We start from the raw sequence: 54,935 nt of genomic DNA, 5'->3' as shown, positions 1-54,935 counted from the left end.
GCCGGTGCGCAGCAGCGCGGTCCGGTCTTCGGCGGTGGACGGGCCGTGGATCCGGTACTGGACGATCGCCTCGTCCTGGGTGGCGGTGGACGGGGTGGGCGGCGGGGCTGCCGTGGCACTCATGCCGTAGGCGGGTGCGCCGAGCGCGAGCGCCAGCAGGGCCGCCGTGACGGCGGCCCTCCGGCGGGTGTGGAGCCGCATGCGTTCTCCTGGGTCGGGAGTGTGGGGGTAGCCGTGCGGACGCGCACAGCGTGCTCTCGTGGCATGTACTGGTCAAGAGCCCGCTGGCTGCGCCGACCCGAACCGGCCACCCCCACACGTACCGCCTACGGGAGCCCGTGGACCTTCGGACCCACCGCGTTGGACCAAGCGCTACCCGCCTTGGCGTCCCAGTTGGTCGACCAGGTCATCGCCCCGCGCAGACCCGGGTAGGTCTTCGACGGCTTGAAGGATCCGCAGTTCGTCCCCCGGGCCAGGCAGTCCAGGGCGTTGTTCACGACCGTCGGCGAGACGTAGCCGCTGCCCGCGCCGCTCGGCGAGGCCGGGACCCCGATGCCCACCTGGGACGGGTCGAGGCCGCCCTCCAGCTGGATGCAGGCCAGGGCGGTCAGGAAGTCGACGGAGCCCTGGGAGTAGACCTTGCCGTCGCAGCCGTTCATCGAGCCGCTGTTGTAGTACTGCATGTTGACGACGGTGAGGATGTCCTTCACGTTGAGCGCCGTCTTGAAGTAGCCGCCCTGCGTGGACTGCATGTCGATCGTCTGCGGCGCCATGGTCAGGACCATCGAGGGGCCGGCCTTCGCCGACAGGGCGCGCAGCGCCTGTGTCATGTACGTCGGGTTGAGGCCGTTCTCCAGGTCGATGTCGATGCCGTTGAAGCCGTACTCCTGCATCAGCGCCCAGGCCGAGTTGGCCAGGTTGTTCGCCGAGGTGGAGTCGTTGACCGTGATCGTGCCCTTCTCGCCGCCGATGGAGAGGACGACCGACTTGCCGGCCGCCTTCTTCGCGGCGACGTCCGCCTTGAACTGGGCGACGGTGTAGCCGTTCAGGCCCGCCGAGTCGAGGTTGAAGGTGATGGCGCCGGGCGTGGTCGTGGCGTCGGCGAAGGAGACGGCGATGATGTCGTACTGGTCGGAGACGTCGGAGACCTTCTGGACGGTCGCGCCGTTGTTGAAGTTCTGCCAGTAGCCGGTCAGCGCGTGCTTGGGGACCGACGGGTTCGGGCCGGGGCCGGGGCCGCCGCCCGTCGTCGTCCCCGTCACGGCCGCGGACCTCGGGCCCTCGCCGGCCGCGTTGTACGCGCTGACCTGGAAGGAGTACGAGGTCGAGGCGGCGAGCCCGGTGATCTGGGCGGAGGCGTCCGTCACCGTCCTGACGCGCACCCCGTCCTGGTAGACGTGGTAGCCGGCGGCGCCGCTGACCGCGTTCCACGAAAGGGTGAGCGCGCTCGCGCTCTGGCCGGAAACGGCGGTCCCCGCGGGGGCGCCCGGGATGCCCGGACCGGGGTCGGTGCCGCCGCCCCCGTCGGGGCCGAACACGCTGAACTCGTCGATCACGTAGGGGCTCTGGCCGTACCAGCCGTGCGTGTAGACGGTGACCTGGGTGGTGTTCGGACCGGTGGAGAAGGTCGTGGAGAGCTTCTGCCAGCCCGAACCCGAGCCGGGGGTCCAGGTGGAGACGTCCTGCGTACCGGTGCCGGTCGCGCCGAGGTAGACGTAACCGCCCTGGACCTGGGTGCTCAGCGTGTACGTCGAATTCGGCTTGACCGTGACGGTCTGGCTGCACCGGGCGTTGTCCTGGCCCGCCGGAGCGGCGCGCAGCGCGCCGGACCCGGCGTAGACCGGGGAGGAGACGGAGGCGCCGGTGCCGCCGGAACAGGACCAGTTGGCCAGGCCGGACTCGAAGCCGCCGTTGCGCGCGACGTTGACGTCGGCGGCCTGGGCGGTGCCGGAGGCGAGGGCCGTCAGGCCGCCCGCGGCGAGGGTGGCCGCGCCCAGCAGGGCGAGGGAGCGTATGCGGTTCACGTGGGCTCCGTGGGGGGAGGAAGGGGTAAGCGGAATGAGGGGGAGTGGGGGGTCCCGTCAACCATGTGCTGGCGCAGCCAAGTTGGTCCAGACCAATCCCCGTGTCAAGGGTCTTTGCAATGTGGCTTGAAATGGACGGGCCTCGAATCCCGGTTGTCCGGGTTTCCCGCCACCTGTGACATGTGCTTCCGGCACGGGAATCCGCAAGGCCCTGCCCCACCAGGGAGGTCGCGGATATGGTGCTGGGGCAAGGGGGAAGGCGCGTCGGGAGTTTGCGGTCGCGCAGTACGTGCGCGTACGTGACGGCCGCGGGAACGTGCGCGGCGTACCGGGTGAACGGGGGGATTCGCGTGCCGACCGCCATCGCTGTCACCAGCGCCGATCTGGTGCTGCCGGCCCCCGACCGGCACACCCCGGGCGCCGCCGTACTGCGCCCGCCCGGCGAGGCGGACCTGGAGGGCGCGCTCGCCGAGACCTCCGCCCTGCTCGACCGGCACGGCCACCTCGTGGTCGTCGTACCGAGCTGGCTGCCGGCGGCCACCTCGCGCCGCCTGCACACCGTACGGGCCATCCTGGAGACCGACCGGATCGCGCTCCTCGACATCGACCTCCCGCCGCTGGGCACCGCCGTGCTGGTCCGTCAGCTCCGCCAGCTCAGCGTCTGCGACTTCAGCCCCGGGGTCATCGCCTCGGCCGCCCGGCTGCTCTCCCACTACATCTACGCGGGCGCCCTGCTCGGCACGGTCGCGAAGCTCGACCGGGTCCCCGTCGGCCTCAAGGCGCACGCCAGGTCCTGGTCGCCGAGCGCCCAGTTCGCCGTACTGGCCCACCCGTCCGCGCACCTCGCGAAACTCGGGTCGTCGGGAGCGGCCGGCGCCCACGGCGGCGTACTGCCGCCCGGACCCGGCTTCGCCACCCACCTCACCTTCGCCCGCGGACAGCTGTCCTCCGACTGGGTCACCGCCGAACTCGCCCCGGCCTGGCAGGTGCAGGGCGTCATGGAGAACCCCCTGCCGGACGACTCGCCCCTCTGGTGGGCGACCCAGAAGCTCGTCGAGTTCGCCGCGGCCATCCCCGACCCCGCCGTGCTCTACCAGCTGGTCTCCTCCGTACGCCGCGAGGAGTGCCGCTGGTGCGGGTTCGAACTCATCGGAGACCGCTGCGGATTCTGCTCCGCCCCCCTGGCCGCCCCGCCGCCCGAGGCGGCCGCCCGTTCCAGATCCAGCTCCTGACCGGCCCGAACGAACGAAGAACGGCGAGGTAGTACGGCTCATGAACTCACGCCAGCGCCGCGGCGTCATCCTGCTCCTGCTGTCGGTCCTGTGCGCCCTGGCGGCGTTCGGCGGGGTCCTCGTGGTCATCGGCGACGTCAATTCGAAGGTCGGGGCCGAGGTCGTCGCCTACCGGGTCAAGGGAGACATCGCCCCCTACAGCGCCCTCGGCGCGGGCCAGTTCGAAGAGGTCACGGTCCCCCAACGCTGGCTGTCCGACACCGCCGTCACCGACCTCGGCACCCTCAAGGACAAGATCGCGCTCACCACCCTGAAGAAGGGCTCGCTGCTCCAGACGGACATGTTCGTCGACAAGCCGCAGCTCCAGGCCGGCGAGCAGGAGATCGCCATCATGATCGACGCGGCGACGGGCGTGGCCGGCAAGATCACCTCCGGTGCCAAGGTCAACATCATCGCCACCTTCAAGGGCGCCAAGGACACCGACCCGTCCCGGTCGGTCATCATCGTCGCCAACGCCCGCGTCCTCGGCGTCGGCAAACTCACCGCCCTGGAGAAGAACAGCGACCGCAACGGCCCCGCCGAAGCCGTCCCGATCACCTTCGCCCTGAACACCAAGGACACCCAGCGCGTCGCGTACGCCGAATCCTTCGCGGAGCACGTACGCCTGGCCCTGGTCGCCCCCGGCACCGACTCGGCGCCCAGCCCGAGCGACCGCACGTACACCCTCGACGGGGACAAGTGAGGCGCGGATGACCACCCGGATCCTGCCCGCCGCCGGTGACGCGGACGCCGCCCGCGCCATCGTGGCCCTGCTCAGCCAGCTCCCGGACGCCGAGCCGGCCCCTCCCGTCCCCGACTCCACCTCCCTCCTCGACACCCTCGGCCGGATGGCCGCCGAGTCCGTCGACGAACTCCCCGAGGTCGTCCTCGTCCACGAGCGGATCGGCCCCGCCCCGGCCCTGGAACTCGTCCGCGAGGTCGCCCTGCGCTTCCCGGCCGTCGGCGTGGTCCTGCTCTCCTCCGACGCCGGCCCCGGCCTGTTCTCCGCCGCCATGGACTCCGGCGCGCGGGGCCTCGTCGGCCTGCCCCTCGGCTACGAGGAACTCGCCGCCCGCGTCCAGGCCGCCGCCCAGTGGTCCGTCGGAGTACGACGCCACCTCGGGCGGGGCGCCGACGCCCCCACCGGCCCCGGCGGCCGGCTCGTCACCGTCACCGGCGCCAAGGGCGGCGTCGGCACCACCTTCACCGCCGTCCAGTTCGCCCTCGCCGCGGCCGCCTCCGGGCGCCGCACCGCCCTCGTGGACCTCGACCTCCAGGCCGGGGACGTGGGCTCGTACCTCGACGTCCAGTTCCGGCGCTCCATCGCCGACCTCGCCGGGATCCAGGACATCTCCCCGCGCGTCCTCCAGGACGCCGTCTACGACGACCGCACCGGCCTGGCCCTGCTGCTGGCCCCGGCCGAGGGCGAACGCGGCGAGGAGGTCGACGACCGGGCCGCCCGGCACGTCATCGGCGCCCTGCGCGCCCGCTACGAACTCGTCGTCGTCGACTGCGGGACCCAGGTGACCGGCGCGAACGCCACCGCCGTGGAGATGGCCGACGTGGCGGTGCTCGTCGCCACCCCGGACGTCGTCTCCGTACGCGCGGCCAAGCGGATGGTCCGCCTGTGGGAACGGCTCCAGGTGCGCAAGGCCGAGGACACCACCGTGGTCGTCAACCGCTGGAGCAAGCACACCGAGATCCAGCCCGCCCTGATAGAGAAGATCACCAAGACCCGCGTCGCCCGCACCCCCGTCCCGGCCGCCTTCAAGGAACTCCAGGGCGTCGTGGACGCCGGCCGCGTCCAGGACCTCGACAACCGCTCCACCGTCAAACAGGCCCTGTGGACCCTGGCGGGCGAACTGGGCCTCCTCGCCGTCCCCGACGACCCCAAGGCCGCCCCGGGCAGCGCCCTCGCCGTCCGCGCCCCCGGCCCCGTGGCCCGGCTCCGCCGCGGCCGGGAGGGCTGACCCGATGGCCGCCCCGCGGTCCGCGCGCACCGGCTCCGACCGGGGTCAGGTCGCCGTCGAGTTCGTCGGCATGGTCCCGCTGATCCTGCTGCTCGTCGCGGCGGTGTGGGAGTGCGTACTGATCGGCTACGCCTTCTCCCTGGTCGGCAACGCGGCCGACGAGGCGGCGCGGGCGGGGGCGGTGCGCGACGACCAGGCCTGCGTGGCGGCGGCGGGGGAGCACATCGGGGGCGCCTGGGACATGGAAGTGGAATGCGGACCACCGTCCAGCGGCGTCTACAAGGCGACCGTGACGGTCCAGATCCCCGTCCTGTTCCCCGGCCTCAACTTCGGCTCCCTGGACGGCACGGCCGGTGCGGCCATGGAGAGGGAGGAGTGACGTCATGAGACGGCGCATCCGCTCGGACCGGGGCCAAGTGGCCCTGGAGTACATCGGCTTCGTACCGATCCTGCTGTTCGTCGCGCTGTGCGGGATCCAGCTGGGCTGGATCGCCTACGTCCACGAACAGGCGGACAGTGCCGCCCGCACCGCGGCCCGGGTGGAGGCCCGCAAGGGCTCAGGCGGGGCCGCGGCGGGCCGGGCCGCCGTACGGGGCGGTCTGACTGCCGACGTCACCGTCAGCAAGGACGCCGACGCCGTCACCGCGAATGTTTCCATCCGGATCAACTCGATCATCCCGGGACTGAACCCCGACCCGGCCAGGGCAACCGCCGTGATGCCCAACGACGACCCGAACCCGAACGGAGCCCGCCCATGAGCCTGCGTTCCCGGGTCAGCACCCCCGACGACCGCCACAGCCCCCGCGAGGACGGCCGCCTGGTCTCCGCGTACCGCGCCAAGCTCCTCGAAGAGATCGACCTCGCCGAGATGTCCGCGCTCGCGCCCGCCGAGCGCCGCGCGCGCCTGGAACGCGTACTCGGGCACATCATCAGCCGCGAGGGCCCGGTCCTGTCCACCGCCGAGCGCGCCCAGCTGATCCGCCGGGTCGTCGACGAAGCCCTCGGCCTCGGCGTGCTCGAACCCCTCCTCGAAGACGCCTCCATCTCCGAGATCATGGTCAACGGACCCGACCAGATCTTCGTCGAGCGGTCCGGCCGCGTCGAGCAGCTCCCCCTGCGCTTCGCCTCGCACGAGCAGCTGATGCAGACCATCGAGCGGATCGTGTCCACCGTGAACCGCCGCGTGGACGAGGCCAACCCGATGGTCGACGCCCGCCTCCCCAGCGGCGAGCGCGTCAACGTCATCATCCCGCCGCTCTCCCTGACCGGCGCCACCCTCACCATCCGCCGCTTCCCGCGCGCCTTCACCCTCCACGAGATGATCGCCCTCGGCTCCCTCGACGAGCAGATGCTCCTGCTGCTGTCCGGGCTGGTCCAGGCGAAGATGAACGTGATCGTCTCCGGAGCCACCGGCACCGGCAAGACCACCCTCCTCAACGCCCTCTCCGGACTCATCCCGGAGGGCGAGCGCGTCATCACCATCGAGGACTCCGCAGAGCTCCAGCTCCAGCAGGCGCACGTCATCCGCCTCGAATCCCGGCCGCCGAACGTCGAGGGCAAGGGCCAGATCACCATCCGAGACCTCGTGCGCAACTCCCTGCGCATGCGTCCCGACCGCATCATCGTCGGCGAGGTCCGCGGCGGCGAGACCCTCGACATGCTCCAGGCGATGTCCACCGGCCACGACGGCTCCCTCGCGACCGTCCACGCCAACAGCTCCCAGGACGCCCTGATGCGCCTCCAGACCCTCGCCTCCATGTCGGAGGTCGAGATCCCCTTCGAAGCCCTCCAGGACCAGATCAACAGCGCCGTCAACGTCATCGTCCAGCTGACCCGCTTCGGCGACGGCTCGCGCCGCATCACGGAGATCTCCATCCTCGACTCCCACGGCCGGGAGCCCTTCCGCATCACCACCGTCTGCCGCTACGTCGCCCAGCCCATGGGCGCCGACGGGCGCGTCCACGGCCACTTCACGTACCACCCGCTGCCGCGCCGGATCGCGGAGCGCCTCTACATGAACAGCCAGCCGATTCCCCAGGCCTTCGGGGTCGCCCTGTCGGACGAGCGGTACGACCCGCTCGACCCGCTCACCTCTCGGACCGTCCTGTGAACCATCTCGTCCTCCTCACCCTCGGCGCCACCCTCCTGGCCGGCCTCTTCGTGTCCCTCGGCGTACACGCCTACGCCGCCGGACAGGCCCAGCGCGCCGCCCTCATCGAACGCCTGTCGGCGAGCGGCGCCCCCGAGCCGGCCGGCCGCCGGCGCCGCTTCCGTGGCGTGGACCGCCGCCTGCGCGGGACCCGGCTGGGCCGGGGCATCGAACTGAAGCTGGCCACCACCGGCCTCGATCTCACCCCGGGCGAGTTCTTCGTCTACATGCTCATGGCGATCGCCGGCGTCTGGCTGGTCTCCGCCTCCCTGCTGGCCCCCTTCTTCGGCCCCGTCGCCGGCCTCATCGGCATCTGGGCCGCCAACGCCTTCCTCAACTGGCAGCGCGCCCGCCGCACCGAACGCTTCATCAACCAGCTCCCCGAACTCGCCCGCATCCTGGCCAACGCCACCCAGGCCGGCCTGGCCCTGCGCACGGCCATCGGCATCGCCGCCGAGGAACTGGAGGCCCCGGCCGGCGAGGAACTCTCCCGCGTCGCCGACCGCCTCGCCGTCGGACACTCCATCGAGGAGGCCCTCGGCGAGATCGTGGACCGGCTGCCCTCCCGCGAACTCGTCGTCCTGGTCTCCACCCTCGTCCTGTCCGCCCGGGCCGGCGGCGCGATCGTGGGAAGCCTGCGGAACCTGACCGTGACCCTGGAACAGCGCAAGGAGACCCGCAGGGAGATCCGTACCCAGCTCTCCCAGGTCACCGTCACCGCCTACCTCGTCCCCGCCATCGGGCTCGGCTCGCTGCTCCTGGTGAACGCGATGATGCCCGGAGCCCTGGACCGCATGACGGGAGCACTCGTCGGACAGGTGGCGGTGCTGGTCTCCCTCGGCCTCTTCGCCCTCGGCTTCGTCCTCATCCGCCGCCTCTCGAAGATCGACGTGTGAGGGGGACGACCACATGACCGCCCTGCTGCCCCTGGCCCTCGCCCTGGCCCTCGGCCTCTCCGTCTTCGGGATCCTCCACGGCATCCGGCTCTACCGCGCCGACGTCAAACTCCCCACCGACCTCGCCCTGGCCCTGGAGGTCGGCGCCACCCGTACGACGGCCGTCGGCTCGCTCGTCGACCGCCTCGGCATCCGCTGGGTACCGCTCGTGCTGCGCCTGATGGGCCCCAAGCAGGTGGCCCGCAAACGACGCCAGATCGACATGGCCGGCAACCCGTCCGGCCTGACCATCGACCGCTACGCCGCCCGCCGCGCGGTGTACGGGTTCCTCGGGGGCCTCGGCGCCGTCGCCATGCTGATGAACGGGCAGCTGGTGCCCGCCCTCCTGATGGTCGCCTTCGGACTGTTCTGGATCGAGGCGGGCCTGTGGTCCGCGATCCGCGTCCGCCGCGACAACATCGAGCGGACCCTGCCCGACTTCCTCGACGTGCTCGCCGTCGTCGTCAGCGCCGGACTCGGCTTCCGGCAGGCCCTGGAACGCGTGGCGCACAAGTACGAGGGCCCCTGGGCCGACGAAGTGCGCATCACCCTCCAGCAGATGGACATGGGCGTCAGCCGCCGCCAGGCCTTCGACGAACTGCGCCGGCGCAACGACTCCGAACAGGTCGCCCAGTTCGTCACCGCCCTCCAGCAGGGCGAGGAACTCGGCTCCCCCATCGTCGAGACCCTCATCGCCATCGCCGAGGACATGCGCCGCACGGACGCCCAGAACGCCCGCAGGCGCGCCGCCCGGGCCGTCCCCAAAGCCACCTTCGCCGTCACCATGTTCATGCTGCCCGGCACGCTGATCCTGCTCGTCTGCGGCTTCGTCTACGGCGCGAACGTCGACTTCGGCGCCCTCCTCGGAGGCGGGTGAGCCATGACCACGCTGGGCTTCGAAGCGTTCGCCGCACGGGACCCCCGGACGGCGGAACCCTCCCTGCGCCTGCGCTCCAACGCCCTCCAGTCGCTGTGCCGGCAGGTCTTCGCGTTCCGTCTGGTGATGATCGGCCTCGGCGCCCCGCTGGCCCTGGCCAACACCGCGCCGGGCGGACCCACGTACCTCGTCGGCGCGGCCGTCCTGCTCACCTTCATGCTCTCGTACGTCCTCTTCCGCGACTGGGAGCGCTTCGGGCCGCTGCTGCTGCGCCACCGCTGGCTCCTCGCCCCCGACACCGCCCTCGGCCTCCTGCTGCTGATCACCGCCACCGCCGCCTCCCCCCTCGGCTTCGCCTGCCTGTGCACCCCCCTCCTCGCCGGGCTGGTCCACGGCTGGCGCGGCTCCGCCCTGTACGCGGCCGCCCAGGCGATCGCCGTCGCGGCCGTCGGCGGCGGCTTCGTCCTGACCCTGCTCTGCCTCCTCGCCGGAGCCGCCGGAGCCTCCCTGCAAGACCTCCTCCTGCGCTTCGGCCGCGCCGGGCAGGACCTGACCGAGACCCGGGCCCGCCTCGCCGTCGCCGAAGCCGTCCGCGCCGAACGGGAACGCCTCGCCCGCGACATGCACGACTCCGTCTCGAAGACCCTGCACGGCCTGGCCCTGGCCGCCGACGCCCTCTCCCGCATGTCCGACCCCGCCGCGATCCGCGGCCAGGCCGAGCTGGTGGCCGCGGCCGCCCGGCGGGCCTCCGGCGAGTCCCGGGACCTGCTGACCGACCTGCGGCGCGACCTCCTCGCCCCCGGCGTCTGCCTGCTGGGCGGACTGCGCGAGCTGGTGGCCGCCACCCCCGGCGCCGGACTCCGGGCGGCCGCTGCGCTCCCCGTCCTCCCCTCGGCGGTGGCGCGCCAGCTGCTGGCCGTGGCCTCGGAAGCCGTCGAGAACGCCCGCCGCCACGCCGGCGCCGCCCGCATCGTCGTGGCCGTCGCGGCCGACGGGACCCACCTGACGCTCGACGTCGAGGACGACGGCCCCGGCCTGCCGCCCGGGCTCTGCGTCGCCGCCCTTCCCCGGACGGGCCACTTCGGCCTCCTCGGCATGACGGAACGCGCCGCCGCCGTCGGCGCCCGCCTCGACCTCGGCCCGCGCACCGGCGGCCCCGGCACGCGCGTCCGCCTCACCCTGCCCCTGTGCGCCCTGACCCCCGAGGGGAGCGCGAGCCCGTGACCCCGATCCACGTCCTGATCGCCGACGACAACCCCGTCGTCCGGGCCGGCCTGAGCACCCTGCTGGCCACGACGGAGGACCTCCGCGTCGTCGCCGAGGCCCGCGACGGCCACGAAGCCCTCCACCTCACCCGGCGCCACGCCCCCGACGTGATCCTGCTGGACGTCCGCATGCCGGGCGTGGACGGCATCTCGGCACTCCCGCACCTGGTCCGGCTGGCCCCGGTCCTGATGCTCACGTACAGCAGGGAGTCGGAGATCGTCCGCGAAGCGCTGCTGCTGGGTGCGGGGGGCTACCTCGTCCACGGCGAGTTCACCGCCGACGACCTGCTCCGCGCCGTCCGCGACGTCCGCGAAGGCCGCCCCCACTTCACCCCGTCGTCGGCGACCGCCCTCCTCACGGAACTCCGCGCCTCTTCGCAACAGCAACGAACTATGGCACCCTCGACGGAGCGGATGCCCAACTCCGAAGGATTCGGGCTGAGTTCGCGGGAGGTGGAGATCATGGACCTGATCGCGTCCGGCATGAACAACCAGCAGATCGCCGGCGCCTGCTTCATCAGCGAGAAGACGGTCAAGAACCACATCAACCGCATCTTCGCGAAGCTCCACAGCACCTCCCGCAGCGAAGCCATAGCCCGCTGGCTGGGAACCGCCCGTCCAGGGATGGCCGGTCATGGCTAGACGGAGTGCGCAATGGGTCCGTATTTGGGCCCCGGGACCCTTGGTGACGACCCGTAACCCGGCGTACCGTCCGCAAATCAACAGCGGCACCGGCCCGGGAGGGAACCCCCATGTCACACAATTCGCTGCTGAAGGCGTCCGTCGAGGCGAAGATCCGCCTGAACGACTGGACGGACACGGCGGTAGCCCGCATCCGCAAGCGCTACTCGCAAACGGACCGAGGCCAAACCGCGTTCGAATACCTGGGCATCATCCTGGTCGTGGTCGTGATCGTTGGGGCGATCGTGGGTTCTGGCATCGGCACCGAGATCACGACCCGGATCAAGGAGGCGGTGAAGAACATCAAAGCCGGGTAGTGATGGAGCGTAGGAGGCGCGAGGCTGACCGGGGCCAGGCCTTTCCCATCTATGTCGTGATAGTGGCGGGGCTCCTCTTCGCCGCGTTCGCGCTCTTCGTCGTAGGGCAGGCCTCGGTCACTCGAAGCGACGCCCAAGGTGCTGCTGATGCAGCTGCGTTGGCGGCGGCCCGTGATGCTCGCGATCACTTGACCCCTGGGCTGGTCCTCGCAGATCTGCAACCCAGGGAATGGTCGGCAGTTCTCGATGGCAAGCATTTCTTTGCGGGGGGCGCTTGTGCGGAGGCCACGGAGTTCGCGGCCAGGAACGGCGCCGTGGCCAAGTGTGTCCCCTCTGTCCTGAGCTTCCAGGTCACGGTCGAGACCGATCGCACGGTGGGGGATTCGGTGATTCCGGAGACTGGCGGCATGCGTGGGACGGCTGATGCAACCGCAGTGATCGAAGCGCGATGCCACCTGGGGCAAGCACCACCCGCGACTGAGGCCCCCTCTCCCACGGCCGGACCCTCATCGCCGTCACCGGGCCAGCCTTCAGCCACACCGGGTCCCCCCGAAAGGCCGGCTCTCATCAAGATTGAGTGCAAGGGGGGGAAGGAGTTGACCTTCGACCCTTCGAAGCCGGATCCGTGGCGCACATTGGCGAGGAACCTCTTCGACGTGCGTCTGACTGACTGACAGTGAAAAAAAATCGACAAGGAAGCGGCGTAGATGAGCATTCGGCAAACGGGGAAGGTCCGCGGGGGAGCGGCCGTCGTGGTTGTGGCGGCCCTGGCCATCACGTTGGTCGGGTGCGGCGGTGGTGAGGACAACGGGAAGTCGCAGGAATCGCCGAAGGCTTCGACACCTCAAACCAAGGGATCGGAGCAGGCTCCAGGACCGAGTGCGGGGAAGAGTGCCCAGCCGCTGGAAGAGCTGGCCATTGTGACCGGGGCGAGCGGCATGACGCTGGTGATCAATTCGATGCAGCGTGACCCTGGTGGCTTCCTCACAGTGAATGGCCAGATCAAAAACACTGGCAGCCAGTCCTTTGCCGGGACTTCGGCATGGCGCGGTATCGAACTGAAGGGGAGCGGAGAGTCCGTGGCCGGCGCGACCTTGGTCGACAAGGTCGGCAAGAAGCGGTACTACGTGCTGCGTGACACCGAGGCCAGGTGTCTGTGCACCACCGGCATCTCCAGCGTCGACCCGGGCCAAACGATCCCCTTCTTCGCTCAGTTCCCCGCGCCGCCGGCTTCGACCACAGAGGTCGACTTCAATCTGCCCACCTTCGCCACGGCCACCGTCAAAATCTCTGGGTGACCCCATGACAACACGCCACCGCGTAGCCGCAGCCACAGCCGTCTCCGCCCTCGTGATCGCGGGGGTCCACATGATCGGTGCGACGGCGGCCCACGCCGACGACAAGCCCACCGCTCCCCCCGGGACGGAGCCGTCCGCCGCCGCGCCCGTGGCGATCGACTCCGCTTCGCCGGGGCTCAAGATCCCGCAGGGCGGTACGCTCGCGCCCGTCAAGGTGCTCGACATCGCCGAGGTCGTCGAGGACCTCGGCGGGGAGCAGCGGCGGCAGGAGACCAACCAGACCGTCATGATGGCGCTGCAGTCCGAGGTGCTCTTCCCCGAGAACAGCGCGGTCTTCAACGCCCAGGCGGCGGCCCGGATACAGGCCATCGCCAACGAGATCAACCAGCAGAAGGCGACCCGCGTGCGGGTCTTCGGGTTCACCGACGACCAGGGCAGCTACGAGCACGGCAAGGAGCTGTCCAAGCAGCGGGCCGACGCGGTGCAGACGGAGCTGGCCAAGACCGTCACCAACCCGGGCGTGACGTTCGACGTGCGGGGTTACAGCGAGGACTACCCGATCGCCGACAACAGCACCGAGGAAGGCCGCAAGAAGAACCGCCGGGTCGAGATCACCTTCCCGCGCGGCGCGAGCTAGCCCGCGCCTCCGCCCCGGCCCGGGCGCGCGCACCCCGGGCAGGCCCGAACCCGCCCCGGGCGTCGGTCAGGGGCCGGGCGCCGGGGGCCGGCTGCGGTTCAGGGGTGTCCCCGTAGCGTGCGGGCCGCTTCGGCGGCGCGGTGGGCCGGGGCCGGGCCGGGGTCGAGGGACGCGACCGCCGTCGCCCCCTCGACCAGGATCAGCAGCTGGTCGGCGAGTCCCGGCGGGCCGTCGGGGCCGACCAGGCCGGCCAGGAGGTCCCGCAGCTCCGCCTTGTGGCGGTGGACGACGTCCAGGACCCCGGCGGGGCCCGCGCCCAGTTCCCCGTAGGCGTTCTGGAACGCGCAGCCCCGGAAGCCCGGCTCCGCGAACCAGGTCGCCAGCCAGTCGAAGACCGCCGTGACCGGTTCCGGTGCCCCGGCGACCGCTTCCCTCAGGCCGGCCATCCAGCGCTGGTCCCGCCGCTCCAGATAGGCCGTGACCAGGGCTTCCTTCGCGGGGAAGATCCGGTAGAGCCGCTTGAGCGCGACGCCCGACTCCGCGCGGATGCGGTCCATGCCGACGGCCTGGATGCCATCGGCGTAGAACAGTGCCTCCGCTGCGTCCAGCAGCCTGGTCCGGGCTTCGTCATCGGTCACGGGGGAGTCCATGAAGGCAGCGTAGCCGAGTTCCGCTTGCGTGGAAAACGCTCGTTCTCTACGGTGAGAACGCCCGTTCTCCCCGATCGGGCCAACCCCTGAAAGGCTCGCCATGTCAGCAACCGACACCGCCGTACGTCCGCCCCTGCCGCCCTTCACCGAGGAGTCAGCCCGCGCCAAGGTCCGGGCGGCGGAGGACGCCTGGAACAGCCGCGACCCCGAGCGCGTCGCCCTCGCCTACACCGAGGACTCCGTCTGGCGGAACCGCGACCGCTTCCTCACCGGCCGTACCGAGATCCGCGCCTTCCTCGCGGACAAGTGGGAACGCGAGCTGGACTACCGGCTCCGCAAGGAGCTCTGGGCCTACACCGGCAACCGCATCTCCGTCCGCTTCGAGTACGAGTGGCACGACGCCTGCGGCCAGTGGTGGCGCAGCCACGGCAACGAGCAGTGGGAGTTCGACGAGGCCGGCCTGATGCGCCGCCGCGAGGCCAGCATCAACGACGTCCCCATCGAGGCCCGGGACCGCCGCCTCGGGTAGCCGTAGGCGATCCGTCAAGCAGCGGACAGGCGCGGGGCGCACGCATACCGTGGGCCACGGGAGCGGCCGGTGCACGCCGCGGGGGGAGACGGGTGCGGATGGATTCCACGGCGATGCTGGCGGCCTTCGCCGCCGACTGGGCCAGGCTGTCGGCCCTCGTCCCCCCGAGTGCCCGGGAAGCGCTGCGGGGGCGGCTCGCGGAGCTGCGGACGGCCCCCGACCGGGCCGCCGTCGCGGACGCGGCCGTACGGGGCGTGCTCGACGCCCTGCCCGCCCGGGAGGCCGCCCGGCTGCTCGGCGACGGAGGCGGCCACGGAGACGGCGACGGTGCGCGGCTGGCGGGCGCGTCCCCGGCCCCGCCCCCGCACGGGTACCGCGCCCTCGAGCTGTGCCTCCTCCTCGTCGACGGGAACCCGATGGTCGGCCCGGTACTCGGCCCGGTCCGCGACCGCCTGCTCGCCGCACCCGCGATACCGGCGGAGGCGGAGGGGGAGGAAGGTGCCGGCGACCCCGGGCTGATCGTCCTCACGGACGTGGACGGCCGACGCCGCCTGCCCGCCTTCCAGTTCGAGGCCGCAGCGCTGCCCTGGGCGGTCGTACGGGAGGTCAACGGTCTGCTCGGCGCCGCCTGCGACCCGTGGGGCGCGGCCGACTGGTGGCTGTCCGCCAACGCCTGGACGGGCACCGCACCCGCCGCCCTCCTCGGGCGCGGCCGCGACCCGGAGCTGCTGGGCGCCGCGCGGACGCTCGGGGAGGGGTGAGGGGCCGTGCCGAAGTACCCGCCGCCGGACGCCCCGCCCGGTGAGCCGAACCGTGCCACGCTGCCGGCGGGCACGCCCGTCTACCGCGTCCACGGCACGCACCGCGCCCCGACCGCCTTCAACTCCCGTCCGGCCCACCCCTTCTACTACGGCGGCCGCTTCGACGGCACGCCCTACGACCCGTACGGCTACCTGTACCTGGGCCTCGGCGCGGGCGCGGCGGTGTGCGAGGTACTGCTGCGGTCGATCCCGTTCGACAGCGACGGTTCCGTACGGCTCCTGCCCCGCACCGCGTTCGAACGCCGCAGCCTGTCCCTCCTGCGGCTCACCGCCGACGTCGACGTCGTCCCGCTGGTGTCCGGCGCGGACCTGGCCTCCGTCGCCCAGGACCCGTGGCTCGTCCACGCCGAGGCGGCGGACTATCCCCAGACCCGGGACTGGGGCCACTGGATCCGGCGCCGGAGCGCGCCCTGGGCGCAGGGCTTCGTCTGGCCGTCCAAGCGCGAGCCGGCCGACCGGGTCGCCGTCCTCTTCGAGGACCGCTGCGGCACCGCGCCGCCGCTGGAGGAAGTGGCTGCGGGGAGGGTCGACTTCGGTACGCCCGAGGGGGAGGAGTGGCTGAACGCCGTCCTCGCCCCGTACCGGACACGGGCCGCGCCACGGCCGGGAGGGCCGGCCTGACCGGGCCGCCGCCGACGCCCAGCACCCCGCCCGGCCCCCGCCCGGATCAGGCCGGGGCGGCCGGGCGGGGCGTTTCCCGGGCGAGGTCGGGGCGATGGTGGTCCGGCCGTACTTCCCTTGCCGCCGCCGGGAGTTGACTGGAGGAAGGGCCCTCCGGAGACTCCGGCGGCGCCCGCGGCACAGGAAGGGGACCCCGTGTGACCAGTCCCGGTGGTGGACGCCATCCGTACGGCCCGGCATGGCACCCGGGCGGGGTGCCGCCCCGGCCGGGCCACCCTCCGCGCGGGCCGCGCCGCGCGCGGTGGGAGCAGCTCCGCGAGGGCGACTGGCCGCCACTGTGGGAGGTGCTGAAGGGCGTGCGCCTGCCCGGGTGCATCTGGGTGCTGTTCCTGGTCTTCATCGGGCCGCCGCTGCTGCTGCTCCTGGCCTATCCGCTGGCCCGCACGGCCTGCCGGCAGTCGCACCGGCTGTTCCCCGTACACGCCTATCCCCGCGTTCTGGACCCGTTCATGGCGCGGGTGCAGGGCGCCAGGGCGTGGACCGCCCTGGCGGCGAGCACCGTGATCCTCGCCGTCTACGGAACGGCCACGGACTGGGCCGAGATCCAGGAGCGGTACTTCCTCCGCGTCGCGATGACGCCGTGGCTGCTGCTGCTCACGGGGCCGCTCGTGGCCCTGGTCGTCATCCGGCTCGCACCCCCGGCGGCCCGGCCGGGCCTGCGCGCGCGCCTGCGGCCCGCCGGGCGGGCGGCGCTGTGGTACTTCGGCGCGTTCACCGCCGTGCCGCTGCTCTTCGCGGCGATGGTGCTCCTGGGCGAGAGTTCCGGGATGGCGGGGCCGCTGGTCCTGCTCGGCCCGCTGCTGTGGACGCTGTTCTTCGTGGCCTTCGCCTCCCTGACGCTGATCCCCTCCGTGTTCGGGGTGTCCCGCGTCCACGCCGCCCTTCCGGCGCTGATCACCGGCGTCCTGGTGTGGGAGCTCGCGGCCGTCAGCCTGGCGGTCGGCGGGCTGCCGCCGGGCCCGCCCCTCGTCCAGGCGTGCGCCCTCCTGGGCGGCCCGGCGTCGGTCACGGCCGTGGCGTGCTGGGAGATCGCCCGCCTGCGCGCGCGGTACGGGGTCACGTTGCGCGTGTAGGACGCCCGGGGTGCGCAGCCCGGCGGGCCGGCCGGATCGCCCGGCCGGCCGGGCCCGTCACTCCCCCCGCTGGTGGGCCCGGGTGATGAGGTCCGTCGCGACCTCCAGGGCCGCCTGCCGGGTCTCCTCCGGGTCGCCCTCCACGTGCTGGAGGAACATCATTCCCGCGTGCAGCGTGAACAGGGCGCTCACGCACCGGACCTGGTCCGTCAGCGGACCCTCCTCCGTGCGCAGCAGTTCCACCAGCGTGAACAGCCGCCGCTTGACGGTCTCGCCGATGCTCAGCTCCCGCATCGTCGCCTGGTTCTCCTGCATGAAGCGGTACAGCTGCGCGCCCGCCGCCATCGCCTCGCTGTAGCGGCGCAGCACTTCCCGCTTCGTCTCCAGCGTCGGCGGCTGCTCCTGCGCCCACTCGATGAGCTCGTCGATCGGCCGGGTCACGTCGTCGAAGACGCTGATGATGATGTCTTCCTTGGTCTTGAAGTGGTAGTACAGCGCCGCCTTCGTGACCTCCAGCCGCTCCGCGATCTCGCGCAGCGACGTCTTCTCGTACCCCTGCTCGGCGAACAGCTCCAGCGCGACGTCCTGAATGCGCTGGCGCGTGTTGCCGCGCCGCTGCTGCGGACCGCCGCTGGAGCTGTTGGACATGGCTCTCCCCACACTTACGTACGACATATGTACTTACTTGACGACCGGCTAGTGGCAGGTCTACCGTCCCCATTGTAGTGAACTAGCCGGGCGGCAAGTAAGTGCCCGGCCAGGCGTGAGACGAAGTGCCGGTGCCAGGGGAGTGGACATGAGCGAGACAGTCAAGACGGCCGGACCCGCGGGGGAGGTGGATCCGGGGGTGAAGCCGCGCAGCGTGCGCGTCGTCCTCATGGCGCTCATGATCGCGATGCTGCTCGCCATGCTCGACAACATGATCATCGGCACCGCGATGCCGACGATCGTCGGCGAGCTCGGCGGCCTGGAGCACCTGTCCTGGGTGGTCACCGCCTACACCCTCGCCACGGCCGCCTCGACCCCCATCTGGGGCAAGATCGGCGACATGTACGGGCGGAAGGGCTCCTTCCTCACCTCGATCGTCATCTTCCTCATCGGCTCCGTGCTCAGCGGCATGGCCCAGGACATGGGCCAGCTCATCGGCTTCCGTGCCGTCCAGGGCCTGGGCGCCGGCGGTCTGATGGTCGGCGTCATGGCGATCATCGGGGACCTCATTCCGCCCCGTGAGCGCGGCAAGTACCAGGGCATGATGGCCGGCGTGATGGCCCTCGCCATGATCGGCGGCCCGCTGGTCGGCGGCACCATCACCGACCACATGGGCTGGCGCTGGTCCTTCTACATCAACCTGCCGCTGGGCGCCGTGGCCCTCGCCATGGTCACCGCCGTGCTGCACCTGCCCAAGAAGCGGGCCAAGAGCAAGATCGACTACCTGGGCGCGGTACTGCTGACCATCGCCATCACCTCGACCGTCCTCGTCACCACCTGGGGCGGCACCGAGTACGCCTGGGGCTCCGCCGAGATCATCGGTCTGATCGCCGTCGGCGTCGTGTCGACCGCCGCCTTCCTCTTCGCCGAGACCAGGGCCGCCGAGCCGATCATGCCGCTGCACATCTTCCGCAGCCGCAACTTCACCCTCATGTCCGTGATCGGCTTCCTCGTCGGCTTCGCGATGTTCGGCGGCGTGCTCTACCTCCCGCTCTTCCAGCAGGCGGTCCAGGGCGCCTCCGCCACCAACTCGGGCCTGCTGCTCCTGCCCATGCTGCTCTCGATGATGCTCGTCTCGCTGATCGCGGGCCGCGTCACCACCAGCAGCGGCAAGTACAAGATCTTCCCGATCGTCGGCGGCGCCCTCATGGTCGTGGGGCTGTTCCTCCTCGCGACGATGGACACCGGCACCTCGCGCCTGGTCTCCGGCGTGTACATGGCCGTCCTCGGCGCCGGCCTCGGCTTCCTGATGCAGATCACCATGCTCGTCGCCCAGAACAGCGTCGACATGAAGGACATGGGCGTGGCCTCGTCCTCGGCCACCCTCTTCCGCACGCTCGGCGGCTCCTTCGGCGTCGCCCTGATGGGCTCCCTGTTCACCACCCAGGTCACCGAGACCATGGTCGAACGGCAAGGCGCCCAGGCCGCCGCCGCGGCGGGCTCCGCCCAGCTCGACGCGGCGAGCCTGGCCAAGCTGCCCGAGGCGATGCGCGAGGCCTACCAGCACGCGGTGGCCGCCGGTACGCACTCGGCCTTCCTCCTCGGCGCGGCCGTCGCCGTACTGGGCTTCGTGGCGGCCTGGTTCGTCAAGGAGGTCCCGCTGCGGGGCGCGGGCCCGGCCCCCGCCGGAGCGGGCGGTGACGCCGAGAAGTCCGCGCCGTCCCCCCAGGACTCGCTGGCCCACTGAGCCCCGCGCCCCGAAGGCGCACGCACCACCACGGACACCGCCACGGCGGGTCCGGCACGGGACGAACCCCCCGCGCCGGGCCCGCCGTTCGCGTGGGGGCGGTGCGGCGGTGAAGCCGCTGCGGCGCCCGCGTCCCGTGCGCGCCGGTGGGCCGGGAGGGGCTCAAGAGGCAGTCGCCCCCTGTCGTGCCATCTGGGGCTATGAAGGTCTAAACACCTCATTACCTGCAATTTATGGGGCAACTTGGCGGAACCCCTCCCCGTCCGAAGGCGTCATGACCCACAGGACCCTTTCAAGGGCGGATGGGGAGTGGACACATGACGCGTACGCAGAAGCTCGGCCTCCGGGCCGGGATAGCCGTCGCGGCCTCGGCCGCGGCCGTCGCAGCGACCGTGTGGGGAGTCACCGCACTCGTCGGAACGGACGGCCACCACGCCGCCCCCCACGAGAACGTGGCCCGGCCGAACGGCACCGGGCCCGGCGGCGCACCCGCCGCGCCGGGCGCCCCCGGCGCACCCGCCATGCCCGAGAGCATCGCGCACGCGTCGGAGAGCGGCGCCAACGCCGTCAACATCACCATCGACGACGGCCCCGACCCCCGCTGGACCCCCCAGGTCCTCGACGTCCTGGCCGAGCACGGCGTGAAGGCGACCTTCTGCATGGTCGGCCCGCAGGCCAAGGCCCACCCGGACCTGGTCAAGAGGGTCGTCGCGGCCGGCCACCGGCTCTGCGACCACTCCATGGACCACGACACGAAGATGGACAAGAAGCCCGTCGCCTACCAGCAGGCGCAGATCCTCGAAGCGAAGAAGCTGATCGAGGAAGCCGCCGGAGCCGGCGCGAAGGTCGAGTACTACCGCGCCCCGGGCGGGGCCTTCACCCCCGACAGCCGCCGCATCGCCGCCGCCAACGGGATGCGCCCGCTCGGCTGGAACGTGGACACCAAGGACTTCGGCAAGCCCGGCACGGCCGCCATCGTCGAGGCCGTGAAGCGCGGGCTCGGCAACGGCCCGACGGTGCTCTTCCACGACGGGGGAGGCGACCGCCGCCAGACCGTCGCCGCCCTCGACCAGGTGCTGGCCTGGCTGGCGGAGCAGGGCCGGCCCACCGGCTTCCCGGTCCGCAACGCACCCGACGCGTCCTGAAGACCTGCCCCGACCGGCACGCCCCCTGACACGCCGTCCGGCGGCGAACGGGTGAAGGTCGGCGCCCATCCGCCGCCCGGGGTGTTCCCTGGTCGCGCACGACGGACCGTACGAGCCCGTACGGGACCGGCGCACACGACCGTACGCACGACCAGGAGGCTCACGTGATCGACCCCGCCCAGCTCACCGACCCCACCGTCCGCGCCTTCGTCAACGCCGTCAACGCCGGGGACCGGGCCGCCCTCCGGGCGGTCCTCATCCCCGGAGCGACCATGTCCGACGACGGCTCGGACCGCGACCTCGCCGAGTGGACCGAGCGGGAGGTCTTCTCCTCCGGCGGCCACATGGCCGTCGCGTCCGAGGCCGACGGCGGCCGCTCCCTCGTCGTCGACTACCGCAACGACACCTGGGGCGAGATGCGCACCGCCTGGCGCTTCGACGTCACCCCCGACGGCCGCGTCAGCCGCTTCGAAACCGGCCAGGCCTGACCGGCGGACCCGACCCGCCCGCGCATCCTCGCGCCTTCCCCGCCGGAACGCGGTTCGTCACCTGTGCGGCCCCCGCCCGCTCCCGTACGGGTGAACGCGCCCGGGCCGTCGTTCCGGCCCGCCACGGGCCCCCGTTGGACCCGGCATGAACCGCACCCGTACCGCAGCCCTCGCCCTCGCCGCCGCCACGGCGGCCCTCGCCCCAGCCCTCGGCCAGAGCGCCGCCACGGCCGCCCCGGGCACCTCGTACCTCCAGGACCCGGCCGGCGGCGAGAAGGCCATGAAGTCGATGTGGACGAAGGACGAGATGCACAAGGTGGAGGGCCAGGTGCGCTTCCACCCGGGCGTCCAGTACAAGACGGTGACCGCCCCCGGCCCCGAGGGCGCCCGCGAGTACGAACGGCAGGTCCCCGACCCGAAGACCCTGGCCTGGCAGCCCTCGTACGAGTTCGCCTGGTCGGTGTCCGACTCGACACTGGTGAAGAAGGCGCTCACCACCAAGGACGGCAAGCACCCGATCGTCGTGCACGCCGTACTGCGCACCGCGAAGGGGGCCAAGGCGGGGGAGGTGCGCCGCGAACTGACCGGACAGCCGGCGACGGGGCGTCAGAAGGTCGAGGGGGGCAAGCGGATCGCGTGCGACACCGGCGAGTACACGGTGGAGTGGTCGGTGACCCGCACGGGCTACGGGACGCTCACGGGCACGCTGCGCTGGGATTCCGACTGCGGTCAGTACCGCACGGCCTTCGACCCGAAGATCAGCGGGTAGGACCGGAGAAGGGGGGCCGGCGGGGCCGGGCCGGAGGTGGGGGCCGGCCGCCCCGCGCACCTTGTGGGTGCTCGGCGGGCGACTGGGCCGCGGCCTTGGATCAAGTGCCGTCAGCCATTCTGCCGCACGGGATGCGGTGGGGCAGGGAGGCGAAGGTCCCGTGTCAGCGGGCCTTCCGTACGGGTACCTCAGTGCTTCTTGCCGGCCTGGGTCGCCTTCGCGGCGATCTCGTCCAGGACGGTCTTCGGGTCGACGGAAGGCTCCACGGCCCTGCCGATGCTCCGCTTGATGGTGTCGCTGACCGTCACCCAGGACGGGTCGTTCACCGGGTAGAGCTGCGCGCCGCGCAGGGCGGTCAGGAACGCCTCGTCGGTGTTGCCGAGTCCGCCGCCCGCCGGGGTGCGGGACGCGGTGACCGTCGACGGCAGCAGGTGGTAGCGGTTCGCGAAGTCCGTCAGGTTCTTGTCCTGGTAGAGGAAGTCCAGGAACGTGCCGATCTGCTTGCCCTTGCCGTTCTGCTTGAAGGCCATCATCCAGTCGGCCACGCCCACGGTCGGCGTGCTCTCCCCGGCACCCAGGTCGTCGGAGACCGGCATCGGCACCGCCTTGACGTTGATCCCCTTGGCGTTCGCCTCGTGGAGCAGCGACGGGTAGCCGTTGACCATGCCGACCTCGCCGCGCAGGAACGCGGCGAAGGCGTCGGCGCGGTTCAGCTTCGCCGGCGGGGTCGGGCCGACCAGACCGGGAGCGATCATGTGCTCCTTGATCCAGCGGAACGTCTCGACGTTCTGCTCGGAGGCCAGGCTGTAGTTGCCGCTGTTGTCCGCGTACCCGCCGCCGTTGCTCAGCTCCCAGATCAGCGCCTCCGCGTGCGCCTCCTCCGGGCCCAGGGGCATCGCGTACGGGTACTTCACGCCCTTGTCCTTGAGCGCCTTCGCGTCGTTCCTCAGGTCCGTCCACGTCTTGGGGGCCGCGGTGATGCCGGCCTTGGAGAACAGGGAGTCGTTGTAGAAGAGCAGGCGGCTGCTGGCCACGAACGGCAGGCCGTAGAGGGTGCTGCCGACCGAACCGGCCTCCGCCAGCGGCTGGAGGAAGTTCGCCTCCGCGGTGATGGAAAGCAGCTCGTCCGCGGCGTACAGCTGCCCCTGCGCGGCGAAGTCCGAGTACGAACCCATGAGGGCCATGTCCGGCGCTTTGCCGGCCTTCACCATGCGCGAGACCTCGCGGTCGATGTCGGCCCAGGGGAGGAGCTGGACCTCGACCTTGATGCCCGGGTTGGCGGCGGTGAAATCACCCGTCACCTTGTCCCAGTAGGCCTTGGAACTGGTGGCCGGGGTGTCGCCGTATTCGGCGGCCACCAGGCGCAGCGTGCCACCGTCCCCGGAGCCGCCGTCGGAACCTCCGCAGCCGGACAGCGGTACCAGCAGACCGAGCACGGCGGCCGAGGCGGCCGGGCCGAACAATTTTCTTCGCACGGGTGGATTCCCCTGATTTTCTTTTGAGTCCCGTTATTACTTATGAGTTGCTCCGGGCTGGGGTGTCCCGCCGTGGCCCGTTGGCCGGAATTCTCTCCTGACCGTGGGGTGGCTGATTCCATTGGGGCGGCAGTTGTGTTCAATGCTCCAAGCGCGGCTATTCCCTCTGGTGTTTTCCGATATGTGATCGTCAAATCGGACGCGCGTAGACATGGGGAGACATGCCGAAAAGCCCGTTTCCGGCCAGGAAACGGGCTGAAGGGTGTCCGGAAATATCTAGTCGGCGAACTCGCCCGCGTACGGGTCGGGCTCACCCGTTTCGGGGTTGCGGCCCTCCTGCCAGCGGCGCTGGGCCTTGCGCCAGTGCACGAAGCTCAGGTGCCCGGCGTCCCAGAAGGTGATGCTGACCGGGCTCACGTCGAACTCGTCCGAGCACAGCAGCAGCAGGAACTCGGCCATGCCGTACGGGTGCACCGCGAAGGAATCGGCGGTGTGCCGCCCGACGACCAGGACCGGCCACCGGTCCGGATCGGCGTCGGAGGTCAGCCAGCACAGGATGTCCGACCCGCCGGTCACCCCCCAGGCGATGATCGACTCCGGGTCCACGTCGAAGGCGGCCCGGCCGCCCTCCGCCTCCCACACCTGACGGGCGTTGGCGGTCTCCTCGGCCATCTCCGCCGGATCCCACTGGAGCCCCGGCTTCGGCAGCGGCAGCAGCACGCTGGCCTCGCCGTTGATGGAACCCGCGCCGAACCGCCCCATGAAGGCGATGTAGTCCGCCGGGAACCGGGTCCCCCAGACGGCCTCCGCCGCCTGCCAGTCGATGTCCTCGTCGGCGCCGTGCGTCGCCGGCATGATCTGCTCCAGCGCCTTGATCCGCGCGTTCTCCGTCATGCCGCTCCCCTGCCACCCCAGCTCAACCGCCCCAACCTACCGCCCGTGAGCCCCTGCCCCTAGATCGTGTCGCCAAAGTCCTGTGCCGGGGGGAGTCGCGCGGGCCGGCGAGGGCTCAGCGCGGGTTCAGCGCGGGCTCAGGTCCACGCGGACGCCCGGGCGCAGTCCCCAGCGCGCCATCGCGCCCGCCTCGGCCTCCAGGACGTGCCGGGCCCGCGGCCGGGGCAGGCCGAGCCGCCCCGGCACCATCGTCCGTATGGCGAGCACCCCGAAGTTCCGGTCGAGGTAGGCCACGTCGATCGGGAAGCGCATCCGGAAGGTGTGCACGCTCGCCGCCGGCGTCAGCAGCAGGGCCCCCTCGATCCCGTCCCGCCCCAGCAGCCCCCGCGTCCGTGCCCGGTACGAGGCCGCCACCTCCAGACCCACCGTCACGTCCCCGGCCCGCAGCGTCCCGTGGCCGTTCGTCCAGTTCCCCATGCGGCCACCTTGCCGGGTCCGGGGGCGGCTGGGCCAGGGCGCGTAGGCCCCCGGGCCCATCCCCGCACCCCCGGTACGGCCTAACGTCACCGGATGGGCATCCTCGCGGCCATCCTCGCCGCCACCTACGGCGCGGCCGCCGGGCTCCTGCTGCCCCGCGCCGCGTACCGGCTCTCCGTACCGTCGCAGGAGCCCTGGCGGACGCACTGCCCGGACGGGCACCCCGTCCCCGGCTGGCTGGGCCCCGCCCGGTGCGCGGAACACCGCTGCGGCGCCCCCAGCAACCGGGCCGCCACGGCCGCCGCCGTCACCGCCGCGGTCTGCGCCGCCCTCGCCGCCGCCGCGGGACCCCGCCCCGAGACCGGCGTCTTCGTCGCCCTCGCGCCGGTGCTCGTCCTGCTGGCCCTCGTCGACCTCGCGGTGCACCGCCTCCCCGACGTCCTCACCCTCCCGCTCGCCGCCGCCACCGCCGCCCTCCTCGGCGCGGCGGCCCTGCTCCCCGGCGCCGCCGGATCGTGGCGGCTCGCGCTGCTGGGCGGGGGCGCGCTCGCGGCGGCGTACCTCGTGCTGTTCCTGATCAACCCCGCCGGGATGGGCCTCGGCGACGTCAAGCTGGCGCTTCCCCTGGGGGTCGCTCTTGGGTGGTACGGGTGGGGGGTATGGGCGGCCGGGGCGTTCCTGGGCTTCCTCTACGGGGCCCTGTACGGGCTCTCCCTAGTGCTGCGGGGGCGCGCGACCCGGAAGGCGGGCTTCGCGTTCGGGCCCTTCATGACGGCCGGAGCACTCACCGGAGTGCTGCTGGGCGGATTCGGAGCGTAATCATCTCGCGCCAATGCACGCAGCATGCTTTACGAAGGGTTATGGTGGAACCCCCCCCTCGGGCCGGTCCGTATCCCCCCCACGGACCGGCCCGTTTTTCGTTCCCGCCGCCCCGCGGTCAAGCGGGCGACATCGCCGCAGGTCAGCCGCGTTGGGCCCAGATGTTGGTGCCGGGGGTGGAAACGGCGAAGGAGTCGATCTCCTTCAACTCCTGCTCCGACAGCGGCGCACCCGCCAGCGCGGCCAGGTTCTCCTCCAGTTGCTTCACGCTCGACGCGCCGATCAGCGCCGACGTCATCCGGTCGTCCCGCAGCACCCACTTGAGCGCCAGCTGCGCCAGCGACTGCCCGCGCCGCGCGGCGATCTCGTTCAGCCCGTTCAGGCGCCGGACGACGTCTTCCGAGAGCAGCGCCGGGTTCAGGGACTTGCCCTGGGTGGCCCGCGAGCCCTCCGGGATCTCCTTCAGGTACTTGCCGGTCAGCAGCCCCTGCGCGAGCGGCGCGAAGGAGATGCAGCCCATGCCGGCCTCCTCCAGGGTGTCCAGCAGCGCGTCCTCCTCCGTCCAGCGGTTGATCATGGAGTACGAGGGCTGGTGGATCAGCGGCCGCACGCCCATGCCGGTCAGGATCCGGGCGGCCTCGGCCGTCTGCTCGGCGGTGTAGGAGGAGACGCCCACGTACAGCGCCTTGCCCTGCTGGACCGCGGACGCGAGCGCGCCCATGGTCTCCTCCAGCGGGGTCTCCGGGTCGAAGCGGTGCGAGTAGAAGACGTCGACGTAGTCCACGCCCATCCGCTTCAGCGAGGCGTCGAGCGAGCCGAGCAGGTACTTGCGGCTGCCCCACTCGCCGTAGGGGCCGGGGTGCATGAAGTAGCCGGCCTTGGTGGAGAGCACCAGTTCCTCGCGGTGGGCCGCGAAGTCCTGGGCGAAGATCTTGCCGAAGTTCAGCTCGGCCGAGCCCGGGGGCGGGCCGTAGTTGTTGGCCAGGTCGAAGTGGGTCACACCGAGGTCGAAGGCGCGCCGCAGGATCGCCCGCTGGGACTCCAGGGACCGGTCGTCACCGAAGTTGTGCCAGAGGCCGAGGGAGACGGCGGGGAGCTTGAGGCCGCTGCGGCCGGTGCGGCGGTACTCCATGGAGTCGTAGCGCGAGGGCTCTGCCCGATAGGGATTGGTATCAGTCACGATGTCCTCCCTATCACGGACTTGTGACAGACCGAGTTGGGTACCCGATCCCGCCGCGCAGTAATGTGGCCGACTCGGGGGAGACCGCAATTCGCACGGGGGCATTGCACGGAGGGGCTCGAAGATCGTGAAGCTGCGCGACCTGGTGTACAGGCTCTACGCACGCCGGGTGGAAGGCCGCCTCGACCATGACGCGTCGCCCAAGCACATCGGCGTCATCCTGGACGGGAACCGGCGCTGGGCCAAGGCGTCCGGAGGCACGACGGAGCAGGGCCACCAGGCCGGGGCCGACAAGATCTCGGAGATGCTGGGCTGGTGCACCGAGACGGACGTCGAGGTCGTCACCCTGTGGATGCTCTCCACGGACAACCTGGACCGGCCGGAGGTCGAGCTCCGCCCGCTGCTCAACATCATCGAGAACACGGTCCGGGGCCTCGCGGCGGACGGCCGCTGGCGCGTCCACCACGTCGGCAACCTGGACATCCTGCCCGCCCGGACCCAGTCCGTGCTGAAGGAGGCCGAGCAGGCCACGCACGACGTCGGCGGGATACTCGTCAACGTCGCCGTCGGCTACGGCGGCCGCCAGGAGATCGCCGACGCGGTCCGCTCGCTGCTGCTGGAGCACGCCGAGAAGGGCACCTCCTTCGAGGAGCTCGCCGAGGTCCTGGACATCGACCACATCGCGGAGCACCTGTACACCCGCGGCCAGCCCGACCCGGACCTGGTCATCCGCACCAGCGGCGAGCAGCGGCTGTCCGGATTCATGCTGTGGCAGAGCGCCCACTCCGAGTACTACTTCTGCGAAGTCTTCTGGCCGGCCTTCCGCAAGGTCGACTTCCTGCGCGCGCTGCGCGACTACGCCGCCCGGCACCGGCGCTACGGCACCTGAGCCCCGGGCGGCCGGTTCCCCGGCGGCTGACGCCCCCTCGGTCCGCCGGTATCCCCTCTGTCCCCGTTCGTCCCCCGCGCAAGGCCTTCACCAGGACTTCACCGAGCGTCCGTCATATGCCATGGCATGGCCGCGCACGTTCGAGGGCATAACCCTGGCAGGTCGACGTCCGATCCACGGGTGTCGAGTCTCAGCGGACGGCACAGGGCCGTCCGCCCGGGAGGCCCTTTGCACCAGGACGCGCGTGCGGTTCGCACGGACGGATTGGAGGGCCGGAAAACGGCCCTTGCACTGGCGCCGTTGACCGGTCCGGTCTTCATGGCCCGACCTCTTCCGAGGGGGTACGTCCTTCCGTGGTGACCAGCACAAAGCGCCGCCTGCCCGACAGGCGGACCTACGTCCTCGACACCAGCGTCCTGCTGGCAGACCCCAACGCGATCAAGCGCTTCGACGAGCACGAGGTCGTGCTCCCGATCGTGGTGATCACCGAGCTGGAGGCAAAGAGGCACCATCCCGAACTCGGCTACTTCGCGCGCCAGGCCCTGCGCCTGCTCGACGACTTCCGGGTCCGGTACGGACGTCTCGACGCCCCCATCCCGCTGGGCGATCTGGGTGGCACGCTGCGCGTCGAGCTCAACCACTCCGACCCGGGCGTCCTGCCCGCCGGCTTCCGGCTGGGGGACAACGACTCGCGGATCCTCGCGGTCGCCCGCAACCTCCAGGCCGAGGGCTACGACGTCACGGTCGTGTCGAAGGACCTCCCCCTGCGCATCAAGGCCTCCTCCGTGGGGCTGCTCGCGGAGGAGTACCGGGCCGAGCTCGCCATCACGGACGCCGGCTGGACCGGCATGAGCGAGCTCGCCCTCTCCGGGGAGCAGGTCGACCTCCTCTACTCCGAGGAACGGCTCTACGTACCGGAGGCCGCGGAGCTGCCCGTGCACACCGGGCTGGTCCTCCAGTCCGAGCGCGGCAAGGCCCTGGGCCGGGTCACCGCCGACGGCAACGTACGGCTCGTGAAGGGAGACCGCGAGGCCTTCGGGCTGCACGGCCGCAGTGCCGAGCAGCGCATCGCCCTCGACCTGCTGCTCGACCCGGAGATCGGGATCATCTCCATGGGCGGCCGGGCCGGCACCGGCAAGTCGGCGCTGGCCCTGTGCGCCGGCCTGGAGGCGGTGCTGGAGCGGAGGCAGCATCAGAAGGTGATGGTCTTCCGGCCGCTGTACGCGGTCGGCGGCCAGGACCTCGGCTACCTGCCCGGGGACGCCTCCGAGAAGATGAGCCCCTGGGCGCAGGCGGTCTTCGACACCCTCTCGGCGGTCGCCGGGCGCGACGTCATCGAGGAAGTGCTGGGCCGCGGCATGCTGGAGGTCCTGCCGCTCACCCACATCCGCGGCCGTTCCCTGCACGACGCCTTCGTGATCGTGGACGAGGCCCAGTCCCTGGAGCGCAACGTCCTCCTGACGGTGCTCTCCAGGATCGGCGCCAACTCGCGGGTCGTCCTGACCCACGACGTCGCCCAGCGGGACAACCTGAGGGTCGGCCGGTACGACGGAGTCGTCGCCGTCGTCGAGAAGCTGAAGGGGCATCCGCTGTTCGCGCACATCACGCTGACCCGCTCCGAGCGCTCCCCGATCGCCGCGCTGGTCACGGAAATGCTGGAGACACTCTGATACCGAACGGGTCAAAAACCCCATAGCGGAGAGATGAGTTGGCGCCGCCCGGCAAAAGGCCCAGAGCCTAGCCGGGCGGCGCCGCGCTGCACAGCCCTTTGTCCGAAACAGCGGAGCCCCCGCAGGTGTGACCTTTCCCACGCAACGCGGAATTGCCCTGCGGCGTCGAGGTCCGGCAGAGTCTGTTTTCCGTCAGGCCCCGCATACGGCACACCTGTATCTCTCGTGAGGTACGCGCAGCACCACAACTCCAGAACCGTTGGCCGTATGCCGCCCGAGCACCACGCGGCAGCTCCCGCAGGGGAGTTGCCCACGGGCCCGCGCCTCCAGTGACCGCACCACCACGGAGGCCAGTGTCGAGGGGCACTCTTGCGCCCGCTCGGTCACTGCGGACGCTGCTGGAAGGACACCGTGTGAGCCGGATCTCGGTCCGGGGGTTCGCAGTGGCTTCGGCCACCGCGGTCACCACCGTCGGCGCAGTCGTGGGCGTTGCCACGGGCGACTCCTCCTCGAACGACCTCGAGACGACCGCTTCCGGCGCGACTCTCCTCGCTGAAATCCCGGTCGGCGACCAGGCCGAGGTCCAGAGCGCCTCCCTGGCCCAGCAGGCCGACTCCATCGCCCACGCCGCCGACGCCGACGCCAAGCGCTCGACGGAGGAGGCCGCCCGTCTCCAGGCCGCCGAGGACGCCAAGTCCAAGAAGGCGGAGGCCGAGAAGGCCGACAAGGCGAAGAAGGACAAGGAGAAGGCCGACCTCGAAGCGAAGGCGAAGGCCGAGCGCGACGAGGAGGGCGAGACCGCGAGCCGGTCCGCCTCCCGTGACGCGGGCGACTTCCCCGTCCAGGGCTCCTACACGGTCGCCCAGGTCAAGGCCATGGCCCAGCAGATGGTCCCGGCCGGGCAGTTCCAGTGCTTCTCCAACATCATCAACCACGAGTCCACCTGGAACTACAAGGCGGTGAACGCCTCCTCGGGCGCTTACGGTCTGGTCCAGGCGCTCCCCGGTACGAAGATGGCCTCGGCCGGTGCCGACTGGCGCACCAACCCGGCCACCCAGATCAAGTGGGGCCTGAACTACATGAACGAGCGCTACGGCAGCCCCTGCGGCGCCTGGAGCTTCTGGCAGGCCAACAACTGGTACTAAGGCCACAGGCCGCCACCCGGCTCCGGGGAGCCCCGCACCGTCCTACGGTGCGGGGCTCCTCGCGTGTACGGTCGTGCGGGGCGGCCGAACAGGGCGCGCCGACGCGGTGGGCGGGGGGAAGGGAACGACATGGCGAAGAGGGCAGGCTGGCTCGGCCGGCTCGGGAGCAGACTGAGCCGGATGGAGGCACGGCTGGACGAACGGCGTGCCGAGGTCGAGGCCGAGGCCGCCGGAGACCCGCCGCTGCCCACCCCCGTGGTGACCGCCGGGACGCCCGTCCCCGCGGTGCGGGCCACGGCCGGTCAGCCGGGGCCGCCCGAACGCCCCGACCCGGTCAGCGTCATCCCGTGGGGGGTGCGCGTCGCCGCCGAGGCCAGCTGGCGGCTGCTGCTGCTCGCCGGGCTGCTGTGGGTGCTGATGAAGGTGATCAGCGAAGTACGCCTGGTCGTCCTCGCCTTCGCCGCCGCGATGCTGGTGACCGCGCTCCTCCAGCCGTTCGTGGTCCGGCTGCGCCGGCTCGGGCTGCCGCGCGGGCTGGCCACCGCCGTGACCGCGATCCTCGGGTTCGTCGTGATCGGCCTCGTGGGCTGGTTCGTGGTCTGGCAGGTGATGGAGAACCTCGACGACCTGTCCAACCGGGTTCGCGAGGGGATCAACGAACTCAAGACCTGGGCACTGGACAGTCCGTTCCACGTGACCGAGAAGCAGATCAACGACATCGCGAAGAACCTCAGCGAGACCATCGGCACGAACACCGAGCAGATCACCTCCGCCGGGCTCCAGGGCGTGACGGTGCTCGTCGAGGTGCTGACGGGCATGCTGCTCGCGATGTTCTCCACGCTCTTCCTGCTCTACGACGGCAAGAAGATCTGGACCTGGGTCCTCGGACTGGTCCCGGCCGCGGCGCGCCCCGGAGTCGCGGGCGCAGGTCCCCGCGCCTGGCGCACGCTGACCGCGTACGTGCGCGGCACGGTGCTCGTGGCCCTCATCGACGCCGTCTTCATCGGCCTCGGGCTGTACTTCCTGAACGTCACCATGGCCGTGCCGCTGGCCGTGTTCATCTTCCTGTTCGCCTTCATCCCGCTGGTCGGCGCCGTGATCTCCGGGGCGCTGGCGGTGGTCGTGGCGCTGGTGACGGAGGGTCCGTTCACCGCGCTGATGGTCGTCCTCGTGGTGCTGGCGGTGCAGCAGATCGAGGGGCACGTCCTGCAACCCTTCATCCTGGGCCGGGCGGTACGGGTGCACCCCCTCGCGGTGGTGCTCGCGGTCGCGGCGGGCGGGATGGTCGCGGGCATCGGCGGAGCGGTGGTCGCCGTACCGCTGGCCGCCGTCACCAACACGGTGGTCGGCTACCTGAAGGCCTACTCCCGCGAGCAGCGCGGGCTGGTGGCCTCCGTCGGCCCGGCGCCGCACGGGGCCACGGCGGTGGAGGTGGCCGTACGGGAGGCCGGGGATGATCAGCGAGCCTGAGCTCGAAGGGGAGTGGACCTCCGACCGCCCGGCCGAGGTGGCCCGGCCGCCCGGGGCCGGGGCCGGGGACGGGGCCGGGGACGGGGCCGGGAACGGTGCCGGGGACGGTCCGGACGGCGGGCGGGGGACCGGCCGGCCCTGGCTGTGGGCCCTGGGCGGGGCGGTGCTGGCCTCTGCGGTGTGGGCGGGGACCCTGGTCGCACAGGATCGTTTCTCCAACGGGCCGCCGATTGCCTACCGGCACGCGGAGGACCTGTGCAAGGAGGCCCCGATGAAGGCGCTCGGCGGGGTGGCCGGAGGGTTCGACGACAGCAGGCCTGCCCACGGCGAGGGCCCCGCCCTGGACTGGGCGTACTGCGGGCTCTCCACCCGGTGGGACGAGGGGCGGGTCTCCTACCAGGCCCAGCTGATGGTCGAGTTGCACAAGAAGACGGACCCGGGGACGGAGTTCGGGGCGGGCCCCGGGGGCGACCCCGACCGGAGCCGGGAGCTCGTCGAGGTCCAGCAGGTCCCCGGGCTCGGGGAGCGGGCGCTGTTCTACCGGCACGTGGACGTGCCCCGGCTCCAGGTGCTCGACGGCGGCGCGGTCTTCACGCTCAGCGTCGCCACGTGGCGGGAGACCGACGAACCCGAGCCCGACGAGGACGCGGTCACCGCCGCGATGATCGAGGACGTACGGGCGCTCATGGCCCGGCTGAAGAAGTGAACGCACGGGGCCCCCGCGGCCGGGAAACGGCTGCGGGGGCCCCGTCGCGTACGGTGCGAGGTCACTCGGCGGCGAGGACGGCCTCCGCGTCGAGGGTGACGGCGACGGCCTGGATCACCGAGGCGATCTTGAAGGCCTCCTGGACCGTCTCGCGGTCGACACCGGCCTTGCGCAGGACCTGCTCGTGCGAGTCCAGGCACTGGCCGCAGCCGTTGACCGCGGAGACCGCGAGCGACCACAGCTCGAAGTCGACCTTCTCCACGCCGGGGTTGCCGATGACGTTCATCCGCAGGCCCGCGCGCAGCGTGCCGTATTCCGGGTCGGAGAGCAGGTGGCGCGTCCGGTAGAAGACGTTGTTCATCGCCATGACCGCCGCGGCGGACTTGGCGGCGGTGTACGCCTCCGGGGACAGCGCCGCCTTCGCCTCCGGCTCCAGCTCACGCAGGACGCGCGGGGAGCGGGCCGCGATGGCGCAGGCGAGGACGGTGCCCCACAGCTGCTGCTGCGAGAGCTTGCCGTTGCTGTCGGCGTTCCCGATGACCGAACCGAGGTTCAGCTTCAGGTCCTTGGCGAAGTCCGGTATGGCCGACTTCAGGGAGTCGAGGGACATCCGTCACTCACCGGCCAGCAGCGCGCCGGCGTCGAGGGTGTTCTCGCCCTTGGTCCAGTTGCAGGGGCACAGCTCGTCGGTCTGCAGGGCGTCGAGGACCCGCAGGACCTCCTTGGGGTTACGGCCGACGGAACCGGCGGTCACCATCGAGAACTGGATCTCGTTGTTCTGGTCGACGATGAAGACGGCGCGCTGGGCGAAGCCGTCCTCGCCCTGGACGCCGCAGGCCTGCATGAGCTCGTGCTTCGAGTCGGCCAGCATCGGGAAGGGCAGGTCACGCAGGTCGGCGTGGTCCTTGCGCCAGGCGTGGTGGACGAACTCGGAGTCGCCGGAGACGCCGAGCACCTGGGCGTCGCGGTCGAGGAACTCCTCGTTCAGCTTGCCGAAGGCGGCGATCTCGGTCGGGCAGACGAAGGTGAAGTCCTTCGGCCAGAAGAACACCACGCGCCACTTGCCCTCGTAGGTCTTGTGGTCGATCTGGGCGAACTCGTCACCGGCGTCGAGCGAGACGCAGGCGGTCAGATCGTAGGTGGGGAACTTGTCACCGACAGTGAGCACGAACTCTCCTTGCGAAATGGAAAGTGACCCTTTTGGGGGCTTTCCGAAGGGGTTGGACGGATCTCACATGCTGGCACAGCTGCATTGATTACGGAAATAGCTAGTCTTGTGTCGGGTGATCGGAGGTACCTATCAGTGGCTGTCAGTAGTAGAGGACCGAAGCAGCCGACGTTGGCGCAGCTGCGCGCCTTCGCGGCGGTGGCGGAGCACCTGCACTTCCGGGACGCCGCCGCGGCCATCGGCATGAGCCAGCCCGCGCTGTCCGGGGCCGTCTCCGCGCTGGAGGAGGCCCTCGGGGTGCAGCTGCTGGAGCGCACCACCCGCAAGGTGCTGCTCTCCCCGGCGGGCGAGCGGATCGCCGTCCGGGCGCGGGGCGTGCTCGACGCGATGGGCGGGCTGCTGGAGGAGGCCGAGGCGGTACGGGCCCCCTTCACCGGGATCCTGCGGCTCGGGGTGATCCCCACGGTGGCCCCGTACCTCCTGCCGACCGTGCTCGGGCTGTTCCAGCGCCGCTACCCCCGGATGGACCTCCAGGTGCACGAGGAGCAGACGGCCTCGCTGCTGGAGGGCCTCTCGGGCGGCCGGCTGGACCTGCTGCTGCTCGCGGTCCCGCTCGGCGTCCCCGGGGTCACCGAACTGCCCGTGTTCGACGAGGACTTCGTCCTGCTCGCGCCCCGGGACCATCCGCTGGCCGGGCGCCGGGACATCCCGCGCGAGGAACTGCGCGGGCTCCAGCTGCTGCTGCTCGACGAGGGGCACTGCCTGCGCGACCAGGCCCTGGACATCTGCCGCGACGCCGGCCGCACGGTCGGGGCCGACGTCACCACGACCGCCGCCGGGCTGTCCACGCTCGTCCAGCTGGTCGCGGGCGGGCTGGGGGTGACCCTGCTGCCCCGCACCGCGCTGCGGCTGGAGACCGCCCGCAACGAGCACCTGTCCACGGGGTACTTCGCCGAGCCGGCCCCCTCGCGGCGCATCGCCCTGGCCATCCGCACCGGCACGGCCCGCCAGGAGGAGTTCCGGGCGATCGCGGCAGCGCTGCGCGAGGCGGTGCGCCCGCTCCCGGTGTGGCCCACCGACTGAGGGGGCCGGCCGGTGGGCCCGGGGACCGGCGTCCGGGCTCGCGGTCGGGACTCCGCGGTCAGGAGTCCGGTGTGCTGCGCGGGCGGCCGCGCGGGCGGATCGGGGCCGCTCCGCCCGGCAGCCGGCCGGAGTCGGCGAGCGCCCTGCGCAGCAGGAACTCGATCTGCGCGTTCGCGCTGCGCAGTTCCTCCCCCGCCCAGCGGGCGAGGGCGTCGTACACCTGGGGGTCGAGGCGCAGCAGCACCTGCTTGCGCGCCTGCTTGCCGGCCCGGGGTGGCTGCTCCTGGCTCCCGGCCCGGCCCCGGTCCGGCTCCGGGGCGTCCGGCTCGCCGCCGGGCCGCGTGCCGCCGGCGGGGCTCACTGGTAGAGGGTGCCCGCGTTGATGACCGGCTGGGCCGCGCGGTCGCCGCACAGGACCACCATCAGGTTCGACACCATGGAGGCCTTGCGTTCGGGGTCCAGGTCCACGATCTCCTCCTCCGCCAGGCGGGTGAGGGCGAGCTCCACCATCCCGACGGCGCCCTCGACGATCTGCTTGCGGGCCGCCACGACCGCCCCGGCCTGCTGGCGCTGGAGCATCGCGGAGGCGATCTCCGGAGCGTACGCGAGATGCGTGAACCGGGACTCGATGATGTGCACGCCGGCGGCCTCGACGCGGGTCGCCAGCTCGGCGGCGAGCTTCTCGGTGATCTCCTCGGCGTTGCCGCGCAGGGAGAGGCCGCCCTCGTCGTGGGAGTCGTAGGGGTACTCGATGGCGATGTGGCGCACGGCCGCCTCGGTCTGCGTCTCGACGAACTCGGTGAAGTCCTCCACCTCGAAGACCGCCCGGGCGGTGTCGGCGACCCGCCAGACCACGACCGCCGCCAGCTCGATCGGATTGCCGTACGCGTCGTTGACCTTCAGGACGGCCGTCTCGTGGTTGCGCACCCGGGTGGAGATCTTCTCGCGGGAGGTGAACGGGTTGACCCAGCGCAGTCCGTCCGCCCGGATGGTGCCCCGGTAGCGGCCGAACAGCTGGACCACCCGGGCCTCGCCCGGAGCCACGGTGTTCAGTCCGCTCATGGCGACGATCGAGGCGAGGACCAGCAGGACGCCCAGCGGGATCACCGAGGCCTGGACCGCGACGGCGCCGGCCGTCGCGCCGAGGACGATCACCCCCACCCCGGCGGCCACGCCCACCAGACCGCCCAGCAGGGCCAGCCCGCCGCCGACGCTGTGCGCCGGGAACTCCCGTACGTCGCTCGGCCGCGTGCCCACGGCCGTCGCGTCCACTGTCGCTGTCATGGATTACCCCCGTTTGTCATTCCGCGTCCGGTCGAGGCCGACCGAAGCGCCTAGCAAAGTGATATCACTTTTTGCGGAGTCCGCAACCCTTCAGGCATCGTGAGCGTCGGTTCCATTGGAGTGGGTGCTGATTCTCACGTCCGAATTGACCGGTATTGATCAGGGTTGACCAACCTTTGTCACAGCCTGCGGTGTTAGTTTTCTGAGCTGACGTCGGGGGGGTAATCGAGCGGAGCGGGAGCGATGGGCCGAGCAGAAGCGCGACGAGCGCAGCAGCAGCGCGGTGCGCGGAAAACGCCGCGCGGGCGCGCCAATGGCAGCGCCGGCAGACCAACCGGCATACGCCGCTTCTTCACCTGGAAGAAGATCCTCGGCACGTTCCTCGGGCTGATCCTGCTCGGCATAGTCGGGGTGGTCATCCTCTACTTCGCCGTGGACGAGCCCACCGACCCGAACAAGACGGCGACGCTCCAGAGCAACACCTACAAGTTCGCCGACGGCTCCGTCATGGCCCGCACGGGCGACGTGAACCGCGAGATCCTCCCGATCGACAAGATCCCGGAGGACGTGCGCACCGCGTTCATCGCCATCGAGAACAAGTCCTTCTACAGCGACCGCGGCATCGACGTGATGGGCGTGGGCCGGGGCCTGTTCAACACCCTCCGGGGCAAGGGCACCGCGGGCGGCTCGACGATCACCCAGCAGTACGTCAAGAACTACTACCTGACGCAGGACCAGTCGCCCACCCGCAAGGTCCGGGAGCTCATCATCTCCCTCAAGGTCGACCAGCGCATGGAGAAGGACGACATCCTCGCCGGTTACCTCAACACCAACTTCTACGGCCGCAACGCCTACGGCATCCAGGCCGCCGCCCAGGCCTTCTACGGCGTGGACGCCGAGAAGCTCACCCTGGAACAGGGCGCCTACCTCGCCGCCGTCATCCAGGCCCCCAGCCAGTACGACTGGGCGACCGCCGGGCCCAACGGCAAGCGGCTCGTCATGATCCGCTTCAACGCCGTCCTCGACAACATGGTCGAGATGGGCAAGCTGGACGAGGCCAAGCGCAAGACCCTGAAGTTCCAGGAGCCCATCAAGCCGAAGACCCGCCCGGGCCTGGAAGGCCAGAAGGGCTACCTGGTCCAGGCCGCCGAGGCCGAGATGAACAAGCAGGAGATCACCGACGCCGACATCGCGGCCGGCGGCTGGACGATCACGCTCAACATCGACAAGAAGAAGCAGGCCGCGCTGGAGAAGGCGGTCCAGGACGAGCTGGAGTCCAAGCTCGACCGCAAGGACCCCAAGAGCCGTCCCCAGGACCAGAGCGTCCAGGCCGGCGCCACCTCCGTCGACCCCAAGACCGGCGCGATCGTCGCGATGTACGGCGGTACGGGACTGGCCGACAAGGACCAGAGCAACGCCCTGCGCACCGACTACCAGCCGGGCTCGACCTTCAAGCCGATCGTGCTGGCCTCCGCCATGGAGACCGGGGCGACGACGCAGGACGGCAAGGAGATCACTCCCAACGCCCTGTACGACGGCACCAGCAAGCGCAAGGTGGTCGGCAGCGACGTCCCGTTCAACCCGCAGAACCAGGACGACATCAACTACGGCGAGCCGATGATGACGGTGCAGGAGGCCACGAACTCCTCCGTCAACTCGGTGTACGCGCAGATGATCGTCGACGCCAAGCCGAAGAACGTGAAGAAGACCGCGCTCCAGCTCGGCATGGTGGACCGCAAGGGCTGGCCGGACGACCAGCCGGCCATGTCGCTGGGCACGATGAGCGCCAACACCGTCGAGATGGCCGCCGTCTACGCCACCTTCGACAACCACGGCAAGAAGGTCACCCCGACCATCATCAAGACGGCCGAGCACAAGGACGGCGAGTTCAAGCCGGTCCAGCCCATCGGCGGCCAGGCGATCTCCCGCCAGACCGCCGACACGGTCACCAAGGTGCTCACCGGCGTCGTCGCCGAGGGTTCGGGCCAGGCCGTGCGCAGCGGCGCCTACGAGGCCGCCGGCAAGACCGGTACCGCCGAGCTGAACGTCGCCGCCTGGTTCACCGGGTACACCCCGGAACTGGTCACCGTCGTCGCGATGTTCGGCGAGGACCCCAACAGCCACAAGCAGGTCACCCTGACGGGTACGGCCGGCAAGGGCCGCGCGGGCGGTTCCAGCTTCCCCGCCGAGATCTGGAAGGCCTACACGCTCGCCGCGCTCAAGGGCGTCGACACGGCCGAGTTCCAGCTGACGGAGGCCCGGATGGGCGTCCCGGTCGCCCCGAGCCGCAGCGCGACCACGCCCGCCCCCTCCGGCTCGTCCTCCTCGCCGGCGCCGAGCACCAGCTCCAGCCGGCCGTCGAACACCCCGGACCCGACGCGCAGCAGCGGCAAGCCGGATCCCTCGGGCAGCAAGGACCCGACGGCGCCGACGAAGGACCCGACGAAGACCGCCGACCCGACGAAGACGGCGGATCCGACGAGGTCGTTCATCTTCCCGCCCAACAGGCCGAACCCGCCGCAGCAGTAGCGGTACCGGCCCGCGGACACCGCCGCCCCGCAGCGATCACGCTGCGGGGCGGCGGTGCGTCCGGACGCCGTCGGCGCGGGTCAGGAGTCCTCGAACCGGGCGGCGATCCGGTCGCCGACGCCCTTGTCGACGTTGCGCCAGTACCGCAGGGCCCGCTCCAGGACGGGGCCGCTGACGCCGTCCGCCAAGTGCCCGGCGACGTTCGACACCAGCCGCTCCCGGGCCGCGTCGTCCAGCACCTCCCGGACCATCGTGCCCGGCTGGCCCCAGTCGTCGTCCTCCGCGCGCAGGGTGTACGCCTCCCGCACCATCTCGCCCGCCGTCGCCCAGCCGGCCGGCTCCCCGAAGCGGGCGGTGTCCGCCGCGGGGCCGCCGTAGGAGTTGGGCGCGTACGGGCGGGCCGCCGCCGAGGCCTCGAAGCGCATCGCGCCGTCCTTCGCGTACGAGGACACCTGCGACCGGGCCCGGTTCGGCGGCAGCTGGGCGTAGTTCGCGCCGATCCGGTACCGGTGCGTGTCCGGGTACGAGAACAGCCGGCCCAGCAGCATCTTGTCCGGCGACGGGCCGATGCCCGGCACCAGGTTCGAGGGCTCGAACGCGGCCTGCTCTATGTGGACGAAGTAGTCGTCCGGGTTCTTGTCCAGGGTCATCCGCCCGACCTCGATCAGCGGATAGTCCGCGTGCGGCCACACCTTGGTCAGGTCGAACGGGTTGAAGCGGTAGTCCGGCGCGTCCTCGAAGGGCATGACCTGCACCTTCAGGGTCCAGCTGGGCGGTTCGCCGCCCGCGATCGCCTCGGACAGGTCCCGCCGGTGGAAGTCGGGGTCCTCGCCCGCGATCCGGTCGGCGTCCGCCTGCGTCAGGAACTCGATGCCCTGGTCCGTCGTGAAGTGGTACTTCACCCAGAACTTCTGGCCGCCGCCGTTGACCCACAGGTAGGTGTGCGAGCCGTAACCGTTCATGTGCCGGTAGGACTTCGGGATCCCGCGGTCGCCCATCAGCCACGTCACCATGTGCGCGGACTCCGGGGACAGGGTCCAGAAGTCCCACTGCATGTCGTGGTCGCGCAGCCCGTTGTCGGGCCGGCGCTTCTGCGAGCGGATGAAGTCCTGGAACTTGCTCGGGTCACGGACGAAGAAGACCGGCGTGTTGTTGCCGACCAGGTCGTAGTTGCCGAACTCCGTGTAGAACTTCAGGGCGAACCCGCGCGGGTCCCGCCAGGTATCGGGGGAGCCCTGCTCCCCGGCGACGGTGGAGAACCGGGCCAGCACCGGGGTCCGCCGCCCCGGCTGGAACAGGTCGGCCCGGGTGAACTGGCTGACGTCGTTGGTCACCTGGAAGACGCCGTACGCGCCCGACCCCTTGGCGTGCACCACCCGTTCGGGGACCCGTTCGCGATTGAACTGGGCCATCTTCTCGATCAGGTAGTGGTCCTGGAGCAGGACCGGACCGTCCGGGCCGACGGTGAGCGAGTGCTCGTCGCTCTCCACCGGGATCCCGGCGTTGTTGGTCGTGTACGGGACCCTCTGCGCGTCCTGGGTCACGAGCGGCCTCCCCTGGGGGTCGGTGGGATCGGGCAGCCCCCCGGCTCACGCCGGAAGGCACCCTCCCGCGCCTACCCAGTCAACGCCGGTCATGCGCACCCGGCAACGGGAGCTCGAACCAGACCACCTTTCCGCTGCTCAGGCGGGTGGCGCCCCAGCGCCGGGCCAGCCGGTTGACGAGGAACAGGCCGCGCCCGCCCTCGTCGGTGTCCCGGGCCCGCCGCTGGCGCGGCAGCTGCGGAGAATCGTCCCCGACCTCGCAGCGCAACACGTCCGTGCGCAGCAGGCGCAGCGTCACGGGCCGCTCGGCGTACCGGACGGCGTTCGTGACCACCTCGCTCACCAGCAGCTCCAGGGAGTCGCTGAGGTCCTCCAGACCCCACCGGGTCAGCGCGCGCCGGGCGAACCGGCGCGCCCGGCCCGGAGCGGTCTCCTCCGGGTCCAGGAACCAGTACGCGACGTCGCTGGGCGCGATCCCGTCGAAGCGGGCCGCCAGCAGGGCGATGTCGTCGTCCCGGTCACCGGGGCCGAGCATGTCCAGGACGTCGTCGCAGAGGGCCTCCAGCGGCGGCGGGTGGTCCAGCCCGGTCAGCTGGGCGGTGGTCGCCAGGCGTTCGCGGAGCTGCTCGATGCCGGTCCACACGTCCCTCAGCCGGGACTCCACCAGCCCGTCCGTGTACAGCAGCAGGGTGGCCCCGGCCGGGGCGTCCAGCTCCACGGCCTCGAAGTCCACGCCGCCTACGCCGATCGGGGCACCGGGCGGCACCCGCAGCACCTCGGCGCGGCCGCCCAGGTGCAGCAGCACCGGCGGCGGGTGACCGGCGTTGGCGATGGTGATGCGGTGCGAGACCGGGTCGTAGACCGCGTACAGGCAGGTGGCCATCCGGTCCGAGCCCAGCCGCTGGGCCTGTTCGTCCAGGTGGTGCAGGACCTCCGCGGGCGGCAGGTCCAGCTGCGCCAGGGTCTGCGCGGTCGTACGGAGCTGGCCCATGATCGCGGCGGAGGTCATGGAGTGGCCCATGACGTCGCCCACGACCAGCGCCACCCGGCTGCCGGGCAGCGGTATGGCGTCGTACCAGTCCCCGCCGACCCGGGCCGTCTCGGCGGCCGGGAGGTAGCGGGAGGCGAGCCGGACCCCGGTGGGCTGGGGCAGGCTGTCGGGCAGCATCGTGCGCTGGAGCTCGTCGGCGATGTACGCCTCGCGGCCGTAGAGGACGGCCTTGTCGATGCCGAGCGCGGTGTGGGTGGCCAGCTGCGCGGCGACCAGCAGGTCGTTCTGCTCGAAGGCGTCCCGGTCCGGGGTGCGCAGGAAGACCGCCGCGCCGATCACCCGGCGGCGGCCCCGCAGGGGGGCCAGGATGGCCCGCTGACCGCGCGGCACGGGGTGTTCGGACCCCAGCAGCTCCGGCAGCGCGTCCTTGGCGCCGGCGGCGGACCCGAAGACGGGGCGTACGCCGCGCAGCACCTCGGCGAGGGCCCCGCCGGGGCGGATCTCGCACAACTCGGCGGCCGGCAGGTCACCCTGCGGGCCGACCAGCGGGAGCTGGCTGAAGTCGAGCTCCCCGGCGGCTCCCGGGGCCCCCGCGCTCTCGCTCGCCCCGCTGTCGGTGAGATCGTCGATCGGCCGCAGCCGGTCGGTGCGCCGGAGCCTTAAAACGACCGGTCCGACGGGCCGCTCGTCGCCGACCGGGAGCGGGTCGCGCAGGTAGACGAGGATCGCGTCCGAGAACGTCGGCACGGTGGCCCGGCACAGGCCGAGCACGATCTCGTCGAGGTCGATGCCGCGCGCGATGCGGCGCGTCGCGGCGCCGACGAACCGCAGCCGGTCGCCCTCCCGGCGCGCCACGCCCGCCTCCGGCCCGGAGCCCGGTACCGGCGTACCGCCGCCGTGCCGTCCGGCGCCGACGGGCAGGGCGGTACCCGGCTCCCGGGGGGCCTCGGGAGCGCCCGGGGGCAGCAGGGGGGCCGTCCCGAGGGGAGCGCGGGGGCCGGGCGGCCCGCCGTGCCCCGGGACGGTGTCGGCCGGGTCGCGCCGGCCCGCGTTGCGGGCGGCCTCGCCGTCGCGGGTCCGCGCACCGCCGCCCGGACCCGGACCCGGGTCCGCCGCGCCGTGGCCGGCCGCGCGGGAGGCCCCGTCGGGCTGCCCGGAGCCGCCCGGGCCGGCCGCGGCGGTGCCGCGCGGCCGGGGGAGCTCGGCGCCGCCCTGGCCGGAGACCGGAACCTGCGCATGCGTGCGTACGGCCTCGGCGGCCGCGATCGGGGCCTTGCCGTGGCCTGCCTCGTCCGAACCTCCGCCGGAGGCACCGGCGGGCTGCGGGCCCTCCTGGGAGGTGGGATACTCCGTCACGCGTGGAATTCCGTCCGTTTGCGCTGGATGTGCGCTGCACTCAACTCGGTCAGTCGCGGTATACCCGCTCAGCGGCGGGGACACCTTCGCCCCCTGGTTCCGCGTCCCGCTCGTTACCTCTCGTTCTGCGTTGACCTCCGGTCAAGTCCCGGTCGCCGCAGGTCATTTGCGGTTGCGGGACCTGATGGCGGCCGCGCGCGCGACCGGCGGAGGACGATCCTACGTTTCAACCCCGGGGGCGCATCAAGGGTCTCATGAGGTCATATGCGCCGGGGTGCGGTCCCAGTCCTCGGGAAGAGGGGGGACGCCCCAGGCCGGATCGGGCCGCCATTCGGGCCAGCCGCCGGAGAACGGAGCCCCCCACGCCCGGATCACCTCCACCGCGGCGTGCCCCGCCTCCCGCACCCGCCGTGCCTGCTCCGGGTCCATCAGGCCGATCCGCTGCGCCTGCGCGAACTCGTCCTCGTCCAGCCACTTCCAGCTGCGGTCCGGGTAGACGGCGATGTCGAGGAAGTGGTCCTCGGAGTCGACCCCGCCGGCCCACCGGGCGCGGGGTTCCTCCAGGTTCACGTACCAGTTCTTGAACTGCCAGTCGTGGTCCCAGAACAGCCACACCGACCACGGTTCCCCGGGCCGGGCCAGCTTCAGCACGCCACCGCCGAACCAGCGCGACCGTACGGTGGTCCGCGGTGCGGTGTAGCGGGTGGCGAGCGGCTCCGCGTGCACGGAGGTGCCGTCCGCGAGGACCGGCTTGACGCATTCGGTGCCGGGCGCCATCCACACGGCCAGCAGCTCGTCGGTGTCCTGCACGACGGTCACCGGGCGGCAGATGTGGACCGGGCCCTTCAGGCCCGGGGCGTGGTCGCGGTAGCGCCAGAGGATCTGCTCTCCGGGCGTCCAGTGCGTGCCCCGCGTCCCGTCGCGCGCCTCGCCTCGCGCCGGGCCGCCCCCGGGCCTGAAGGTACCTGTCATGCGCAGATCTTAGGGCTGGCGCCCGTACGGTTGCTGCGGTGCAGGTCACGGAGGTGCCCGGGGACGGTAAACGACCGGATTCGGCCCCTGTCCGGGAACCGGTCAGGGCCGGGTCATCCGCAGGACGTCGAGCGCCTCGTCGAGTTGTCCGAGGGTGAGGTCGCCGCGCTCGACGTAGCCGGACTCCAGCACGACCTCGCGGATGGTCTTCCGTTCCGCGAGCGCCTTCTTGGCGACCTTGGCGGCCTCCTCGTAGCCGATCCAGCGGTTCAGCGGGGTCACCACGGAGGGCGAGGATTCGGCGTACTCCCTGGCACGCTCGGAGTTGGCGGTGATCCCGTCCACCGTGCGGTCGGCCAGGAGGCGGCTTCCGTTTCCGAGCAGGCGGATCGATTCGAGCAGGTTCCGGGCCATCACCGGGAGCATCACGTTGAGCTCGAAGTTGCCGGCGGCGCCCGCCACGGCGACCGTCGCGTCGTTCCCCATCACCTGGGCGGCGATCATCAGGACGGCCTCGGGGACGACCGGATTGACCTTTCCGGGCATGATCGAGGACCCCGGTTGCAGATCCGGGAGATTGATTTCGGCCAATCCCGTGCGCGGCCCGGAGGCCATCCAGCGCAGATCGTTGGAAATCTTGGTGAGTGATACGGCGACCGTCCGCAGCATTCCGGAGGTTTCCACGAGCGCGTCCCGCGCGCCCTGCGCCTCGAAGTGGTTGCGGGCCTCGGTCAGCGGCAGCCCCGTGGCCGCGGCCACTTCCGCGATCACGGCGGCGGAGAAACCGGGCGGGGTGTTGATCCCGGTGCCGACGGCCGTGCCGCCCAGCGGCAGTTCGGCCAGCCGGGGCAGCGCCGACCGCAGTCGCTCGATGCCGTAGCGGACCTGGATGGCGTACCCGCCGAACTCCTGGCCCAGGGTGACCGGAGTGGCGTCCATCAGGTGCGTGCGCCCGGCCTTGACCACGGTGGCGAACTCGGCCTCCTTGCGCTCCAGCGCCTCCGCGAGGTGCTCCAGCGCCGGGATCAGCTCGCCGGTGACGGCGGCGGTGGCGGCGATGTGGATGGAGGACGGGAAGACGTCGTTGGAGCTCTGCGAGGCGTTGACGTGGTCGTTGGGGTGCACCTCGCGGCCCAGCCGCTCCGTGGCGAGGGTGGCGATCACCTCGTTCGCGTTCATGTTGGACGAGGTCCCGGAGCCCGTCTGGAAGACGTCGACGGGGAAATGGGCGTCCCAACGGCCGTCCGCGACCTCCACGGCGGCGGACCGGACGGCCTCCGCGAGCTCCGCGTCCACCACGCCCAGGCGGGCGTTCACCACGGCGGCGGCGGCCTTGATCCGGGCCAGGGCGGCGATGTGGGCGCGCTCCAGGCGCTGGCCCGAGAGCGGGAAGTTCTCCACCGCGCGCTGGGTCTGCGCGCGCCACTTGGCGTGGGCGGGTACCCGTACGTCACCCATCGAGTCGTGTTCGATCCGGAACGCTTCGGGCTGCTGATCTTCGGTCATGTTCGTGACCTCCTCAAAAAGTTGAGCAATTGTCTTGTTCGAAGTGTTCCCAACTCCCCTACCCACCAGTAAATACCGTGGGTAACACCGACTTCGGGGAGGCGTTCATGGCACGTGCGCGTACGAAATCCAGGCTCAGATCTACCGTCGTCTCGGTCGCGGCGATCGCGGCCGCCCTCGGGGGCGTCACCGCCGTCACCCCCATGGCCCAGGCGGCCCCGGCCGCCGGATCCTCCGTCACCCCCCTGCCGCCGGAGCTGGAGGCGATCCGGGCGGCCGAGGCCACCCGGATCTACGGCGACCCGGCGATCCGCCCGCCCGCCCAGCGCAAGACCGGTCTCATCTCGCTCGGCGACAGCGAGATCTCCGGCGAGGGCGTCGGCAACTACGACCCCGCGACGAACACGCCGTCCAACCAGTGCCACCGCTCGCCCGACGCGGCGATCCACCGCACCGGCATCCAGGCCGACCTGACCTTCAACGTGGCCTGCTCCGGCGGCTACACGGGCAACATCAGGATCGGCGGCAGCAAGCAGTACGCGGACGAGCTGGTCCAGAGCGACAGCCTGGCCATCAAAGCACGCAACACGAAGATCAAGATGGTGTTGCTGGTCGCCGGTGCCAACGACGACCTCCAGTTCGGCCCCGTCATGACCGACTGCGTGACCCGCTGGGTGCTCAGCCAGGGCACCTGCGAACCCAAGTACGCCCCCGGCTGGCAGGCCCGCGTCGACGGCCTCAAGCCCAAGGTGGAGTCCACCGTCGCGGACCTGAAGACCGTCATGCGCGACGCGGGCTACGCCGACTCCGACTACAAGCTCGTCGTCATGGGCTACCCCAGCCCCATCGGCCCCGACTTCAACGACAACCCGAACTTCCCCGGCAAGCTCCCCGGCGGCTGCGCCGGCTACGACTCCGACGCCACCTGGGGCCGCAACCACGCCGTGCCCACCTTCGAGAAGGGCATGCGCGCGGCCGCCCGCGACGCGGGCGCGCTCTACCTGGACAACTCGCGCCTCTTCCACGGCCACGAGGTGTGCATGGAGGACACCTGGGCCCGCGGGCTCTACCTGGACCTCGGCGACCACTTCCCGTGGGACGAGAACACCGCCCGGCAGTCCTTCCACCCCAACTACCGCGGCCACGGCGCCTTCGCGTCCTGCCTCACCCAGTTCTACGCCTCCGGCCTGCGCGAGGCCTCCTGCGCCGACCCGGCGAGCACCGGGACCCCCGTCCTCCAGGCCGGGGCCTGGGACGACCTGTACGCACCCCTGAAGAGCGAGGCGACGGGCAACTGCCTCGACGCCTTCGGCGGCTCCAGCGCCAACGGCACCAAGGTGGTGGGCTGGGACTGCCACGGCGGCCGCAACCAGGGCTGGTGGTACGACACCGTCCGCAAGTCGGTCCGCGTCGAGCTGACCCACGACCGCTGCCTGGACGTCCCCGGCGCCTCCTACGGCAACGGCACCGGCCTGGTCCTGTGGAACTGCCACGGCGGCGCCAACCAGCAGTTCGTCCGGGACGGCGCCACCCTGCGCCCCTCCGCCGCCCCGGGCATGTGCCTGACGGTGGCCGCCGCGCACGAGCAGCTGCGCCTGCAGTCCTGCAACGGCTCCGCGAACCAGCGCTTCGCGTAACCGCCCTCCGCCCGCCCCTCCGCCCGCCCCGGGGCCCCTGCGGCCCCCCGACCCCCCACGCCCGGCCGGCGCACCCCGGCCGGGTGTCACACGTCGCGCAGCAGTTTCCGTACGTCGCGGGGCCGGTTGGTGATGATCGCGTCCACGCCGAGCCGGACGCACAGCTCCACGTCCTCGGGCTCGTCCACGGTCCACACCCGCACCGCCAGCCCCTTCGCCTTCAGCCGCCCCACCAGCCCCGGATCCCGGCGTACGAGCTCGATCCCCGGGCCCGCGTGGGTGGCGTACGGGGGCCGGGCCGGCCTGAGCCGGCGTTCCATCAGGTAGACGGCGGGCAGCCCGGGCGCCAGCCGGTGCATCCGGGTCAGCGCGTTCCGCGAGAAGCTCATCACCTCGACGCGCCCCGACGCCCCGTCCGCCAGCCCGTACTCCCGCAGCAGCCGGACCAGTTCGGCCTCCAGCCGGCCGCCCGCCCGCGACGGGTGCTTCGTCTCGACGGCCAGCCCGACGGGCCGGTCCGCGGCCAGCGCCTCGCGCAGCAGGTCCTCGAAGAGCAGTACCCGCGCGCCCGCGTGCCCGTCCCCCTTCCACGCCCCGAAGTCGAGGGCGGACAGCTCCTCGTAGGTCAGGGCGGAGACGACCCCGCGCCCGTCCGAGGTCCGCTCGACCCGCCGGTCGTGCACGCACACGAGCCGCCGGTCGGCACTCAGCCGGACGTCGCACTCCAGCGCGTCGGCCCCGTCGGCGATGGCCTGCCGGTAGGCGGCGAGCGTGTGCTCGGGGTGCTCGTGGGAGGCGCCCCGGTGGGCGATGACCCGCACGGTGCGGGCGGGGGAGAGGGAAGAGGTGGACTGCCGGTTCATGCGTCAGACGTTAACCGGACGGGGTGGACGGGCGGCCACCGCGTGACGCTCGGGGGCTGAACGCGTCGTGACCTCGCGCCGCGTCCCCTGCGGCCCCCGCCGCGGCTACGGCTACGGCTTCGGGAGCGGGGGGAGCGGGGGGAGGGGGGCCGGAGTGACCTTGAAACCGCCCTTCGTCACCGTCGTGAAGGGGGCGGGGGCCATGCAGGTGCCCACCGTGGCCTGGGCGGCCCCGCCGTCCGGCTCCTGCCTCGGGGGGTCGATGTTCGCGACGCCCCAGGAGAAGCCCACGCGGTCCGGCGCGCCGTGCTCGCCGTCCTGGACGCTGATCCCGATCCGCTTGCCCACCCAGCCGGTGTTCGACTTGGTGACCACGGCGGTGACCGTAGCCGTCCTGCCGCCCGTGACCAGGCAGTCCACCTCGGCCTCGGACGTGCCGGTGACGTCGTGCTCGGGGGAGTGGTGGTACACGGTCACCTTGCCCCGGGCGTCCGTCGGCATGCCCCGGTTCGGTTCGGTGTCCGGGAACGGCTTGCTGAACGGGACCGCGTCGGCGTCGACGGTGAAGCGGATGTCGTCGCCCGGGGAGTACGCATACAGGACCGTGGCCCCGCCGTGCACGGCCGCGAGCTTCGGCCCCGCCGGGGCGGCGGGGGCGGGGCCCGCCCCGATCAGGGTGGCGAGCAGGGCGGCCGCCCCGGCGGCGGCGAGGGCGCGCGTACGGTTCTTCATCGTGGAACTCCCGGTCGGAGAGGGCTGTTCGGGCAGGGCACCAGCCTCGCCGGGAGTCAGCCCGTGATCCATCTGCCGATCGGCGGACATGCGCGGGGGCCCCTCTGCCGATCGGCAGAGGGGCCCCCGGGAACGCGCGCTACAGGCCCGGGCCGCGGACCGGGATGTGGGTGAACGTCGGCTCCGGGGCCGGGTTCTGGAAGAAGTCGTTGCCCTTGTCGTCCACGACGATGAACGCCGGGAAGTCCTCGACCTCGATCTTCCAGACCGCCTCCATGCCGAGCTCCTCGTACTCCAGGACCTCGACCTTCTTGATGCAGTCCTGCGCCAGGCGCGCCGCCGGGCCGCCGATCGAGCCGAGGTAGAAGCCGCCGTGCGTGCCGCAGGCGTCCGTCACCTGCTGCGAGCGGTTGCCCTTGGCCAGCATGACCTTGGAGCCGCCCGCCGCCTGGAACTGCTCGACGTAGGAGTCCATGCGGCCGGCCGTCGTCGGGCCGAAGGAGCCGGAGGCGTAGCCCTCGGGGGTCTTCGCGGGGCCCGCGTAGTAGACGGGGTGGTCCTTCAGGTACTGCGGCATCGGCGCGCCCGAGTCCAGCAGCTCCTTGATCTTGGCGTGCGCGATGTCGCGCGCCACGACCAGGGGTCCGGTCAGGCTCAGCCGGGTCTTGACCGGGTGCTTGGTCAGGGTCGCCAGGATGTCGTCCATCGGCTGGTTCAGGTCGATGGAGACCACGTCCGCGGACTCGTTCAGCTGCTCGTCGGTGGTCTCCGGCAGGAAGCGCGCCGGGTCCGTCTCCAGCTGCTCCAGGAAGACGCCCTCGGCGGTGATCTTCGCGGTGGCCTGGCGGTCGGCCGAGCAGGACACGGCGATGGCGACGGGCAGCGAGGCGCCGTGGCGCGGCAGGCGCACGACCCGCACGTCGTGGCAGAAGTACTTGCCGCCGAACTGGGCGCCGATGCCGATCTTCTGGGTCAGCTCGAAGACCTGCTGCTCCAGGGCCTCGTCGCGGAAGCCGTGGCCCAGCGGGGAGCCCTCGCGCGGCAGCTCGTCCAGGTAGTGGGCGGAGGCGTACTTCGCGGTCTTGAGGGCGTGCTCGGCGGAGGTGCCGCCGACCACGATCGCCAGGTGGTACGGCGGGCAGGCCGCGGTGCCGAGCGAGCGGATCTTCTCTTCCAGGAACTTCATCATGGAGGCCTCGTTGAGGACCGCCTTGGTCTCCTGGTAGAGGAAGGACTTGTTGGCCGAGCCGCCGCCCTTGGCCATGAAGAGGAACTTGTACGCGCCGCCGTCGGTCGCGTACAGCTCGATCTGCGCGGGCAGGTTCGAGCCGGTGTTCTTCTCCTCCCACATGGTGATCGGGGCCATCTGCGAGTAGCGCAGGTTGAGGCGGGTGTACGCGTCGAAGATGCCGCGGGAGAGGGCCGCCTCGTCGCCGCCTTCGGTGAGCACGTTCTGGCCGCGCTTGCCCATGACGATCGCCGTGCCCGTGTCCTGGCACATCGGCAGGACGCCGGCCGCCGCGATGTTCGCGTTCTTCAGCAGGTCGAGCGCGACGAACTTGTCGTTCGAGGAGGCCTCGGGGTCGTCGATGATGCGGCGCAGCTGCGCGAGGTGCGCGGGGCGCAGGAAGTGCTGGATGTCGTGGATGGCCTCTTCGGCGAGCTTGCGCAGCGCCTCCGGCTCGACCTTGAGGAACGTACGGCCGTCCGCCTCGAAGGTGGACACGCCCTCGGCGGTCACCAGCCGGTACGGGGTGGTGTCCTCGCCCAGGGGCAGCAGGTCGGTGTACGCGAACTCCGGCATTGGGGGCATTCCTCACTCGGCAGACAGCGCTGGCGACCAATTGGCAGCGCGGTTGTCCAGCGTAGGACCTCCCGGCCGTGCGATGTTTGTGAGGTAAGGCTCACTCAGTCGTATCGCGATCTATCGTGTCTCGCTATGCTGACCCCGTGGACCTGGAAAAGCACCCCGCCGCCCCCGCCGCTCCCGCGGCCGCCGCCCCCGCCGAGCTGCGTGCCTCCGACGCCGACCGGGACCGGATCGCGCAGATCCTCTCCGACGCCCTCGCCGAGGGCCGGCTGACCCCCGAGGAGCACTCCGAGCGCCTGGACTCCCTCTACGCCCTCAAGACGGTCGGCGAGCTGGACGTCCTCGTACGGGACCTCCCGGCGGCCCCCGGCGCCGCCGCCGGCCCGGCCGCCGTGAGCGCCGCGCCCGGCGCGTACACGGAGACCGTCGTCGCCGTGTGCAGCAGCTCGGCCCGCAAGGGCCGCTGGCGCCCCGGAGCCCGCACCCGGGCGGTCTCGGTCATGGGCGACATCAACATCGACCTGACCGAAGCCGTCTTCGAGCAGCAGGTCACCGAGATCAACGTGACCTCCGTACTCGGCAACGTCGAGATCATCGTCCCGGAGAACGTCACCCTGCGCGGCTACGGCAGCGGGGTCCTCGGCAACTTCGAGGTGCGCGGACAGGGCCGCGGCGCCACCGACCCGCAGGCGCCGGTCGTGATCGTCCGCGGCTTCGCGCTGCTCGGCAACATCGAGGCCCACCCCAAGCTCGGGGCCCGCCTGGTCGACCTGGCGCTCAAGCTCCGCAAACGCCTGGAGGGCTGAACGCCGGGTGGACGGGCAGGGTCGACGGGCGGGGCCGACGGGCAGGGCCGACGGGCGGGGCCGACGGGCGGGGCGGAACGGCACGCACACGGCCCCGGTGCCTGCGTCGTATTTCGGTCGAACCTGGCGCCCCCGGCGCCAGGCGGCGCATAGGGGCACGCGCAGCGGGTAGGGACTGGTGCATCGTCTCTCGCTCGCGTATACGTCGTCAGGAGTAGACCGTGCCGCATCCGCCGCATCAGTCCCTGCAGGCAGCCGTCGTCCAGAGCCTTCCGACGCGGACGGCCGCCGTGCCGAAGCCACGGGTGCCGGCCAGGGAAGAGGACGGCCCCTGGCACGCGGAGGCGGTGTGCCGCAGGGACGAGGCGGGACTCTTCTTCGCCCCCTCCAAGGAGCCCACCGCGGCCCGGCTCGCCCGCGAGGAGGCCGCCAAGCGGGTCTGCGCGCGCTGCCCCGTCATGGTCGCCTGCCGGGAACACGCCCTGCTCCAGCCCGAGCCCTACGGGGTCTGGGGCGGTCTCACCGCCGCCGAGCGGCGCGTGGTGCTGGGCCGCCGCAGGCGCCGCGCCGCCGAACTCCTGCCCGGTGCGCCCGGGCCGATCGCCGCGGCGGGCTGAGCCCGGCCCGCCGCGCCACCGGCCCCGCCGGGCGCGCGGTACGACGTACGGACGCGAGAGGGGCGGTCCCGCCGCACGCGGGACCGCCCCTCACGTCATGCCGCCCTCCGGGCCGGCCGCTCCCGCCGCGCTCCTACTGGGCGCGGTCGAAGTCGATGCCGCTGTAGGCGCGCAGCTTCGACAGCCGGTGGGTGGAGTCGATCTGCCGGATCGTGCCCGACTTCGAGCGCATGACCAGCGAGGACGTGGTCGCGGTCTCCGAGCGGTAGTGGACGCCGCGCAGCAGCTCGCCGTCCGTGATGCCGGTGGCGACGAAGAAGACGTTCTCGCCGGACACCAGGTCGTGCGTGGTCAGGACGCGGTCCAGGTCGTGGCCGGCGTCGAGCGCGCGCTGGCGCTCGGCGTCGTCCTTCGGCCACAGCTTGCCCTGGATCGTGCCGCCGAGGCACTTGATCGCGCAGGCCGAGATGATGCCCTCGGGGGTGCCGCCGATGCCGAGGAGCAGGTCCACGCCGGTGCCCTCGCGCACCGCCATGACCGAGCCCGCGACGTCGCCGTCCGAGATGAACTTGATGCGGGCGCCCGTCTCGCGGATCTCCTTGACGATGCCCTCGTGGCGGGGGCGGTCCAGGATGACCACGGTGACGTCCTCGACGGCGATGTTCTTCGCCTTGGCGACGCGGCGGATGTTCACCGAGACGGGGGCGTTGATGTCGACGAAGTCGGCGGCCTCGGGGCCGGTGACGAGCTTGTCCATGTAGAAGACCGCGGACGGGTCGAACATGGTGCCGCGGTCGGCGGCCGCCAGGACGGCGATCGCGTTGGGCATGCCCTTGGCGTTGAGCGTGGTCCCGTCGATCGGGTCCACGGCGATGTCGACCTCGGCACCGGTGCCGTCGCCGACCCGCTCCCCGTTGAAGAGCATGGGGGCTTCGTCCTTCTCCCCCTCGCCGATGACGACGACGCCGTTCATCGAGACGGTGGAGATCAGGGTGCGCATCGCGTTGACGGCGGCGCCGTCGGCGCCGATCTTGTCGCCGCGGCCGACCCACCGGCCGGCGGCCAGGGCCGCGGCCTCGGTGACCCGGACGAGCTCCAGGGCGAGGTTGCGGTCGGGGGAGTCGGGATGTACTTCGAGCTGGGGCGGCAGGTTGTGCTCGGTCATCGGAGCGCACCTTTCTGTACGACGACGGCCGGGATGTGAGGGTGCTGGAACTCTATCGGTACGTCGACATATTGAGCAGAGCGGGTCACGTATGAGCGGAATATCGGTCAAGGCGTTGGCGTGAGCGGACGTCTTGCGTCCCACCGTGCGCCTACCCGCGCACTGACACGGCACCCCCCGGCGGTGATCGCCCCCCTGGGATGCGGGACGATGGTGCCGTGGCAGGTATGAAGGGCAAGCAGACGGTCTGGGACATGGTCCGGTCGCTGGCGGTGATCGGCATCGTCGTGGCGGGGATCTACCTCTTCGTCCCGCACGACGAGGACGCGGATCCCACGCGCACCGTCGACTACCGGGTGGAGACGCTCACGGCCCGGCGCGCGGCGCCGTACCCGGTGGCGGCCCCCGCGGGGCTCTCCGGGGAGTGGCGGGCGACCTCGGTGACGTACGAGCGCAAGAACGCCAACGCCTGGCACCTGGGCTTCCTCGGCCCCGGCAAGGAGTACGTGGCGGTGGAGCAGTCCACCGACGTCTCGCCGAAGTACCTCGCGAAGGTGACCCAGGGCGCGAAGGCCGGCGGGAAGACCGAGCAGGTCGGCGACCGGGCGTGGGAGCGCTGGGAGGGCGAGAAGTACGACGCGCTCGTGCGGCAGGAGCAGGGCTACGTCACGGTCGTGACCGGCACGGCCCCCTTCGAGCAGCTCGCGCGGATGGCGGCGGCGCTGGAGTTCAAGCAGGGCCCGGACGCCCCGTAGTCCCCCTGACGCACGTGGAAGAGGCCGCCCGCCCCGGGATTCCGGGGCGGGCGGCCTCTTCGTGTGTCCGGGCGGCTGCTCAGACGGTGGTGACGACCTGGTCGAAGTCCAGGCGCGGGCTGCGCGGGAACCAGGCGTCCTCGCCCGGCTTGCCGATGTTGACGACCATGATCGGGGTGTGGTCGTCGTCCAGGAACTCCTTCTGGAGGCCCGCGAAGTCCACACCCGTCATCGGACCGGCGGCGAGGCCGGCGGCGCGGACGCCGACGATGAAGTACGCGGCCTGGAGCGAGGCGTTCACCAGCGCGCTGTGCTCGCGGACCGGACGCTCGGTGAAGAAGTCCTTGGCCTGCGGGTAGTGCGGCAGCAGCTGCGGGATCTCCTCGTGGAACTCGTTGTCCGCGGAGAGGATCGCGACCAGCGGCGCGGCGGCGGTCTTGGCCTGGTTGCCCTGGGCCATGTGCCGGACGAGGCGCTCGCGGGCCTCGGGGGAGCGGACCAGGGTGACGCGCAGCGGGGTGGCGTTGAACGCGGTGGGGCCGAACTTCACCAGGTCGTAAATGGCCTGGACCTGCTCCTCGGTCACCGGCTCGTCGGAGAAGGTGTTGGCGGTGCGGGCCTCGCGGAACAGCAGGTCCTGAGCGGCGGCGTCGAGAACGAGAGACATCGGAAAGCCTTCTTCTGTAAAGAGGTGAAGCGCGATGTCTCCGACTCTACGGCGAAAGTAGATGAAATTTCAACTAAATTGGCGTGGGGTGGTCCAGATCACTCCGGCCGGCCCGCACCGTCCCCGTCCGGCCCGTCCCCGTCCGCCCCGGCCCCGTCGTTCCGGGCGGCCAGCGCCGAATCCAGCCGGGCCCGGGCCCCCTCCAGCCAGTGCCGGCAGACCTTCGCCAGCTCCTCGCCGCGCTCCCAGAGCGCCAGCGACTCCTCCAGCGAGGTTCCGCCGGCCTCCAGCTTGCGGACGACCTCGATGAGCTCGTCGCGGGCCTGCTCGTAGCCCAGCGCCGTATCGGTGTCAGTCATTCCCGTATCCCGTTCCCATCGTATGTGTGTGGTACATCGAATTTGTTGCCGGAGTGTGTCGTCTTCAGCCCGCCCCGCCGGTGTCCGCCGGACCGTCCACGACCTCCACCGAGAACGCGCCCGCCGCCACCCGCGCCCGCAGCACCTCGCCCGCCGCCACCTCCTCCGGCGCGCGCACCACGTGCCCGTCCGCCCGCTGGAGCACCGCGTACCCGCGCTCCAAGGTCGCCGCCGGGGACAGCGCCACCACCCGGGCCAGGGTGTGCTCCAGCTCCGAGTCCGCCCGGTCCAGCAGGTGGCCGAGCGTGCGCCGGCCGCGCGCCAGCAGGGCCTCCACCTCGGCCTCCCGGGTCTCCACCATCCGCTGCGGATGCACGAAGACCGGCCGCGC

General features: G+C 71.6%; 57 protein-coding genes (2 of these 57 cut by a window edge). 34 read left to right on the top strand and 23 right to left on the bottom strand.

Annotation, left to right across the window (positions count from 1 at the left end; all coding sequences use genetic code 11):
* Positions 1-201: the 5' portion of a M14 family metallopeptidase gene (locus ABZZ17_RS06505; protein ID WP_356872665.1), read on the bottom strand. 1,134 nt of this gene lie to the left of the window's left edge; the window shows 201 of its 1,335 coding nt (coding positions 1-201); its start codon is at positions 199-201; its stop codon lies off the left edge, out of view.
* Positions 202-326: 125 nt separating this feature from the next.
* Complete coding sequence (locus tag ABZZ17_RS06500; RefSeq protein ID WP_356872663.1) at positions 327-2,024, bottom strand: glycoside hydrolase family 18 protein; 1,698 nt, start codon at positions 2,022-2,024, stop codon at positions 327-329.
* Positions 2,025-2,374: 350 nt separating this feature from the next.
* Between ABZZ17_RS06500 and ABZZ17_RS06495 the strand changes: the two genes are divergently transcribed.
* The 14 genes from ABZZ17_RS06495 to ABZZ17_RS06430 all read left to right on the top strand — a co-directional run bounded on the left by ABZZ17_RS06495 (position 2,375) and on the right by ABZZ17_RS06430 (position 13,424).
* A complete protein-coding gene (locus ABZZ17_RS06495; protein ID WP_356872661.1) occupies positions 2,375-3,256 on the top strand; it encodes a hypothetical protein in 882 nt (293 codons plus the stop codon).
* A 40-nt stretch (positions 3,257-3,296) separates the two neighbouring features.
* Positions 3,297-3,998, top strand: coding sequence for a Flp pilus assembly protein CpaB (locus ABZZ17_RS06490; RefSeq protein WP_356872659.1), 702 nt, complete (start codon positions 3,297-3,299; stop codon positions 3,996-3,998).
* 7 nt (positions 3,999-4,005) lie between these two features.
* A complete protein-coding gene (locus tag ABZZ17_RS06485; RefSeq protein ID WP_356872657.1) occupies positions 4,006-5,265 on the top strand; it encodes an AAA family ATPase in 1,260 nt (419 codons plus the stop codon).
* Positions 5,266-5,269: 4 nt separating this feature from the next.
* The gene (locus ABZZ17_RS06480; RefSeq protein WP_356872655.1) at positions 5,270-5,644 is read left to right on the top strand and encodes a TadE/TadG family type IV pilus assembly protein; all 375 of its coding nucleotides are present in this window, start codon (positions 5,270-5,272) and stop codon (positions 5,642-5,644) included.
* 4 nt (positions 5,645-5,648) lie between these two features.
* The gene (locus ABZZ17_RS06475; RefSeq protein ID WP_356872653.1) at positions 5,649-6,023 is read left to right on the top strand and encodes a TadE family protein; all 375 of its coding nucleotides are present in this window, start codon (positions 5,649-5,651) and stop codon (positions 6,021-6,023) included.
* Positions 6,020-7,375, top strand: coding sequence for a CpaF family protein (locus ABZZ17_RS06470; protein WP_356872651.1), 1,356 nt, complete (start codon positions 6,020-6,022; stop codon positions 7,373-7,375). Before ABZZ17_RS06475 ends, ABZZ17_RS06470 begins: the two co-directional genes overlap by 4 nt.
* Positions 7,372-8,310: a type II secretion system F family protein gene (locus tag ABZZ17_RS06465; RefSeq protein ID WP_356872649.1), complete on the top strand. Its 939-nt coding sequence runs from the start codon at positions 7,372-7,374 to the stop codon at positions 8,308-8,310. The genes ABZZ17_RS06470 and ABZZ17_RS06465 overlap by 4 nt, the downstream gene beginning before the upstream one ends.
* Positions 8,311-8,335: 25 nt before the next feature.
* Positions 8,336-9,226: a DUF5936 domain-containing protein gene (locus ABZZ17_RS06460; protein ID WP_356872866.1), complete on the top strand. Its 891-nt coding sequence runs from the start codon at positions 8,336-8,338 to the stop codon at positions 9,224-9,226.
* A gap of 3 nt (positions 9,227-9,229) precedes the next feature.
* Positions 9,230-10,450 (top strand): ATP-binding protein, encoded by a 1,221-nt coding sequence (locus tag ABZZ17_RS06455; RefSeq protein ID WP_356872647.1) that lies wholly within the window; start codon positions 9,230-9,232, stop codon positions 10,448-10,450.
* Positions 10,414-11,133 (top strand): response regulator transcription factor, encoded by a 720-nt coding sequence (locus tag ABZZ17_RS06450; RefSeq protein WP_356872645.1) that lies wholly within the window; start codon positions 10,414-10,416, stop codon positions 11,131-11,133. Before ABZZ17_RS06455 ends, ABZZ17_RS06450 begins: the two co-directional genes overlap by 37 nt.
* Positions 11,134-11,243: 110 nt before the next feature.
* Positions 11,244-11,489: a hypothetical protein gene (locus tag ABZZ17_RS06445; protein ID WP_356872643.1), complete on the top strand. Its 246-nt coding sequence runs from the start codon at positions 11,244-11,246 to the stop codon at positions 11,487-11,489.
* Positions 11,490-11,491: 2 nt separating this feature from the next.
* On the top strand, positions 11,492-12,163 hold the full coding sequence (locus ABZZ17_RS06440) for a pilus assembly protein TadG-related protein (protein WP_356872864.1): 672 nt from the start codon (positions 11,492-11,494) through the stop codon (positions 12,161-12,163).
* A gap of 33 nt (positions 12,164-12,196) precedes the next feature.
* A complete protein-coding gene (locus ABZZ17_RS06435) occupies positions 12,197-12,787 on the top strand; it encodes a hypothetical protein (RefSeq protein ID WP_356872640.1) in 591 nt (196 codons plus the stop codon).
* Positions 12,788-12,791: 4 nt separating this feature from the next.
* The gene (locus ABZZ17_RS06430) at positions 12,792-13,424 is read left to right on the top strand and encodes an OmpA family protein (protein ID WP_356872638.1); all 633 of its coding nucleotides are present in this window, start codon (positions 12,792-12,794) and stop codon (positions 13,422-13,424) included.
* 98 nt (positions 13,425-13,522) lie between these two features.
* Here ABZZ17_RS06430 and ABZZ17_RS06425 read toward each other — a convergent pair whose 3' ends face one another.
* Positions 13,523-14,074 carry a TetR/AcrR family transcriptional regulator gene (locus tag ABZZ17_RS06425; protein ID WP_356872636.1) on the bottom strand — a complete coding sequence of 184 codons (552 nt, stop codon included), beginning with the start codon at positions 14,072-14,074 and terminating at the stop codon, positions 13,523-13,525.
* A gap of 100 nt (positions 14,075-14,174) precedes the next feature.
* Here ABZZ17_RS06425 and ABZZ17_RS06420 point away from each other — a divergent pair, with 100 nt between their 5' ends.
* The 4 genes from ABZZ17_RS06420 (at position 14,175) to ABZZ17_RS06405 (ending at position 17,178) form a co-directional block, all read left to right on the top strand.
* Positions 14,175-14,603 (top strand): nuclear transport factor 2 family protein, encoded by a 429-nt coding sequence (locus ABZZ17_RS06420; RefSeq protein WP_356872634.1) that lies wholly within the window; start codon positions 14,175-14,177, stop codon positions 14,601-14,603.
* 98 nt (positions 14,604-14,701) lie between these two features.
* Entirely contained in the window at positions 14,702-15,364 is a 663-nt protein-coding gene (locus ABZZ17_RS06415) for a hypothetical protein (RefSeq protein ID WP_356872632.1), read from the top strand.
* Positions 15,365-15,370: 6 nt separating this feature from the next.
* A complete protein-coding gene (locus ABZZ17_RS06410) occupies positions 15,371-16,045 on the top strand; it encodes an RES family NAD+ phosphorylase (RefSeq protein ID WP_356872631.1) in 675 nt (224 codons plus the stop codon).
* A gap of 197 nt (positions 16,046-16,242) precedes the next feature.
* Positions 16,243-17,178 (top strand): hypothetical protein, encoded by a 936-nt coding sequence (locus tag ABZZ17_RS06405; RefSeq protein WP_356872629.1) that lies wholly within the window; start codon positions 16,243-16,245, stop codon positions 17,176-17,178.
* A gap of 57 nt (positions 17,179-17,235) precedes the next feature.
* Here ABZZ17_RS06405 and ABZZ17_RS06400 read toward each other — a convergent pair whose 3' ends face one another.
* Positions 17,236-17,826 (bottom strand): helix-turn-helix domain-containing protein, encoded by a 591-nt coding sequence (locus ABZZ17_RS06400; protein WP_356872627.1) that lies wholly within the window; start codon positions 17,824-17,826, stop codon positions 17,236-17,238.
* 148 nt (positions 17,827-17,974) lie between these two features.
* Here ABZZ17_RS06400 and ABZZ17_RS06395 point away from each other — a divergent pair, with 148 nt between their 5' ends.
* From ABZZ17_RS06395 to ABZZ17_RS06380, 4 genes are all read left to right on the top strand, one after another.
* Entirely contained in the window at positions 17,975-19,573 is a 1,599-nt protein-coding gene (locus ABZZ17_RS06395; RefSeq protein WP_356872625.1) for an MDR family MFS transporter, read from the top strand.
* 317 nt (positions 19,574-19,890) lie between these two features.
* Complete coding sequence (locus tag ABZZ17_RS06390; protein WP_356872623.1) at positions 19,891-20,718, top strand: polysaccharide deacetylase family protein; 828 nt, start codon at positions 19,891-19,893, stop codon at positions 20,716-20,718.
* A gap of 164 nt (positions 20,719-20,882) precedes the next feature.
* On the top strand, positions 20,883-21,206 hold the full coding sequence (locus ABZZ17_RS06385; RefSeq protein WP_356872620.1) for a nuclear transport factor 2 family protein: 324 nt from the start codon (positions 20,883-20,885) through the stop codon (positions 21,204-21,206).
* A 145-nt stretch (positions 21,207-21,351) separates the two neighbouring features.
* A complete protein-coding gene (locus tag ABZZ17_RS06380; RefSeq protein ID WP_356872618.1) occupies positions 21,352-21,975 on the top strand; it encodes a hypothetical protein in 624 nt (207 codons plus the stop codon).
* A 188-nt stretch (positions 21,976-22,163) separates the two neighbouring features.
* Here ABZZ17_RS06380 and ABZZ17_RS06375 read toward each other — a convergent pair whose 3' ends face one another.
* The 3 genes from ABZZ17_RS06375 to ABZZ17_RS06365 form a co-directional block, all read right to left on the bottom strand.
* On the bottom strand, positions 22,164-23,450 hold the full coding sequence (locus tag ABZZ17_RS06375; RefSeq protein ID WP_356872616.1) for an extracellular solute-binding protein: 1,287 nt from the start codon (positions 23,448-23,450) through the stop codon (positions 22,164-22,166).
* A 276-nt stretch (positions 23,451-23,726) separates the two neighbouring features.
* Positions 23,727-24,344: an SMI1/KNR4 family protein gene (locus tag ABZZ17_RS06370; RefSeq protein WP_356872614.1), complete on the bottom strand. Its 618-nt coding sequence runs from the start codon at positions 24,342-24,344 to the stop codon at positions 23,727-23,729.
* A gap of 126 nt (positions 24,345-24,470) precedes the next feature.
* Entirely contained in the window at positions 24,471-24,821 is a 351-nt protein-coding gene (locus tag ABZZ17_RS06365; RefSeq protein WP_356872612.1) for a DUF192 domain-containing protein, read from the bottom strand.
* A gap of 93 nt (positions 24,822-24,914) precedes the next feature.
* Between ABZZ17_RS06365 and ABZZ17_RS06360 the strand changes: the two genes are divergently transcribed.
* A complete protein-coding gene (locus ABZZ17_RS06360; protein WP_356872610.1) occupies positions 24,915-25,640 on the top strand; it encodes an A24 family peptidase in 726 nt (241 codons plus the stop codon).
* A 142-nt stretch (positions 25,641-25,782) separates the two neighbouring features.
* Here the strand turns inward: ABZZ17_RS06360 and mgrA are convergent, their stop codons facing one another.
* Positions 25,783-26,820: an L-glyceraldehyde 3-phosphate reductase gene (gene mgrA / locus ABZZ17_RS06355; protein WP_356872608.1), complete on the bottom strand. Its 1,038-nt coding sequence runs from the start codon at positions 26,818-26,820 to the stop codon at positions 25,783-25,785.
* Between the two features lie 127 nt (positions 26,821-26,947).
* Between mgrA and ABZZ17_RS06350 the strand changes: the two genes are divergently transcribed.
* The 5 genes from ABZZ17_RS06350 to ABZZ17_RS06330 all read left to right on the top strand — a co-directional run bounded on the left by ABZZ17_RS06350 (position 26,948) and on the right by ABZZ17_RS06330 (position 32,700).
* Positions 26,948-27,709, top strand: a complete 762-nt coding sequence (locus ABZZ17_RS06350) for an isoprenyl transferase (protein ID WP_356872606.1) — start codon at positions 26,948-26,950, stop codon at positions 27,707-27,709.
* Positions 27,710-28,062: 353 nt separating this feature from the next.
* Positions 28,063-29,379 (top strand): PhoH family protein, encoded by a 1,317-nt coding sequence (locus ABZZ17_RS06345; protein WP_356872604.1) that lies wholly within the window; start codon positions 28,063-28,065, stop codon positions 29,377-29,379.
* 413 nt (positions 29,380-29,792) lie between these two features.
* Positions 29,793-30,524 (top strand): transglycosylase SLT domain-containing protein, encoded by a 732-nt coding sequence (locus ABZZ17_RS06340; protein ID WP_356872602.1) that lies wholly within the window; start codon positions 29,793-29,795, stop codon positions 30,522-30,524.
* A 129-nt stretch (positions 30,525-30,653) separates the two neighbouring features.
* The gene (locus ABZZ17_RS06335) at positions 30,654-31,994 is read left to right on the top strand and encodes an AI-2E family transporter (protein WP_356872600.1); all 1,341 of its coding nucleotides are present in this window, start codon (positions 30,654-30,656) and stop codon (positions 31,992-31,994) included.
* Positions 31,978-32,700, top strand: coding sequence for a hypothetical protein (locus tag ABZZ17_RS06330; protein WP_356872598.1), 723 nt, complete (start codon positions 31,978-31,980; stop codon positions 32,698-32,700). The genes ABZZ17_RS06335 and ABZZ17_RS06330 overlap by 17 nt, the downstream gene beginning before the upstream one ends.
* A gap of 61 nt (positions 32,701-32,761) precedes the next feature.
* On the opposite strand, the gene ABZZ17_RS06325 is transcribed toward ABZZ17_RS06330, so the two are convergent.
* Together ABZZ17_RS06325 and ABZZ17_RS06320 are read right to left on the bottom strand one after the other, a co-directional pair.
* Positions 32,762-33,310: an alkyl hydroperoxide reductase gene (locus tag ABZZ17_RS06325; protein ID WP_356872596.1), complete on the bottom strand. Its 549-nt coding sequence runs from the start codon at positions 33,308-33,310 to the stop codon at positions 32,762-32,764.
* Positions 33,311-33,313: 3 nt separating this feature from the next.
* Positions 33,314-33,868, bottom strand: a complete 555-nt coding sequence (locus tag ABZZ17_RS06320) for a peroxiredoxin (RefSeq protein ID WP_356872594.1) — start codon at positions 33,866-33,868, stop codon at positions 33,314-33,316.
* A gap of 135 nt (positions 33,869-34,003) precedes the next feature.
* On the opposite strand from ABZZ17_RS06320, the gene ABZZ17_RS06315 reads away from it, so the two are divergent.
* Entirely contained in the window at positions 34,004-34,951 is a 948-nt protein-coding gene (locus ABZZ17_RS06315) for a hydrogen peroxide-inducible genes activator (protein WP_356872593.1), read from the top strand.
* A 58-nt stretch (positions 34,952-35,009) separates the two neighbouring features.
* Here the strand turns inward: ABZZ17_RS06315 and ABZZ17_RS06310 are convergent, their stop codons facing one another.
* Both ABZZ17_RS06310 and ABZZ17_RS06305 read right to left on the bottom strand, forming a co-directional pair.
* Positions 35,010-35,312, bottom strand: coding sequence for a hypothetical protein (locus ABZZ17_RS06310; protein ID WP_356872591.1), 303 nt, complete (start codon positions 35,310-35,312; stop codon positions 35,010-35,012).
* Positions 35,309-36,235 (bottom strand): SPFH domain-containing protein, encoded by a 927-nt coding sequence (locus ABZZ17_RS06305; RefSeq protein WP_356872589.1) that lies wholly within the window; start codon positions 36,233-36,235, stop codon positions 35,309-35,311. The genes ABZZ17_RS06310 and ABZZ17_RS06305 overlap by 4 nt, the downstream gene beginning before the upstream one ends.
* A 243-nt stretch (positions 36,236-36,478) precedes the next feature.
* Between ABZZ17_RS06305 and ABZZ17_RS06300 the strand changes: the two genes are divergently transcribed.
* Positions 36,479-38,764: a transglycosylase domain-containing protein gene (locus ABZZ17_RS06300; protein WP_356872587.1), complete on the top strand. Its 2,286-nt coding sequence runs from the start codon at positions 36,479-36,481 to the stop codon at positions 38,762-38,764.
* Positions 38,765-38,844: 80 nt separating this feature from the next.
* Here ABZZ17_RS06300 and ABZZ17_RS06295 read toward each other — a convergent pair whose 3' ends face one another.
* The 4 genes from ABZZ17_RS06295 to ABZZ17_RS06280 form a co-directional block, all read right to left on the bottom strand.
* On the bottom strand, positions 38,845-40,308 hold the full coding sequence (locus tag ABZZ17_RS06295; RefSeq protein ID WP_356872586.1) for a catalase: 1,464 nt from the start codon (positions 40,306-40,308) through the stop codon (positions 38,845-38,847).
* 79 nt (positions 40,309-40,387) lie between these two features.
* Positions 40,388-42,655, bottom strand: a complete 2,268-nt coding sequence (locus tag ABZZ17_RS06290; RefSeq protein WP_356872585.1) for a SpoIIE family protein phosphatase — start codon at positions 42,653-42,655, stop codon at positions 40,388-40,390.
* Between the two features lie 252 nt (positions 42,656-42,907).
* Positions 42,908-43,627: a DUF402 domain-containing protein gene (locus tag ABZZ17_RS06285; RefSeq protein WP_356872583.1), complete on the bottom strand. Its 720-nt coding sequence runs from the start codon at positions 43,625-43,627 to the stop codon at positions 42,908-42,910.
* A 102-nt stretch (positions 43,628-43,729) separates the two neighbouring features.
* Positions 43,730-45,133, bottom strand: a complete 1,404-nt coding sequence (locus tag ABZZ17_RS06280; RefSeq protein ID WP_356872581.1) for a class II fumarate hydratase — start codon at positions 45,131-45,133, stop codon at positions 43,730-43,732.
* Positions 45,134-45,240: 107 nt separating this feature from the next.
* On the opposite strand from ABZZ17_RS06280, the gene ABZZ17_RS06275 reads away from it, so the two are divergent.
* The gene (locus ABZZ17_RS06275) at positions 45,241-46,770 is read left to right on the top strand and encodes a ricin-type beta-trefoil lectin domain protein (RefSeq protein WP_356872579.1); all 1,530 of its coding nucleotides are present in this window, start codon (positions 45,241-45,243) and stop codon (positions 46,768-46,770) included.
* Between the two features lie 86 nt (positions 46,771-46,856).
* Here ABZZ17_RS06275 and ABZZ17_RS06270 read toward each other — a convergent pair whose 3' ends face one another.
* The 3 genes from ABZZ17_RS06270 to ABZZ17_RS06260 form a co-directional block, all read right to left on the bottom strand.
* Entirely contained in the window at positions 46,857-47,633 is a 777-nt protein-coding gene (locus ABZZ17_RS06270) for a glycerophosphodiester phosphodiesterase (RefSeq protein WP_356872577.1), read from the bottom strand.
* A gap of 111 nt (positions 47,634-47,744) precedes the next feature.
* A complete protein-coding gene (locus tag ABZZ17_RS06265) occupies positions 47,745-48,365 on the bottom strand; it encodes a hypothetical protein (RefSeq protein WP_356872575.1) in 621 nt (206 codons plus the stop codon).
* A 139-nt stretch (positions 48,366-48,504) separates the two neighbouring features.
* On the bottom strand, positions 48,505-50,169 hold the full coding sequence (locus ABZZ17_RS06260) for a fumarate hydratase (RefSeq protein ID WP_356872573.1): 1,665 nt from the start codon (positions 50,167-50,169) through the stop codon (positions 48,505-48,507).
* Between the two features lie 146 nt (positions 50,170-50,315).
* Between ABZZ17_RS06260 and ABZZ17_RS06255 the strand changes: the two genes are divergently transcribed.
* A complete protein-coding gene (locus ABZZ17_RS06255) occupies positions 50,316-50,981 on the top strand; it encodes a DUF1707 domain-containing protein (RefSeq protein WP_356872571.1) in 666 nt (221 codons plus the stop codon).
* Positions 50,982-51,226: 245 nt separating this feature from the next.
* The gene (locus tag ABZZ17_RS06250; protein ID WP_356872862.1) at positions 51,227-51,598 is read left to right on the top strand and encodes a WhiB family transcriptional regulator; all 372 of its coding nucleotides are present in this window, start codon (positions 51,227-51,229) and stop codon (positions 51,596-51,598) included.
* A 133-nt stretch (positions 51,599-51,731) separates the two neighbouring features.
* Here ABZZ17_RS06250 and glpX read toward each other — a convergent pair whose 3' ends face one another.
* Complete coding sequence (glpX, locus tag ABZZ17_RS06245; protein ID WP_356872569.1) at positions 51,732-52,763, bottom strand: class II fructose-bisphosphatase; 1,032 nt, start codon at positions 52,761-52,763, stop codon at positions 51,732-51,734.
* A 227-nt stretch (positions 52,764-52,990) separates the two neighbouring features.
* On the opposite strand from glpX, the gene ABZZ17_RS06240 reads away from it, so the two are divergent.
* On the top strand, positions 52,991-53,518 hold the full coding sequence (locus ABZZ17_RS06240) for a DUF4245 domain-containing protein (RefSeq protein ID WP_356872860.1): 528 nt from the start codon (positions 52,991-52,993) through the stop codon (positions 53,516-53,518).
* A gap of 79 nt (positions 53,519-53,597) precedes the next feature.
* On the opposite strand, the gene ABZZ17_RS06235 is transcribed toward ABZZ17_RS06240, so the two are convergent.
* The 3 genes from ABZZ17_RS06235 to xseA all read right to left on the bottom strand — a co-directional run.
* The gene (locus tag ABZZ17_RS06235; RefSeq protein ID WP_356872567.1) at positions 53,598-54,185 is read right to left on the bottom strand and encodes a malonic semialdehyde reductase; all 588 of its coding nucleotides are present in this window, start codon (positions 54,183-54,185) and stop codon (positions 53,598-53,600) included.
* A gap of 98 nt (positions 54,186-54,283) precedes the next feature.
* Positions 54,284-54,544: an exodeoxyribonuclease VII small subunit gene (locus ABZZ17_RS06230; RefSeq protein ID WP_356872565.1), complete on the bottom strand. Its 261-nt coding sequence runs from the start codon at positions 54,542-54,544 to the stop codon at positions 54,284-54,286.
* Between the two features lie 64 nt (positions 54,545-54,608).
* Positions 54,609-54,935, bottom strand: partial view of an exodeoxyribonuclease VII large subunit gene (gene xseA / locus ABZZ17_RS06225; RefSeq protein ID WP_356872563.1) — the end only. Its footprint extends 909 nt past the window's final position; only the last 327 of its 1,236 coding nucleotides appear in the window; the start codon falls outside the window, past its right edge; the stop codon is at positions 54,609-54,611.

The organism is Streptomyces sp. NPDC006512, assembly GCF_040611935.1.
Lineage (GTDB): Bacteria > Actinomycetota > Actinomycetes > Streptomycetales > Streptomycetaceae > Streptomyces.
The sequence above is the reverse complement of the archived record's forward strand: the minus strand, read 5'-3'. Positions and strand labels throughout refer to the sequence as shown.

What these genes read in the sequence shown, in the direction of transcription:
- ABZZ17_RS06490 (WP_356872659.1), top strand. Translation starts at nt 3,297, where the DNA reads ATGAACTCACGCCAGCGCCGCGGCGTCATCCTGCTCCTGCTGTCGGTC.
- ABZZ17_RS06485 (WP_356872657.1), top strand. Translation starts at nt 4,006, where the DNA reads ATGACCACCCGGATCCTGCCCGCCGCCGGTGACGCGGACGCCGCCCGC.
- ABZZ17_RS06480 (WP_356872655.1), top strand. Translation starts at nt 5,270, where the DNA reads ATGGCCGCCCCGCGGTCCGCGCGCACCGGCTCCGACCGGGGTCAGGTC.
- ABZZ17_RS06475 (WP_356872653.1), top strand. Translation starts at nt 5,649, where the DNA reads ATGAGACGGCGCATCCGCTCGGACCGGGGCCAAGTGGCCCTGGAGTAC.
- ABZZ17_RS06470 (WP_356872651.1), top strand. Translation starts at nt 6,020, where the DNA reads ATGAGCCTGCGTTCCCGGGTCAGCACCCCCGACGACCGCCACAGCCCC.
- ABZZ17_RS06455 (WP_356872647.1), top strand. Translation starts at nt 9,230, where the DNA reads ATGACCACGCTGGGCTTCGAAGCGTTCGCCGCACGGGACCCCCGGACG.
- ABZZ17_RS06445 (WP_356872643.1), top strand. Translation starts at nt 11,244, where the DNA reads ATGTCACACAATTCGCTGCTGAAGGCGTCCGTCGAGGCGAAGATCCGC.
- ABZZ17_RS06440 (WP_356872864.1), top strand. Translation starts at nt 11,492, where the DNA reads ATGGAGCGTAGGAGGCGCGAGGCTGACCGGGGCCAGGCCTTTCCCATC.
- ABZZ17_RS06435 (WP_356872640.1), top strand. Translation starts at nt 12,197, where the DNA reads ATGAGCATTCGGCAAACGGGGAAGGTCCGCGGGGGAGCGGCCGTCGTG.
- ABZZ17_RS06430 (WP_356872638.1), top strand. Translation starts at nt 12,792, where the DNA reads ATGACAACACGCCACCGCGTAGCCGCAGCCACAGCCGTCTCCGCCCTC.
- ABZZ17_RS06425 (WP_356872636.1), bottom strand. Translation starts at nt 14,074, where the DNA reads ATGGACTCCCCCGTGACCGATGACGAAGCCCGGACCAGGCTGCTGGAC.
- ABZZ17_RS06420 (WP_356872634.1), top strand. Translation starts at nt 14,175, where the DNA reads ATGTCAGCAACCGACACCGCCGTACGTCCGCCCCTGCCGCCCTTCACC.
- ABZZ17_RS06415 (WP_356872632.1), top strand. Translation starts at nt 14,702, where the DNA reads ATGGATTCCACGGCGATGCTGGCGGCCTTCGCCGCCGACTGGGCCAGG.
- ABZZ17_RS06400 (WP_356872627.1), bottom strand. Translation starts at nt 17,826, where the DNA reads ATGTCCAACAGCTCCAGCGGCGGTCCGCAGCAGCGGCGCGGCAACACG.
- ABZZ17_RS06395 (WP_356872625.1), top strand. Translation starts at nt 17,975, where the DNA reads ATGAGCGAGACAGTCAAGACGGCCGGACCCGCGGGGGAGGTGGATCCG.
- ABZZ17_RS06390 (WP_356872623.1), top strand. Translation starts at nt 19,891, where the DNA reads ATGACGCGTACGCAGAAGCTCGGCCTCCGGGCCGGGATAGCCGTCGCG.
- ABZZ17_RS06380 (WP_356872618.1), top strand. Translation starts at nt 21,352, where the DNA reads ATGAACCGCACCCGTACCGCAGCCCTCGCCCTCGCCGCCGCCACGGCG.
- ABZZ17_RS06370 (WP_356872614.1), bottom strand. Translation starts at nt 24,344, where the DNA reads ATGACGGAGAACGCGCGGATCAAGGCGCTGGAGCAGATCATGCCGGCG.
- ABZZ17_RS06365 (WP_356872612.1), bottom strand. Translation starts at nt 24,821, where the DNA reads ATGGGGAACTGGACGAACGGCCACGGGACGCTGCGGGCCGGGGACGTG.
- ABZZ17_RS06360 (WP_356872610.1), top strand. Translation starts at nt 24,915, where the DNA reads ATGGGCATCCTCGCGGCCATCCTCGCCGCCACCTACGGCGCGGCCGCC.
- ABZZ17_RS06335 (WP_356872600.1), top strand. Translation starts at nt 30,654, where the DNA reads ATGGCGAAGAGGGCAGGCTGGCTCGGCCGGCTCGGGAGCAGACTGAGC.
- ABZZ17_RS06330 (WP_356872598.1), top strand. Translation starts at nt 31,978, where the DNA reads ATGATCAGCGAGCCTGAGCTCGAAGGGGAGTGGACCTCCGACCGCCCG.
- ABZZ17_RS06325 (WP_356872596.1), bottom strand. Translation starts at nt 33,310, where the DNA reads ATGTCCCTCGACTCCCTGAAGTCGGCCATACCGGACTTCGCCAAGGAC.
- ABZZ17_RS06305 (WP_356872589.1), bottom strand. Translation starts at nt 36,235, where the DNA reads ATGACAGCGACAGTGGACGCGACGGCCGTGGGCACGCGGCCGAGCGAC.
- ABZZ17_RS06300 (WP_356872587.1), top strand. Translation starts at nt 36,479, where the DNA reads ATGGGCCGAGCAGAAGCGCGACGAGCGCAGCAGCAGCGCGGTGCGCGG.
- ABZZ17_RS06285 (WP_356872583.1), bottom strand. Translation starts at nt 43,627, where the DNA reads ATGACAGGTACCTTCAGGCCCGGGGGCGGCCCGGCGCGAGGCGAGGCG.
- ABZZ17_RS06280 (WP_356872581.1), bottom strand. Translation starts at nt 45,133, where the DNA reads ATGACCGAAGATCAGCAGCCCGAAGCGTTCCGGATCGAACACGACTCG.
- ABZZ17_RS06275 (WP_356872579.1), top strand. Translation starts at nt 45,241, where the DNA reads ATGGCACGTGCGCGTACGAAATCCAGGCTCAGATCTACCGTCGTCTCG.
- ABZZ17_RS06270 (WP_356872577.1), bottom strand. Translation starts at nt 47,633, where the DNA reads ATGAACCGGCAGTCCACCTCTTCCCTCTCCCCCGCCCGCACCGTGCGG.
- ABZZ17_RS06265 (WP_356872575.1), bottom strand. Translation starts at nt 48,365, where the DNA reads ATGAAGAACCGTACGCGCGCCCTCGCCGCCGCCGGGGCGGCCGCCCTG.
- ABZZ17_RS06260 (WP_356872573.1), bottom strand. Translation starts at nt 50,169, where the DNA reads ATGCCGGAGTTCGCGTACACCGACCTGCTGCCCCTGGGCGAGGACACC.
- glpX (WP_356872569.1), bottom strand. Translation starts at nt 52,763, where the DNA reads ATGACCGAGCACAACCTGCCGCCCCAGCTCGAAGTACATCCCGACTCC.
- ABZZ17_RS06240 (WP_356872860.1), top strand. Translation starts at nt 52,991, where the DNA reads ATGAAGGGCAAGCAGACGGTCTGGGACATGGTCCGGTCGCTGGCGGTG.
- ABZZ17_RS06235 (WP_356872567.1), bottom strand. Translation starts at nt 54,185, where the DNA reads ATGTCTCTCGTTCTCGACGCCGCCGCTCAGGACCTGCTGTTCCGCGAG.
- ABZZ17_RS06230 (WP_356872565.1), bottom strand. Translation starts at nt 54,544, where the DNA reads ATGACTGACACCGATACGGCGCTGGGCTACGAGCAGGCCCGCGACGAG.